General features: G+C 71.8%; 52 protein-coding genes (1 of these 52 cut by a window edge). 17 read left to right on the top strand and 35 right to left on the bottom strand.

Going from position 1 to position 56,896, the window contains the following annotated elements:
* Both ABGB17_RS24615 and ABGB17_RS24610 read left to right on the top strand, forming a co-directional pair.
* Positions 1–308: the 3' portion of a DUF993 family protein gene (locus ABGB17_RS24615; protein ID WP_347633461.1), read on the top strand. It extends 859 nt beyond the left edge of the window; 308 of the gene's 1,167 nt are visible here — the last part of the coding sequence; its start codon lies off the left edge, out of view; it ends in the stop codon at positions 306–308.
* Positions 305–1,150 (top strand): sugar phosphate isomerase/epimerase, encoded by an 846-nt coding sequence (locus ABGB17_RS24610; protein ID WP_347633459.1) that lies wholly within the window; start codon positions 305–307, stop codon positions 1,148–1,150. Before ABGB17_RS24615 ends, ABGB17_RS24610 begins: the two co-directional genes overlap by 4 nt.
* Here the strand turns inward: ABGB17_RS24610 and ABGB17_RS24605 are convergent.
* The 3 genes from ABGB17_RS24605 to dxs form a co-directional block, all read right to left on the bottom strand.
* The gene (locus ABGB17_RS24605; RefSeq protein WP_347633457.1) at positions 1,147–2,178 is read right to left on the bottom strand and encodes a LacI family DNA-binding transcriptional regulator; all 1,032 of its coding nucleotides are present in this window, start codon (positions 2,176–2,178) and stop codon (positions 1,147–1,149) included. The two genes, ABGB17_RS24610 and ABGB17_RS24605, sit on opposite strands and share 4 nt — an antisense overlap.
* A gap of 65 nt (positions 2,179–2,243) precedes the next feature.
* Entirely contained in the window at positions 2,244–3,722 is a 1,479-nt protein-coding gene (locus tag ABGB17_RS24600; protein WP_347633455.1) for an amino acid permease, read from the bottom strand.
* An 87-nt stretch (positions 3,723–3,809) separates the two neighbouring features.
* Positions 3,810–5,738 (bottom strand): 1-deoxy-D-xylulose-5-phosphate synthase, encoded by a 1,929-nt coding sequence (gene dxs / locus ABGB17_RS24595; protein WP_347633535.1) that lies wholly within the window; start codon positions 5,736–5,738, stop codon positions 3,810–3,812.
* Between the two features lie 231 nt (positions 5,739–5,969).
* On the opposite strand from dxs, the gene ABGB17_RS24590 reads away from it, so the two are divergent.
* The gene (locus ABGB17_RS24590; RefSeq protein WP_347633453.1) at positions 5,970–6,776 is read left to right on the top strand and encodes a neutral zinc metallopeptidase; all 807 of its coding nucleotides are present in this window, start codon (positions 5,970–5,972) and stop codon (positions 6,774–6,776) included.
* A gap of 8 nt (positions 6,777–6,784) precedes the next feature.
* Here ABGB17_RS24590 and ABGB17_RS24585 read toward each other — a convergent pair whose 3' ends face one another.
* From ABGB17_RS24585 to ABGB17_RS24555, 7 genes are all read right to left on the bottom strand, one after another.
* Positions 6,785–8,038: an ROK family transcriptional regulator gene (locus tag ABGB17_RS24585; protein WP_347633451.1), complete on the bottom strand. Its 1,254-nt coding sequence runs from the start codon at positions 8,036–8,038 to the stop codon at positions 6,785–6,787.
* 51 nt (positions 8,039–8,089) lie between these two features.
* Entirely contained in the window at positions 8,090–9,340 is a 1,251-nt protein-coding gene (locus ABGB17_RS24580) for an ABC transporter permease (RefSeq protein ID WP_347633449.1), read from the bottom strand.
* Positions 9,337–10,113, bottom strand: a complete 777-nt coding sequence (locus ABGB17_RS24575) for an ATP-binding cassette domain-containing protein (protein WP_347633447.1) — start codon at positions 10,111–10,113, stop codon at positions 9,337–9,339. Before ABGB17_RS24575 ends, ABGB17_RS24580 begins: the two co-directional genes overlap by 4 nt.
* 61 nt (positions 10,114–10,174) lie before the next feature.
* Positions 10,175–11,296, bottom strand: a complete 1,122-nt coding sequence (locus tag ABGB17_RS24570; protein WP_347633445.1) for a substrate-binding domain-containing protein — start codon at positions 11,294–11,296, stop codon at positions 10,175–10,177.
* A gap of 236 nt (positions 11,297–11,532) precedes the next feature.
* A complete protein-coding gene (locus ABGB17_RS24565; RefSeq protein WP_347633443.1) occupies positions 11,533–12,258 on the bottom strand; it encodes a sulfite exporter TauE/SafE family protein in 726 nt (241 codons plus the stop codon).
* A 118-nt stretch (positions 12,259–12,376) separates the two neighbouring features.
* Positions 12,377–12,853: a Clp protease N-terminal domain-containing protein gene (locus tag ABGB17_RS24560; protein ID WP_347633441.1), complete on the bottom strand. Its 477-nt coding sequence runs from the start codon at positions 12,851–12,853 to the stop codon at positions 12,377–12,379.
* Between the two features lie 8 nt (positions 12,854–12,861).
* A complete protein-coding gene (locus tag ABGB17_RS24555; RefSeq protein WP_347633439.1) occupies positions 12,862–13,065 on the bottom strand; it encodes a helix-turn-helix domain-containing protein in 204 nt (67 codons plus the stop codon).
* A gap of 98 nt (positions 13,066–13,163) precedes the next feature.
* Here ABGB17_RS24555 and ABGB17_RS24550 point away from each other — a divergent pair, with 98 nt between their 5' ends.
* Positions 13,164–14,819, top strand: a complete 1,656-nt coding sequence (locus tag ABGB17_RS24550) for an FAD-dependent monooxygenase (protein WP_347633437.1) — start codon at positions 13,164–13,166, stop codon at positions 14,817–14,819.
* Here the strand turns inward: ABGB17_RS24550 and acnA are convergent.
* Both acnA and ABGB17_RS24540 read right to left on the bottom strand, forming a co-directional pair.
* Positions 14,779–17,538, bottom strand: coding sequence for an aconitate hydratase AcnA (acnA, locus tag ABGB17_RS24545; protein WP_347633435.1), 2,760 nt, complete (start codon positions 17,536–17,538; stop codon positions 14,779–14,781). The two genes, ABGB17_RS24550 and acnA, sit on opposite strands and share 41 nt — an antisense overlap.
* A gap of 257 nt (positions 17,539–17,795) precedes the next feature.
* A complete protein-coding gene (locus tag ABGB17_RS24540) occupies positions 17,796–18,521 on the bottom strand; it encodes a metal-dependent hydrolase (protein WP_347633433.1) in 726 nt (241 codons plus the stop codon).
* A gap of 442 nt (positions 18,522–18,963) precedes the next feature.
* On the opposite strand from ABGB17_RS24540, the gene ABGB17_RS24535 reads away from it, so the two are divergent.
* The 3 genes from ABGB17_RS24535 (at position 18,964) to ABGB17_RS24525 (ending at position 21,218) form a co-directional block, all read left to right on the top strand.
* Positions 18,964–19,701, top strand: coding sequence for a PadR family transcriptional regulator (locus ABGB17_RS24535; protein WP_347633431.1), 738 nt, complete (start codon positions 18,964–18,966; stop codon positions 19,699–19,701).
* A gap of 6 nt (positions 19,702–19,707) precedes the next feature.
* Positions 19,708–20,322, top strand: a complete 615-nt coding sequence (locus ABGB17_RS24530) for a DUF1707 domain-containing protein (protein WP_347633429.1) — start codon at positions 19,708–19,710, stop codon at positions 20,320–20,322.
* Positions 20,323–20,591: 269 nt separating this feature from the next.
* Positions 20,592–21,218, top strand: coding sequence for a DUF6879 family protein (locus tag ABGB17_RS24525; RefSeq protein WP_347633428.1), 627 nt, complete (start codon positions 20,592–20,594; stop codon positions 21,216–21,218).
* 90 nt (positions 21,219–21,308) lie between these two features.
* Here ABGB17_RS24525 and ABGB17_RS24520 read toward each other — a convergent pair whose 3' ends face one another.
* The gene (locus ABGB17_RS24520; RefSeq protein WP_347633426.1) at positions 21,309–22,229 is read right to left on the bottom strand and encodes an LLM class F420-dependent oxidoreductase; all 921 of its coding nucleotides are present in this window, start codon (positions 22,227–22,229) and stop codon (positions 21,309–21,311) included.
* A gap of 163 nt (positions 22,230–22,392) precedes the next feature.
* On the opposite strand from ABGB17_RS24520, the gene ligD reads away from it, so the two are divergent.
* Positions 22,393–23,385 (top strand): non-homologous end-joining DNA ligase, encoded by a 993-nt coding sequence (gene ligD, locus ABGB17_RS24515; RefSeq protein WP_347633424.1) that lies wholly within the window; start codon positions 22,393–22,395, stop codon positions 23,383–23,385.
* A gap of 43 nt (positions 23,386–23,428) precedes the next feature.
* Here ligD and ABGB17_RS24510 read toward each other — a convergent pair whose 3' ends face one another.
* The 3 genes from ABGB17_RS24510 to ABGB17_RS24500 all read right to left on the bottom strand — a co-directional run bounded on the left by ABGB17_RS24510 (position 23,429) and on the right by ABGB17_RS24500 (position 25,743).
* Positions 23,429–24,706, bottom strand: a complete 1,278-nt coding sequence (locus tag ABGB17_RS24510; protein ID WP_347633422.1) for a hypothetical protein — start codon at positions 24,704–24,706, stop codon at positions 23,429–23,431.
* A gap of 15 nt (positions 24,707–24,721) precedes the next feature.
* Positions 24,722–25,435 carry a hypothetical protein gene (locus ABGB17_RS24505; RefSeq protein WP_347633420.1) on the bottom strand — a complete coding sequence of 238 codons (714 nt, stop codon included), beginning with the start codon at positions 25,433–25,435 and terminating at the stop codon, positions 24,722–24,724.
* 110 nt (positions 25,436–25,545) lie between these two features.
* Complete coding sequence (locus ABGB17_RS24500; RefSeq protein WP_347633418.1) at positions 25,546–25,743, bottom strand: transposase; 198 nt, start codon at positions 25,741–25,743, stop codon at positions 25,546–25,548.
* A 109-nt stretch (positions 25,744–25,852) separates the two neighbouring features.
* Between ABGB17_RS24500 and ABGB17_RS24495 the strand changes: the two genes are divergently transcribed.
* Positions 25,853–26,200, top strand: coding sequence for a hypothetical protein (locus ABGB17_RS24495; protein ID WP_347633416.1), 348 nt, complete (start codon positions 25,853–25,855; stop codon positions 26,198–26,200).
* A 64-nt stretch (positions 26,201–26,264) separates the two neighbouring features.
* Here ABGB17_RS24495 and ABGB17_RS24490 read toward each other — a convergent pair whose 3' ends face one another.
* The 4 genes from ABGB17_RS24490 to ABGB17_RS24475 form a co-directional block, all read right to left on the bottom strand.
* A complete protein-coding gene (locus ABGB17_RS24490) occupies positions 26,265–26,756 on the bottom strand; it encodes a peptidoglycan-binding protein (RefSeq protein ID WP_347633414.1) in 492 nt (163 codons plus the stop codon).
* A 541-nt stretch (positions 26,757–27,297) separates the two neighbouring features.
* Positions 27,298–28,968 carry a PQQ-dependent sugar dehydrogenase gene (locus ABGB17_RS24485; protein WP_347633412.1) on the bottom strand — a complete coding sequence of 557 codons (1,671 nt, stop codon included), beginning with the start codon at positions 28,966–28,968 and terminating at the stop codon, positions 27,298–27,300.
* A gap of 581 nt (positions 28,969–29,549) precedes the next feature.
* Positions 29,550–30,797, bottom strand: a complete 1,248-nt coding sequence (locus ABGB17_RS24480; RefSeq protein ID WP_347633411.1) for a class I SAM-dependent RNA methyltransferase — start codon at positions 30,795–30,797, stop codon at positions 29,550–29,552.
* Positions 30,798–30,811: 14 nt separating this feature from the next.
* Positions 30,812–32,842, bottom strand: a complete 2,031-nt coding sequence (locus ABGB17_RS24475) for an APC family permease (RefSeq protein ID WP_347633409.1) — start codon at positions 32,840–32,842, stop codon at positions 30,812–30,814.
* A gap of 124 nt (positions 32,843–32,966) precedes the next feature.
* Between ABGB17_RS24475 and ABGB17_RS24470 the strand changes: the two genes are divergently transcribed.
* Positions 32,967–33,635, top strand: coding sequence for a TrkA family potassium uptake protein (locus ABGB17_RS24470; protein ID WP_347633407.1), 669 nt, complete (start codon positions 32,967–32,969; stop codon positions 33,633–33,635).
* Positions 33,635–34,300 carry a TrkA family potassium uptake protein gene (locus ABGB17_RS24465; protein ID WP_347633405.1) on the top strand — a complete coding sequence of 222 codons (666 nt, stop codon included), beginning with the start codon at positions 33,635–33,637 and terminating at the stop codon, positions 34,298–34,300. Before ABGB17_RS24470 ends, ABGB17_RS24465 begins: the two co-directional genes overlap by 1 nt.
* Before the next feature lie 64 nt (positions 34,301–34,364).
* On the opposite strand, the gene ABGB17_RS24460 is transcribed toward ABGB17_RS24465, so the two are convergent.
* The 6 genes from ABGB17_RS24460 to valS all read right to left on the bottom strand — a co-directional run bounded on the left by ABGB17_RS24460 (position 34,365) and on the right by valS (position 40,737).
* The gene (locus tag ABGB17_RS24460; protein ID WP_347633403.1) at positions 34,365–35,078 is read right to left on the bottom strand and encodes a DUF3159 domain-containing protein; all 714 of its coding nucleotides are present in this window, start codon (positions 35,076–35,078) and stop codon (positions 34,365–34,367) included.
* Between the two features lie 64 nt (positions 35,079–35,142).
* Entirely contained in the window at positions 35,143–35,532 is a 390-nt protein-coding gene (locus tag ABGB17_RS24455) for an OB-fold nucleic acid binding domain-containing protein (RefSeq protein WP_347633401.1), read from the bottom strand.
* A 51-nt stretch (positions 35,533–35,583) separates the two neighbouring features.
* Complete coding sequence (locus ABGB17_RS24450) at positions 35,584–36,222, bottom strand: DUF3710 domain-containing protein (RefSeq protein ID WP_347633399.1); 639 nt, start codon at positions 36,220–36,222, stop codon at positions 35,584–35,586.
* Positions 36,223–36,328: 106 nt separating this feature from the next.
* Positions 36,329–36,763: a dUTP diphosphatase gene (gene dut, locus ABGB17_RS24445; protein ID WP_347633397.1), complete on the bottom strand. Its 435-nt coding sequence runs from the start codon at positions 36,761–36,763 to the stop codon at positions 36,329–36,331.
* A 43-nt stretch (positions 36,764–36,806) separates the two neighbouring features.
* Entirely contained in the window at positions 36,807–38,045 is a 1,239-nt protein-coding gene (locus ABGB17_RS24440; protein ID WP_347633395.1) for an AI-2E family transporter, read from the bottom strand.
* Between the two features lie 148 nt (positions 38,046–38,193).
* Positions 38,194–40,737 carry a valine--tRNA ligase gene (gene valS / locus ABGB17_RS24435; RefSeq protein WP_347633393.1) on the bottom strand — a complete coding sequence of 848 codons (2,544 nt, stop codon included), beginning with the start codon at positions 40,735–40,737 and terminating at the stop codon, positions 38,194–38,196.
* An 84-nt stretch (positions 40,738–40,821) separates the two neighbouring features.
* Between valS and ABGB17_RS24430 the strand changes: the two genes are divergently transcribed.
* Positions 40,822–41,127 (top strand): DUF4235 domain-containing protein, encoded by a 306-nt coding sequence (locus tag ABGB17_RS24430; RefSeq protein ID WP_347633391.1) that lies wholly within the window; start codon positions 40,822–40,824, stop codon positions 41,125–41,127.
* A 56-nt stretch (positions 41,128–41,183) separates the two neighbouring features.
* Here ABGB17_RS24430 and ABGB17_RS24425 read toward each other — a convergent pair whose 3' ends face one another.
* The 5 genes from ABGB17_RS24425 to ABGB17_RS24405 form a co-directional block, all read right to left on the bottom strand.
* On the bottom strand, positions 41,184–42,563 hold the full coding sequence (locus tag ABGB17_RS24425; protein ID WP_347633389.1) for a trehalose-6-phosphate synthase: 1,380 nt from the start codon (positions 42,561–42,563) through the stop codon (positions 41,184–41,186).
* 253 nt (positions 42,564–42,816) lie between these two features.
* A complete protein-coding gene (locus tag ABGB17_RS24420; protein WP_347633387.1) occupies positions 42,817–43,695 on the bottom strand; it encodes a hypothetical protein in 879 nt (292 codons plus the stop codon).
* Between the two features lie 19 nt (positions 43,696–43,714).
* On the bottom strand, positions 43,715–44,014 hold the full coding sequence (locus tag ABGB17_RS24415; protein WP_347633385.1) for a DUF4193 domain-containing protein: 300 nt from the start codon (positions 44,012–44,014) through the stop codon (positions 43,715–43,717).
* 276 nt (positions 44,015–44,290) lie between these two features.
* Positions 44,291–45,865, bottom strand: a complete 1,575-nt coding sequence (locus tag ABGB17_RS24410) for an ATP-binding protein (RefSeq protein ID WP_347633383.1) — start codon at positions 45,863–45,865, stop codon at positions 44,291–44,293.
* Positions 45,862–46,515: a response regulator transcription factor gene (locus ABGB17_RS24405; protein WP_347633381.1), complete on the bottom strand. Its 654-nt coding sequence runs from the start codon at positions 46,513–46,515 to the stop codon at positions 45,862–45,864. The genes ABGB17_RS24410 and ABGB17_RS24405 overlap by 4 nt, the downstream gene beginning before the upstream one ends.
* Positions 46,516–46,793: 278 nt before the next feature.
* Here ABGB17_RS24405 and ABGB17_RS24400 point away from each other — a divergent pair, with 278 nt between their 5' ends.
* A complete protein-coding gene (locus ABGB17_RS24400; protein WP_184980100.1) occupies positions 46,794–46,958 on the top strand; it encodes a hypothetical protein in 165 nt (54 codons plus the stop codon).
* 134 nt (positions 46,959–47,092) lie between these two features.
* On the opposite strand, the gene ABGB17_RS24395 is transcribed toward ABGB17_RS24400, so the two are convergent.
* A complete protein-coding gene (locus tag ABGB17_RS24395) occupies positions 47,093–47,893 on the bottom strand; it encodes an inositol monophosphatase family protein (protein WP_347633379.1) in 801 nt (266 codons plus the stop codon).
* A complete protein-coding gene (locus tag ABGB17_RS24390) occupies positions 47,890–49,866 on the bottom strand; it encodes a S9 family peptidase (RefSeq protein WP_347633377.1) in 1,977 nt (658 codons plus the stop codon). The genes ABGB17_RS24395 and ABGB17_RS24390 overlap by 4 nt, the downstream gene beginning before the upstream one ends.
* Positions 49,867–49,984: 118 nt before the next feature.
* On the opposite strand from ABGB17_RS24390, the gene ABGB17_RS24385 reads away from it, so the two are divergent.
* On the top strand, positions 49,985–50,947 hold the full coding sequence (locus tag ABGB17_RS24385) for a ferrochelatase (RefSeq protein WP_347633375.1): 963 nt from the start codon (positions 49,985–49,987) through the stop codon (positions 50,945–50,947).
* 6 nt (positions 50,948–50,953) lie between these two features.
* On the opposite strand, the gene ABGB17_RS24380 is transcribed toward ABGB17_RS24385, so the two are convergent.
* Positions 50,954–52,198, bottom strand: coding sequence for a lytic murein transglycosylase (locus ABGB17_RS24380; RefSeq protein ID WP_347633373.1), 1,245 nt, complete (start codon positions 52,196–52,198; stop codon positions 50,954–50,956).
* A gap of 131 nt (positions 52,199–52,329) precedes the next feature.
* Here ABGB17_RS24380 and ABGB17_RS24375 point away from each other — a divergent pair, with 131 nt between their 5' ends.
* Positions 52,330–53,529, top strand: coding sequence for an MFS transporter (locus ABGB17_RS24375; protein ID WP_347633371.1), 1,200 nt, complete (start codon positions 52,330–52,332; stop codon positions 53,527–53,529).
* An 81-nt stretch (positions 53,530–53,610) separates the two neighbouring features.
* Positions 53,611–54,891, top strand: a complete 1,281-nt coding sequence (locus ABGB17_RS24370; protein ID WP_347633369.1) for a D-arabinono-1,4-lactone oxidase — start codon at positions 53,611–53,613, stop codon at positions 54,889–54,891.
* A gap of 63 nt (positions 54,892–54,954) precedes the next feature.
* Here ABGB17_RS24370 and ABGB17_RS24365 read toward each other — a convergent pair whose 3' ends face one another.
* A complete protein-coding gene (locus ABGB17_RS24365; protein ID WP_347633367.1) occupies positions 54,955–55,734 on the bottom strand; it encodes a hypothetical protein in 780 nt (259 codons plus the stop codon).
* Positions 55,735–56,063: 329 nt separating this feature from the next.
* Here ABGB17_RS24365 and sepH point away from each other — a divergent pair.
* On the top strand, positions 56,064–56,896 hold an 833-nt coding region (gene sepH / locus ABGB17_RS24360; protein ID WP_347633365.1), incomplete at its 3' end, for a septation protein SepH.

The following is a 56,896-nucleotide window of genomic DNA, read 5'->3' as shown; positions in this document are numbered from 1 at the left end:
CCGCGGACCCCGGCGAGCGCGCCCGCCACCTCGCGGCCTACGACGACACCCTGGCCCCCACCGTGCCGCTGGCCCGCACCCTGTTCCAGGCCCCGACGTACCACTACAAGACCGGCATCGTCTTCCTCGCCTGGCTGGCGGGCCACCAGCGCGCCTTCAGCATGATCGGGGGCGCCCAGTCCGCCCGGCCGCTCCTCCACCTGGCCGCCCTGTTCCGCCTCGCCGACCAGGCGGGCCTGTTCCCCGACCCGGAGCTCGCCGCCCACCGCATGCGCTGCCTGCTCGCCGTGCACGGGATGCGGGCATGAGCGAGGACCGGCTCTCCCTCAACCAGTGGACCACCCAGCGGTGGTCGCTGCGCGAGGCGGTGGACGGCTGCGTGCGGCACGGCGTCCCGGCGATCGGGCTGTGGCGCCAGCAGGTCGGCGAGTACGGCGTCGCCGCGTCCGCGCGCGCGGTCCGCGCCGCCGGGCTTCGGGTGTCGTCGCTCTGCCGTGGCGGTTTCCTGACCTCCGGCGGCCCGCTCGACGACAACCGGCGGGCCATCGACGAGGCCGCCGAGCTGGGCGCCGAATGCCTGGTGCTGGTGGTCGGCGGCCTGCCGGGCGTGCCGCCGGGCGCCACTCCCCCGGCCTGGTTCTCCCGCGACCTGCCGGGCGCCCGCGCCCGGGTGGCCGAGGCCGTCGACGCGCTCGTGCCGTACGCCGCCAGGAGCAGGGTCCGGCTGGCCCTCGAGCCCCTGCACCCCATGTACTGCGCCGACCGCGCCGTGATCTCCACCCTCGGCCAGGCCCTCGACCTCGTCGAGCGCCATCCGCCCGAGTGGGCCGGCGTGGTGGTGGACGCCTTCCATGTCTGGTGGGACCCGGACCTGCCCGCCCAGATCGCCCGCGCGGGGGCGTCCGGCCGCATCGCCGCCTACCAGGTCTCCGACTGGCTGCACCCCCTGCCGCCGGAGATCCTGCTCGGCCGCGCCATGATGGGCGACGGCGTGATCGATCTGCGCGCCATGACGTCCGCCGTGCTCTCCGCCGGGTACACCGGCGACATCGAGGTGGAGATCTTCAACGCCGACGTCTGGGCCGCCGACCCCGACGAGGTGCTCACCACCATGAGGCGGCGCTACCGGCAGATGTTCGCCGACAGCTAGGTGACGAGGCCCGACGGCGCGGGCGCGGGCAGGGCCGCGACGCTGGCGCGCAGGATGACCTCGCCGGGCACGGACTCCGTGCGCTGGACGTCGCCGCTGGTCAGGGCGAGGTTCAGCGCCATGGCGCCCATCTTGGCCAGCGGGAGCCGCACGGTGGTCAGTGGCGGCACGGTGTCGCGCAGCGGCGCGATGTCGTCGAAGCCCGCGAGGGAGAGGTCGCCGGGGACGCGGACGCCACGCTCGCGGAACGCGGCCAGCGCGCCCACCGCCATGACGTCGTTGACGGCGTAGAGGCAGGTGACGTCGGAGCGCAGGTCGAGGAACTCCAGCGCGGTGGCGTGGCCGCCGTCGCGGTCGAAACCGCCGTGCAGGATCAGCGGCGGAGGGAGGCCGAGCCCGGTGAGGGCCCCGGTGAAGCCCTCGCAGCGGTCGACCGCGGTCAGCAGGTCGGGCGGCCCGGCCAGCACCGCGAACCGGCGGTGCCCGAGCCCGGCGAGGGCGTGGGCGAGCCGGGCGGCGCCCTCACGGTTCATGGGGGCCACGGTGTCCACCCCGCCGAAGCTCTGCCCGATGAGCGCGACGCGTCCGCCGGCGGACCGGTAGGCGTCCAGCTCGTCGCACAGGCGCCGCGCCATGCGCTCGTCCGACCGCCGGGAACCGGCGATCACCACGACGCGGGCACGCTGGGCGCGCATCGTCGCGATCTGGGCGATCTCCCGCTCGGGGTCGCGGTAGGTGGTGGTGATGGTCACCACCATGTCATGCAGGTCGGCGGAGCGGATGACGCCGTCGGCGATGGTGGCGAAGTAGTTGTCGGTGAGGTCCTGTACGACGAGGCCGACGATGTTGCTCGCCCCCCGGGCCAGCGTCTGGGCGGTCGCGTCGACGCGGTACCCGAGGCGGTTGGCGGTGGACTCCACCCGGGCGCGCAGGGCCGCGCCGACCCGGCGGGTGCTGCCGTTCAGCACCCGCGACGCCGTCGCCAGGGACACCCCGGCCTCTCTGGCGACGTCCTCCAGCGTGACCATGGCCGTCCTCCCTGTGCTCTCCTCCTATTGTGCTGCGGGAGGACGCGCGGTATGACCTCGGTGTCTCAGTCCGTGCCCACGCCGGCCCGCTCGGCCGCCGCGACCCGGCTGTGCCGCGCGCCGTAGGCGAAGTAGACGACGACGCCGAGCACCATCCACACCAGGAACCGCAGCCACGTCTCGATGGGGAGGTTCATCATCAGGTACAGGCACGCCAGCGCCGACAGCACGGGCACCAGAGGCACCAGCGGCGTGCGGAACGAGCGGGGCAGCTCGGGCCGGGTGCGCCGCAGGATGATCACGCTGATCGACACCAGCACGAACGCGAACAGCGTGCCGATGTTCACCAGCTCCGCGAGCGCCGACAGCGGGATGAACCCGGCGAGCAGCGCGGTGGCCGCCCCGATGATCAGCGTGATGCGGTAGGGCGTGCCGAAGCGCGGGTGCACCGCGGCCAGCGAGCGGGGCAGCAGGTTGTCCCGGCTCATCGCGAAGAACACCCGGCTCTGGCCCAGCATGAGGATCATCACCACGGTGGTCAGGCCGGCCAGCGCGCCGACGCTGATGATCGTGGCCAGCCAGCTCTGCCCGACCTCGCGGAACGCCGTGGCCAGCGGCGCCTCGGTGCTCAGCCGGTCGTAGGGCCGCATGCCGACCACCACGAGCGACACCGCGACGTACAGCACGGTGCACAGGACCAGGGAGGCGATGATGCCGATCGGCAGGTCGCGCTGCGGGTTGCGGGTCTCCTCGGCGGCGGTGGCCACCACGTCGAAGCCGATGAAGGCGAAGAAGACGATGGCGGCGCCCACGAAGATGCCGAACACCCCGAACGAGACGGGGGTCAGGCCGAACAGCACCTGGATCAGCGGCGCCTGGAGGCCGCCGACCTTCGGGGTGGCCTCGGCCGGGGGGATGAACGGGGTGTAGTTGGCCTTGGACACGAAGAACAGCCCGGCCACGATGACCAGCAGGATCACCGCCACCTTGATCGTCACCACGACGAGGTTGACCCGCGCGGACAGCTTGATGCCCGCGACCAGCACCCCGGTGAGGATCAGCACGATGACGACCGCCGGGACGTTGATCGTCGCGTTCTCCCCCGCGAACGTCTCCGGCAGCCTGATGCCCATGGTCGTGAGCAGCTCCGTGAAGTACCCCGACCATCCCACCGCCACGACGGCAGCCCCGAGGGCCATCTCCAGCATGAGGTCCCAGCCGACGATCCAGGCGGGGAACTCGCCGACCGCGGCGTACGAGAACGTGTACGCCGACCCGGCCACCGGCACGGTGGCGGCGAACTCCGCGTAGCAGAGCGCCGCGAGGCCGCACACGACGCCCGCCACGACGAACGACAGGGCGACCGCCGGGCCCGCGGTCTCCTTGGCGACCTCGCCGGTCAGCACGAAGATGCCCGTCCCGACGATCACACCGACCCCGAACACGGCGAGGTCGACCGCGCTGAGCCTGCGCTTCAGCCGATGTTCGGGCGCCTCGGTGTCCTCCAGCGACCTCTCTACGGACTTGGTGCGGAAAATCCCCATCTTCACACCACCCCAATCACACCGGCGATCCCCAGCGCCTGCCCGGGAAACCTCCCCTCATGCCGGTGACCAGTGGGGAAGTGCACCTCAGAGTGAGGTTTGCGGGGCGGTGGGGTCTTTCAAGGCCTTGGTGAGGTCGGTGGCGATGTGGTCGGGGGTGAGGCCGATCTCGGTGAGGATGACGGTGCGCTTGGCGTGGGAGAGGAAACGCTGGGGGATGCCGTAGGTGCGCACGGGGGTGAGCACGCCGGCGTCGCGCAACAGGCGGGCGACGGCGTCGCCCACGCCGCCCACGCGGCCGTTGTCCTCGGCCACGGCCACCAGGTCGTGCTCGGCGGCGGCGGTCACCAGGGCGGCGTCCAGCGGCTTCACCCAGCGGGGGTCCACGACGGTGGCCTGGACGCCGCCCTGGGCGAGCAGCCCGGCGGCCTCCACGCACACCTGGGCCATCGCCCCCGCGGCCACCAGCAGCACCCGCCCGGCCTTCTGCCCGGCGTCCCCGGCCGCCTCCTCGTCCCCGGAGGCCGGGTAGAGGACGTCCATGCCGCCGAGCCGCCCCGCGGACGGGATGTCGGCGGGGACGGCGCCCTTGGGGAAGCGCACCACGGTGGGGGCGTCGGTGACCTGGACGGCCTCGCCGAGCAGCTCGCGCAGGCGCGTGGCGTCGCGGGGCGCCGCGATGGACAGGCCGGGCACGACCTGGAGGATCGACATGTCCCACATGCCGTTGTGGCTGGCGCCGTCGTCGCCGGTGACGCCCGCGCGGTCGAGGACCACGGTGACGGGCAGGCGGTGCAGGGCGACGTCCATCAGGAGCTGGTCGAAGGCCCGGTTGAGGAACGTGGCGTAGACGGCGACCACGGGGTGCAGGCCGCCGAGGGCCAGCCCGGCCGCGCTGGTCACCGCGTGCTGCTCGGCGATGCCGACGTCGTAGGTGCGCTCGGGGAACGCCTCGGCGAACGCGGCGAGCCCGGTGGGGTGCAGCATGGCGGCGGTGATCGCCACGATGTCGGGGCGCTCGCCGCCGAGGCGCACCAGCTCGTTGCTGAAGACGTTGGTCCACCCGTGCGGCTTCGGCCGCTCCTCGCCGGTGGCGACGTCGAACGGCTGCGGCGAGTGGAAGCAGTCCTCGTCGTGGTTCTCGGCCGGGCTGTAGCCGCTGCCCTTGGTGGTGAGCACGTGCACGATCACCGGGCCGCCGAAGTCGCGGGCACGGGTGAGCGCGGCCTCGACGGCCTGCTCGTCGTGGCCGTCGATGGGGCCGACGTACTTGAGCCCGAGGTCCTCGAACATCACCTGGGGGGCGAGGACGTCCTTGATGCCCTTCTTGACCCCGTGCAGCGTCTCGTACAGCGGCCCGCCGACCACGGGCACCCGCCCGAGGTTGTGCTTGACGAACTCCAGCATGTGCTCGTAGTTCTGCGTCATGCGCAGCGAGGCGAGGTGGGAGGCCAGCCCGCCGATCGTCGGCGAGTAGGACCGCCCGTTGTCGTTGACGACGATCACCAGCGGCAGGTCGGGGTCCTTGGCGTACCCGGCGATGTTGTTGAGCGCCTCCCAGGCCATGCCGCCGGTGAGGGCGCCGTCGCCGATCACCGCGACCACCGTGCGGTCGTGCTCGCCGCGCAGCTTGAACGCCTTGGCGAGCCCGTCGGCGTACGACAGGGCCGTGGAGGCGTGGGAGTTCTCGATGACGTCGTGCGGGGACTCCGACTGGCTGGGGTAGCCGGACAGGCCGCCCTCCTGGCGCAGCGTCGCGAAGTCGCCCGCCCGACCGGTGAGGATCTTGTGGACGTACGCCTGGTGGCCGGTGTCCCACAGGATGCGGTCCTTCGGCGAGTCGAAGACCCGGTGCATCGCGATGGTCAGCTCGACGACGCCGAGGTTCGGCCCGAGGTGGCCGCCGGTGCGCGATGTGGTGTCCACCAGCAGCGCGCGGATCTCCGCGGCCAGCCGCGGAAGCTCGGCGGCCTCCAGGCGCTTGAGATCTCCCGGCCCCTTCACCGTCTCCAGCAGCCCGCCCGGATCGCCTGACCGGCTCCGCTCGCTCACGGAATCATCTCCTCCGCCTGTTCGTCGACCAGCCTGAGTCTATTTGCCTAAGCCTCGCACTCCTGCGGGGCTCCTGCTGTGCTTTGCGGCACAGGTCTGTCCGGTTGTGGACCGATCCCGGCGAGAGCTGGGTTGACATATCACTTCTTATTGAGTTTTACGGCACTGGTCGGGTTCGCGTACCCTCTCGGGACCATGGGCAAGTCCTCGGTCGTCCTTCTCCTCGCCGTCGTGGCGTCCCTCCTGGCAGGCGGCACCGCGAACGCGGCCCCGGCGTCCTCCGTGGTCCCGGCCGCCTACCCCGTCAAGAACGCGAGCACCCTCACCCGGAACACCCTGTACTCCACCGGGCCGCTCCCCGCGACCGTCTGCCCCGAGCGCCCGGTGCGCGCCGGCTCGGCGGCCTCGGCGCGCACCTACCTGAAGGCGCTCGTCAGGTGCCTGGACGTGACCTGGAGCGCGCAGTTCCTCAAGGCGCGGATGCCGTTCTCCATGCCGAAGGTGAAGTTCATCACAAAGCCGGAGACGGTGTGCGGCGAGAAGTGGCGCAAGAGCTTCGCGGGGCTGTACTGCAGCTCCAGCAAGCTGATCATCGTGATGCTGGACCGCGACGTGCTGTCCCGGCCCAGTGACCTGTTCCTCATGGACGTGATAGCGCACGAGTACGGCCACCACATCCAGAACATCTCCGGCATCTGGGGTGAGTACGTCCGCCTGCCGAACCGCGGCAAGGCCGAGTACTACGAGCAGACCCGCCGGCACGAGCTCCAGGCCGAGTGCCTCGCCGGGGCGTTCATCGGCAGCGTCTGGAAGTCTCTGGACCGCCCGGACGAGGACTGGCGGTACCTGCTGGACGCCAGCCGCCGCAGCGGCGACGAGAACTACAAGATCCGCGACCACGGCAAGGGCAAGAACATCGCCAACTGGCTGAACCGCGGCTTCAAGGCCGCCTCGCCGTCCGCCTGCAACACCTGGATCGCCAGGTCCGCGATGGTGGCCTGACCGCACGGTCAGCCGCCGCCCGCGGGCAGAGGCCCGGCCCCCGCCATTCCGGTGGGGGCCGCCGCGACCCGCGACAGCGTGTCCAGCGGGTCGGCGAGCACCTGGTCGAAGGCCAGCTCCGCCGCGCCGACCAGCGTGGTGTCGTCGCCGAGCAACGGGGTGCGCAGCCGCAGCTCCTCCCGCGAGGCGCTGAGCACGTCGGTGGCGATCCGGCTGCGCACCTGGGCCGCCGCGCCGAGGTAGATCTCGCGCAACGTCCCCCCGAAGATCACGATCTCGGGGTTGAAGATGTTGACGAGGTTGGCCACGCCGAGGCCGAGCCAGTCGCCCACCCGGTTGAGTGCCTCCTGCGCGAGCACGTCGCCGCGGTCGGCGGCGTCCACCACCGAGCGCACGGCGTCCCGGCCCACCTGGGACCCGAACCGACCGGCGGCCTCCAGCAGGGCCCGCTCCCCCACCTCGGACTCCAGGCAGCCGCGCGACCCGCAGCCGCACTCCCGCCCGCCCGTGTTGACCACCATGTGGCCGATCTCGCCGCCGTAGCCGCCGTGGCCCCCGAGCAGCCGCCCGGACGCGATCACGCCGCCGCCGACGCCGACGTCGCCGTGCAGGTAGACCAGGTCGCGGCTGTTGACCGCCACTCCCCTGGCCTGCTCGGCCAGCGCGCCGAGGTTGGCGTCGTTGCCGACCACCACCGGCACCCCGAGGGCCAGCCGCTCGTTCAGCTCCGCGCCGAGCGGCACGTCCGTGGCGCCGATGTTGGGGCTGTACCGCAGCACCCCGTCGGTGCTGCGCACGCCGCCTGAGACGGCCACGCCGACGCCCACGCAGACCGCGCCGCGCCGGGCGCGGCCGAGCATCTGCCGGGAGAAGCCGACGAGCGGCCCGACCACGTCCTCAAGGACGAACACCCCGCGGGGCCTGGCGGTCTCCCTGCGGTCCAGGATCACGCCGCCGAGCCCCACCCGGGCCGCGACCAGCCGGTCCACCCCGATGTCGAACGCCAGCACGTACACCATCGAGGACTCCGGCCGCACCACCAGGGAGGGGCGGCCGGCGCGGCGCTTCTCCCGCGGCAGTTCCTCGCGCACCAGGCCCGCCGCCGTCAGGTCGGCGGTGAGGGCCATGATGGTGCTGCGGTTGAGCCCCATCATGCTGGTGAGCTCGGCCCGGGAGGTCGGGCCGCCGAGGTGCACGTGCCGCAGGAGAGCACCCAGATTCTGGCGCCGGATCTCGTCCTGCGAGGGGCCCGCGCGCGTCATCGTCGTTGGTCCCTCTGTTCGGTTGTGCGGTCGTGGTGGGGGGGCCGCCGATCACCGAAGGCCGGAGGCGGCCGCCCGCTTCCGGGACAACGCGTCGACGCCGGCCGCGAGGAGCAGGACCAGCCCGGTGACGATGTACTTGACGCTGGAGCTGTATCCCATCAGGCCCATGCCGTTGTTGATCACGGCGACCACGGCGCCGCCGAGTATCGCGTCGAGCACGCGCCCCTTGCCGCCGAACAGGCTGGTGCCGCCGATGACGGCGGCGCCCACGGCGAACAGCAGCACGTCGCTGCCGCCGGTGTTGGGGTCGACCGAGCTCGCCTGGGACGCCGCGATGACACCGCCGACGGCGGCCATGCCGGAACAGATCATGAAGGCGCTGATCCGGATGCGGTCCACGTTGATGCCGGCGCGGCGGGCCGCCTCGGCGTTGCCGCCGACGGCGTAGATGTGCCGCCCGAACGCGGTGCGGCGCAGCACGAACGTCCAGAAGATGAGCAGCGCCACGACGATGGGCACCACGATCGGCACGCCCTTGAGCGACACGATCAGGGCGTTGCGGCTGCGCTCCAGGTTGAGGAAGTAGACCGCGAGCCCGCCGATCACCGCGAGCGCGCCCACGCGGACCGCGATCAGCGTGACCGGGTCGGCCGCGAGGCCGCGGCCCGCACGCCGCCTGGCCCGCACCACCTGCACGAGGGCGTAGCCCGCGACGCAGACGAGGTACAGGATCCACCCGAGCGCGGGAGTCATGTTGTTGTTCTCGATCGCGATGATCACCGGGTCGCGGACCGAGATGTTGGTGCCCTCGCGGACCAGCACCAGGAGCAGGCCCTGGAAGCCGAGGAACGCCGCCAGCGTCACCACGAAGGAGGGGATGCCGACCTTGGCGACCAGCGCCCCGAGCACCAGGCCGATCACCACGCCGGTGATCATCGCGGCGAACACGGCCACGTACCACGGCAGGCCGTGGGTGGCCAGCGTGACCGCGAGCACCGCCGCGCAGACGCCGCTGGTGTACCCGGCGGACAGGTCGATCTCGCCGAGCAACAGGACGAAGACCAGGCCCATGGCGATGACGGCGACCGCGGCGCCCTGGGTGAACAGGTTGGCGAAGTTGATCGCCGACAGGAACACCGGGCGCAGGGCGGCGAACACCACGCACAGCACGATGAGCCCGAAGATCGCCGGGAGGGCGCCCATGTCGCCGCCCCGCACACGCTCGAGGTAACCGCGGACGTTGCCGCCGATGCTGGGCGCCTGGGCGACCGGCTTCTCGGGAATCGTCGTCGTACTCATGCCGTGGCTCCGTTGAGGTTCTTCAGGCCGAGCTCTCCGCTGCGTCCCGAGGTGATGAGCTCGACGACCTGGGCGTGGGTGACGTCCGAGGTCCTCACCTGCGCGGCCATGCGCCCGAGGTACAACGCGGCGATCCGGTCCGAGACGGCGAAGACGTCGTTCATGTTGTGGGAGATGAGCACCACCGCGAGGCCCTGGTCGGCCAGCCGGCGCACCAGCTCGAGCACCTGCGCGGTCTGCGCGACGCCGAGGGCGGCGGTCGGCTCGTCCAGGATGACGACCTTGCTGTTCCACAGCACGGCCTTGGCGATGGCCACGGTCTGCCGCTGGCCGCCGGACAGGCTGGAGACGAGCTGCCTGATCGACTTCACCGTGCGGACCGACAGGCTCTCCAGGGTCCTGGCCGCCATCTCCTCCATGGTGGCCTCGTCCAGCACCAGGCCGCTGCGGCGCTCCCTGCCGAGGAACATGTTCTGGACGATGTCCAGGTTGTCGCAGAGCGCCAGGTCCTGGTAGACGATCTCGATGCCCAGCTCGGCCGCCTCGCGCGGGGAGTTCACCTGCACGGGCCTGCCGTCGAAGATGTACTCGCCCGAGTCGATCGGGTAGATGCCGCCGATGCACTTGACCAGGGTCGACTTGCCGGCGCCGTTGTCGCCCACGAGGGCGGTGACTTCTCCGGTGTGCGCGGAGAAGGCCACGTCGTGCAGCACCTGCACGGGGCCGAAGCTCTTGTCGAGCCCCCGGACCTCCAGAACGGGTTGGGATGACACGTTGCTCCTCAGACTGGCGGAACGGCCCGCGCGGGGATCGCGCGGGCCGTACCACTCATCGCTACTGGACTCCGGCCTCGGTGCACTTCTCGGCGAAGTCGCCCTTGCACAGGTCGTCCTTGCTCACGTAACCGTCCGCGACGACGTCCTTGACGCTGTCGAAGTAGATCGGCTGCGGGTCGAGCAGGACGGAGGGGACGTCCCGGTTGCCCTCGGGGTCCTTCACCGAGCCGCTGACGGTCGGCTTCTCCCCCTTGGCCAGCGCGATGGCCAGCTCGGCGGTGGCGTCGGCTTCCTTCTTGATGGCCTTGTAGACCGTCATGCACTGGTCGCCGGCGAGGATGTTCTGCAGGCCCTCGACGGTGGCGTCCTGGCCGGTGACCGGGACCTTGCCGTTGAGCTTCTGCTTCTTCAGCACCGTGATGGCGGCGTTGCCGAGGCCGTCGTTCGCGGCGAGCACGCCGGCGATCTTCGGCTCGGAGGTCAGCATCTGCTCGAAGATCTGACCGCCCTTGGCGTTGTCCCAGTCCGGCACGGACTGGTCCGGGCCCTTGACGTACTCGCCGGAGTCGTACTTCGGCTGGAGCACGCCGTCGTAGCCCTGCTTGAACAGGGTGGCGTTGTTGTCGGTCGGCGAGCCGTTCAGCTCGGCGACGATCGGCTTCTCGGCCTTCTTGTCGGTGAGGCACTTGACGAGGCCCTCACCCTGCAGGGTGCCGACCTTCACGTTGTCGAAGCTCACGTAGTAGGAGGCGCTGCCGCCGAGGGTGAGGCGGTCGTAGTCGATCGTGGCCACGCCCTGCGACTTGGCCTTGTCGAGCACGGCCTTGCCGGTGCCGCTGTCCAGGTTGACGATCACGAGGACGGTCGCGCCGTTGGTGATCATCTGGTCGGCGATGGTCTGGAAGGCCGTCTTGTCGCCCTGCGCGTTCTGGATGTCGTAAGCCACGCCGGCGGCCTCGAAGGCCTCCTGGAGGTACTTGCGGTCCGCGGTCTCCCAGCGGGCCGAGGACTTGCTGTCCGGCAGGATGACGCCGATCTTGCCCGGCTTGGCCTCCGCGGACGCCGAGGCGCTGCCGCTGGCAGAGGTGTCGCCGCCGGTGCCGCCATCGCCCCCGCAGGCGGTGATACCGAGAGAAAGCGCCGCAGCGGCGGCGGTCAGGCCGAGGATCCCCTTGCGCATGGGTGCACCGGGTCCTTTCTGCTTCGTCAGTTGCCACTGCCGCGTACGGCGTGGCGTTGGGGGTCGGGTCTTGGTGCCGGCCGAGCTCTGACCGGCGTGAACGGTGTGCGCCGGATCCCGGCTTGGCCGTTTCTTTGAATGTTGTTTGCGGCAACGTATTTCCTTGCGGGGCCGGCGCGCCAGCCCTGCAAGGGTCAAAGTTTGTTGTCTCCGGTAACAATCGGGAAACGTGCGATTTACCGGACAAGCTGCTGAGCGATCAGCACGAACGCCGACACCGCGGCGACGACCAGGATCCCGGCCCGCACCCGCCCCCCGTCCAGGTAGCGCCGCAGGGGGCCCGACACGGCGAACCCGGCGGCCATGAACGGGATCAGCAGCGCCCCGGTGAGCACCGACCGGCCGGGCAGGTGGTCCACCAGCGCCAGGATGGCCAGCGACTGCGCGGCCGACAGGAAGAAGAACATCGCGAGCGTGGCGCGGATCTGCCGCCCCTTGGCGTGCTGGTACACCAGCCCCATCGGCGGCCCGCCGATCCCTGTGGCGGTCCCCGTGACCCCGGAGACGAACCCGGCCGCCCCGAGCGTGGCCCCCGTGCGCGGCACCGCCACCGCCGTCGCCGTGACCGCCACCGCGACCAGCACCATCGTGCCGACGAACACTCCGAGCACCTGCGTGCTCACATGCACCACGATCACGGCCCCCAGCAGGCTCCCCGGCAACCGCCCGAGCAGCGCGAACCCGAGGCCCCGCCAGTCCACCCCCCGCCACTCGGCGGCCAGCGTGAACACCGGCAGGCTGAGGTTGACGATCTGCACCGCCCCCGGCATCACCGACGGATCCAGCACCGTGATCACCGGCGCCGCCATCAGCCCCAGCCCGAACCCCACACCGCCCTGCACCACCGCCCCGACGAAGACCGCGAAACCCGCGACAAACAACACAAACCACTCAGAAGTCATAAGCCGCACCGTACGGGCCCGCTCCCCACCACCCGCAACAGGATTCCCCACCGGACACCGGCCGGCGGCCACCACCGCACGGCGCGGCCCCCGCCGGGAAGCGGCGGGAACGGCGTCGTCAGGTTCCGAGCCCCAGGCGGGAACGGACCGCGGCGCGGTCGACGCCGAGCTCGGCCAGGAGCCCGGCGACCGGGTCGGGCGGCTCGCAGGAGAGCAGGGCGGCGAGCAGGTGTTCCGGGGCGGTGGCGCGGGTCTTCCTGGTGGTGGCGCGGACGGCGCGGTCGAGGACGGCACGGGCGGTGGACGTGGCGGCGGCGACGGTGAGCGGCGGGTGAGGGCGGGAGACGGCACCGGGAGGCGGGAACTCCCCCACGTCGACGCCGATGGCCCGGAGCGCGGCGCGGTCCAGGGCCTCCATGGCGGCCCTGGCCTCGTCCACCCCGACGCCGAGCGCCCGCGCGGCCGGCGTGCCTGGCACGCGCAGCAGGCCGAGGAGCAGATGTTCGGTGCCGAGCCGCCGCCCCCCGTGGCGCCGTGCCTCGTCCAGCGCCGCCTTCGTCACGGTGACGAAGGGGCTGCGTTCCCTGGTGGCCATGGGAGCCCTCACTTTCCGTACTTCGCGTGGACGGACTGGCGGGATATGCCGAGGGCGTCGCCGATCTGCTCCCAGGTCCAGCCCTGCTCCCTGGCGGAGGCCACCGTGAGGGCCTCGACACGCTCGGCGAGCCGGTGCAGGGCACCGACCGCGCGGAAGGCCACCGCGGGATCGGTGGATCTGATGCGTTGTCCCAGTTCCTCGACTTCCATGCGTGTCAGGCTAGATTGACAGCGCGTGTTTTGTCAATCTAGCCTGACAGGACCCGGCCGGGTACCGACCGGCCGGCGCACCGATCGGAGACGAAGTGATGGACGTCGATGTCGTCGTGGTGGGCGCCGGGCCGGCCGGCCTGATGCTGGCCTGCGAGCTGTGCCTCGCCGGAGCGCGCCCCCTGGTGCTGGAACGGCGGGACGAGCCTGGCACGATCCCGAAGGCGAACGGGTTCGGCGGGCAGATCGTCCGCACCCTCGGCCATCGCGGGCTGCTGGAGCGGCTCACCGCCGAGGCGGAGTTCGCGGGGCCCTTGCCGAGGTTCCCGTTCGGCTCGGTGCCGCTGGACTTCGCCGCCGTCGGCGGCGGGCCGTTCGCCCTCATGATCCCGCAGCCCCGCCTGGAGGCCGTGCTCGCCGCCCGGGCCCGTGAGCTCGGCGCCGACGTGCGGCGGGGCCACGAGGTCACCGGGATGGGGCTGGACGCCTCCGGGGTGACGCTCGAGGTACGCGGCCCGGACGGCGGGCACACGGTGCGCGCCGGTCACGTGGTGGGCTGCGACGGCGCCCGCAGCCGCGTGCGGGAGTGGGGCGGGATCGGCTTCCCGGGCACCACCGACGCCGAGGTGCTGCGCGTCGGCCGGTTCACCGCGCCGACGGACGGTACGGGGGTCTTCGACCAGCCGGAGCTCCCCGGCGCCGGGCGGCTCGGCCCCGGGTGGCACCGCACCGAGCGCGGCCGGGTGATCGTCGCCTCGTTCGAGCGCGGGGTGCACACCGTCGGGATACGCGAGCACGACGCGCGGGCGGCGGACAACAACGGCCCGCTGACGCTGGAGGAGTTCCGGGCCGCCCTGCGGCGCGTGCTCGGCGCGGACCTGCCGCTCGGCGACCCGGTCTGGCTGTCCCGCACGGTCGCGCAGGGCCGGCTGGCCGACCGCTACCGGGCGGGGCGGGTCATGCTCGCCGGGGACGCCGCGCACCTGTTCCCCGCGGGCGGGTCGGCCCTGGACGTCGGCATGACGGACGCGGTCAACCTGGGCTGGAAACTCGCCGCGGTGGCGCGGGGCCGGGCGGGCGAGCACCTGCTGGACTCCTACCACGCCGAGCGTCATCCCGTCGGCGCGCGTACGCTGGCCGCGACCCGCGCGCAGGCGGCGCTGGACCGCGCCCAGGGCGAGGAGGGCACGGCGCTGCGGGACCTGCTCACCGAGTTGTTCGCGTTCGAGGAGCCCCTGCGCAGGCTCCGTGACATCCTCCAGGGCTCCGGCACGTGCTACGCCATGCCCGGCGCGGCCCCGCACCCGCTGCTCGGCCGCCTGCTGCCCGACCTCGCGCCCGGCACGCCGGAGGGCCCCGCACGCCCCGTCCCCGGCATGGAGGACCTGGCCGCGGCGCTACGGGCCGCCCGGCCGGTGCTGGTGGACCTGACCGGCGGTGACGGACCGCGCGAGGAGGCGGCACCGTGGCTGGACCGCGTGGACCTCGTCACCGTGCGCCATCCCGAGCCCCCCGCGGCGGCGCTGCTGGTCCGCCCGGACGGGCACGTGGCCTGGGCGGGCACGGCGGAAGGCACGACGGCGGCGGACGCCCCGGGCGCGGCGGCGGGCACCCCGGGCGCGGCCGGTGCGGAGGGCACCGGCAGCGCGGAAGGCGGAGGTGGGCCGCGCCGGGCGCTCGCGTACTGGTTCGGCGCGGCGCGGCCCGGTCCGGTCAGCTCCGGGACAGCAGGGAGCGCAGGACGTACTGCATGATGCCGCCGTGCCGGTAGTAGTCGGCTTCGCCGGGGGTGTCGATGCGGACGACCGCCTGGAACTCGACGTCCCCGGCGCGGACGGTGACGGTGGCCGGGGTGGTGCCGGAGTTGAGCTCCTCGACGCCGGTGATGTCGAAGACCTCCTCGCCGGTGAGGCCGAGGGACGCCGCCGACTCGCCCTCGGGGAACTGCAGGGGCAGCACACCCATGCCGATCAGGTTGGAGCGGTGGATGCGCTCGTAGGACTCGGCGATGACGGCCCGCACGCCGAGCAGGGCCGTGCCCTTGGCGGCCCAGTCGCGCGAGGAGCCCGAGCCGTACTCCTTGCCCGCGAGCACCACCAGCGGGGTGCCGGCGGCCTGGTAGTTCACCGAGGCGTCGTAGATGAACGACACCGGGCCGCCGTCCTGCGTGAAGTCGCGGGTGTAGCCGCCCTCGGTGCCGGGCGCGATCTGGTTGCGCAGCCGGATGTTGGCGAACGTGCCGCGGATCATCACCTCGTGGTTGCCGCGCCGCGAGCCGTAGGAGTTGAAGTCGCGCACCTCGACCCCGTTGGACCGCAGGTACTCGGCGGCCGGGGTGCCCGCCTTGATGGACCCGGCGGGCGAGATGTGGTCGGTGGTGACCGAGTCGCCCACCTTGACCAGCACGCGGGCCCCGGCGATGTCGGTGACCGGCTCGGGCTTCTCCGGCATGCCGTCGAAGTACGGCGCCTTGCGGACGTACGTCGAGGCCGGGTCCCACTCGAAGGTGTCGCCGCTCGGGATCGGCAGCGAGCGCCAGGTGTCGTCGCCCTTGAACACGTCGGCGTAGTCGCGGGCGAACATCTCGCGGTCGATGGAGGAGCCGACGATCTCGGCCACCTCGTTCGGCGCGGGCCAGATGTCGCGCAGGTACACCGGCTGACCGTCCGCGCCGGTGCCGAGCGGCTCGTTGTCGAGGTCGATGTCCATCGTGCCCGCCAGCGCGTAGGCGACCACCAGCGGCGGGGAGGCCAGGTAGTTCATCTTCACGTCGGGGTTGATGCGGCCCTCGAAGTTGCGGTTGCCGGACAGCACGGCGGTGACCGCGAGGTCGTTGGCCTGGATCGCCTCGGAGATCTCCTCCGGCAGCGGGCCGGAGTTGCCGATGCAGGTGGTGCAGCCGTACCCGACGAGGTTGAACCCGATCTTGTCCAGGTACGTCTGGAGGCCCGACCGCTCGAAGTAGCCGGTGACGACCTGCGAGCCGGGGGCCAGGGAGGTCTTCACCCACGGCTTCCGGGTGAGGCCCTTCTCCACGGCGTTCCTGGCCAGCAGGGCGGCGCCGAGCATGACGTAGGGGTTGGAGGTGTTGGTGCACGAGGTGATGGCCGCGATGGTCACCACGCCGTGGTCCAGCTCGAACGAGGTGCCGTCGGCCAGCGTGACCGGCACCTTCTTGTGCGGGCGCGAGCCGTCGGCGCGGGCGTTGGACGCCGGGGCGTCGGAGGCCGGGAAGCTCTCGTCGATGGCCTCGTCGATGCCGTCGCCGTCGAGGTCGGCGACGTGCTCGCGCACGTCGTGGCGCCAGGTCTCCTTGGCGGCCGACAGCGCGATGCGGTCCTGCGGGCGCTTCGGGCCCGCGATGGACGGCACCACGGTGGACAGGTCCAGCTCCAGGTACTCGGAGAACTCCGGCTCGGGCGCCGAGGCGTCCGCCCACAGGCCCTGGGTCCTGGCGTACGCCTCTACCAGGGCGATCTGCTCCTCGGGACGGCCGGTGAGGCGCAGGTAGTCGATGGTCTGGCCGTCGATCGGGAAGATGGCGCAGGTGGAGCCGAACTCGGGGCTCATGTTGCCGATGGTGGCCCGGTTGGCCAGCGGCACCGAGGCGACGCCCTCGCCGTAGAACTCGACGAACTTGCCGACCACGCCGTGCTTGCGCAGCATCTGGGTGACGGTCAGCACCAGGTCGGTGGCGGTGGCCCCCGCGGGCAGCTCGCCGGTGAGCTTGAAGCCCACCACGCGCGGGATGAGCATGGAGATCGGCTGGCCGAGCATGGCGGCCTCGGCCTCGATGCCGCCGACGCCCCAGCCGAGCACGCCGATGCCGTTCTCCATCGTGGTGTGGGAGTCGGTGCCGACGCAGGTGTCGGGGTAGGCGGCGAGGGCGCCGTCCGCGCCGGGGCGGGTCATCACCACGCGGGCCAGGTGCTCGATGTTGACCTGGTGGACGATGCCGGTGCCGGGCGGCACGACCTTGAACTCGTCGAAGGCGGTCTGGCCCCAGCGCAGGAACTGGTAGCGCTCGCGGTTGCGCTCGTACTCGCGCTCGACGTTGCGCCGGAAGGAGTCGGGGTGGCCGAAGTAGTCGACGATGACCGAGTGGTCGATGACCAGCTCGGCGGGGGCCAGCGGGTTGATCTTGGCGGGGTCGCCGCCGAGGTCGCGCACCGCCTCCCGCATGGTGGCCAGGTCCACGACGCAGGGCACGCCGGTGAAGTCCTGCATGATCACGCGGGCCGGGGTGAACTGGATCTCCACGCTCGGCGCGGCGTTCGGGTCCCAGCCGCCGAGCGCGTTGATGTGGTCGGCGGTGATGTTCGCGCCGTCCTCGGTGCGCAGCAGGTTCTCCAGCAGGATCTTCAAGCTGTACGGGAGGCGCGCCGACCCCTCGACGGCGTCCAGCCGGTAGATCTCGTAGGCCGCGTCGCCGACGCGGAGTGTGTCACGGCTGCCGAAGCTGTTCGCGGACACGGAGACTCGCCTCCCTTGGATCACGCTCTCGTCCGTCTATGACGATCGGTCGCACTATGCCGGTTTTCGCCCCTAGATCCTGCCGCACCGGGGGGATGCCGCCACGAGTCAGGCTCACCTAACCCGCACTCCAACGACAGGTCTCTCGACATCAAGATATCGGGTCGCATATCTCGACATCAAATCAATCACCGGGGCATGCGGGGACCAGCCGGACCTCGCGGCGGGGTCTCCCCCGCCGGGACCACATGACGGGATCACATGACGGGCATCAGGCGGATGGCGAACAGGCCGAGCACGACGACCGACAACGCCGGCCCGAGGAACTTCACCTCGAAGGCGCGGCCCGTCTTCAGGCCCATCTTCCACGGCAGCAGCCACTTGTGCTTGAGCGGCCAGAGCACCGGGCAGCCGCGCTCGGTCATGCAATCGCCCGCGACGTGGGCGAGGCACCCGATGGCCACGGCGAGGCCGAGCCACAGGTAGCCGACGTCGCGGGAGTGGAAGAACAGGAACGTTCCCGCGGTGAGGCCGATGTTGACCAGCGCCGAGGTGACGGTCCGGTTGGGGACGCCGATGCCGACGGCGCGCAACGCCAGGCCGATCAGCAGCACGACCATGATGTCTCTGCCGATCGGGTAACGGTCGGCGAGCAGGTGGGTGCCCACGCCGGCGGCGACGATGAAGAACAGCGAGTGCGTCATGTGCCGGTGGCCGCCGCTCAGCCAGTTGACGACCTTGCTGAGCACCCAGGTCACCGGGCCGAACGTCTGGGCGATCGTGGAGTGGGGGTGGTCCAGGTCCGGCAACATCGCGGCGCCCGCGCAGACGACCGCCCCGGCGACCAGCTCGGCCGGGGAGAGCATGGTGGCCACCACCGGCGTCAGCTCGGCCGCCGGCCCCCCGAGCGACGGAAGCGCCGCGAGGCCCGGCGCGGCGAGCAGCCACAGCGCGGCCCCGCTGAGAGCGTGCGAGTGCCCCATCATTCGACCATCACGATCGGGCACGTTACGGCAAAAGCGAAGCAAGGTGGAGGAACGTGTCGGGCAAACCCCCGGCGTGTCGTCCCTGCCGCCCCGCCGCCCCCAGCCGCCTCTCCGGCCCACCCGCGGACCCCTTCCCGGCGCGACCGGAAGCCCGGTGCGCACCGGACCTGATCAGGGCCGGGAAATAGGAAGGGACCGTTCTACTCCAAGAGCACCCCCCAGCCCTCTCAAAGCAGAACGATCCCGTTCCGAAGGTGTTAACGCCCCCATCCCGGGTTCTGTTCCCATCCAGACGTGATGTGCGTCACGTATTTCCCCACGTCCCGGGCTCGCGGCGCCCCAACAGAACATTGGGGTTGTTCTAAGAACCCTAACGATATATCGTTGAGGCATCGAGAACGATCGACGGTCGATCGACTCGCGACGACTAGGGGGACCTATGACACACGCGTTCGCGATGGGCGGCCCGCCGTGGGCCCGCCCCGAGGCGCTCAGGAGCGTCGCCATGGCCGCGCTCGGCGCGATGGCCGACCGGCACAAGGCGCACCACGAATCCCACCACCACGACCACGACCACGAGGGGCGGGAGCACCGCCACCGCGGCCCGCGCGGGCCGCGTCCCTTCCCGTGGGACTTCGGCCGCGACTTCGGCCGCGTCTTCGGGCCCGGGTTCGGCGGCTTCGGGCCGCGTGGGCCGTTCGGCCGGGGCGGCCCGCGCAAGGCCAAGCGCGGCGACGTCCGCGCGGCCATCCTGGCGCTCCTCGCCGAGGAGCCCCGCAACGGCTACCAGATCATCCAGGAGATCGCCGAGCGCAGCCAGGGCGGCTGGAAGCCCAGCCCCGGCGCCGTGTACCCGGCGCTCCAGCAGCTCACCGACGAGGGACTGGTCCGCGCCGAGGAGACCGACGGCCGCAAGACCTTCCAGCTCACCGAGGCCGGCCTCACCTACGTCGCCGAGTACCCCGACGAGGTGCGCTCGCCGTGGGAGGACATGACGCCGAACGTCGACGAGAGCGTCTTCGAGCTGTTCGACCTGTCGCGCCAGGCCGCCGCGGCGCTGTTCCAGATCGCGCAGACTGGAAGCGACGGGCAGATCAAGCAGGCCAAGCAGACACTCGCCGAGACGCGCCGCAAGCTGTACCAGATCCTGGCCGACGGCGACACCTCCGAGGAGTGAGCGTCGATGACCCCGCGGGACGACGACCTGCGCATCGGTGACACCGAGCGCGACGAGGTGATGACCGCTCTGCGCGAGCACTTCGCGCAGGGCCGTCTCACCCACGACGAGCTCGACGAGCGGCTCGGCACCGCACTGGCGGCCCGCACGGCGGGCGAGCTGCGCCGGGTGCTGGCCGATCTGCCGGCCACGGCCGTGCCGCCCCCGGCGCACGACGGCGGGCCGTCCCACCGCCACGGCCGCGGCCCCTTCGCGCCGCCGCCCGCGCCGCCGCACGCCGACCTCGCCACATGGGGCTACCACCTGGCGGGGCGGCTCGGCCGCGACCACGACGTGGAGCACCACGAGTGGCACCGCCACCCGCGTGCCCCGCGGCCCCCGCGGCCCCCGCGCCCTCCGTGGCCCCCTCACCGTCACCACGGCCGCCCCCCGGTGCTCCTGTTCCTGGCCGGGGCCCTGCTGCTCGCCGGGCTGGCCACCGGCTGGGCCTGGCCGGTGTTCGGGCTGGTCAAGGTGCTGTTCGTCGCGTGGCTGGTGATCGCGTTGCTGAGGTTCGCGCACCGCCGCCACCAGCGCCCCACGCCGCACCACCACTACCCGCGCCCGCGGCGCGACCACTGATCCCCGGCGGGCCCGCGGGGCGCGCCTCACCCGGCCGGGTGGTCCTGACGGACCACCCGGCCTTCCTCATGCGGCGGGCCGGCGGCGATTTTGGGCCTTGACGCCCCCTGGCAGCCGTTTCATGATCGGCCTGTTCTGGATCGTCGCCATGCCCGGGTGCGGCGCACCCCGCCCCGGGAATGGCGGCGTTCGTCCTTCGCCGATCACGTGGCGTGATCGCACCGTCGCGTGGCGTGAGGCGACCGTCCCGACCCGAAGGAGGAATCGCCGTGGTCTCACTGACCGGCCATCTCGATCATCACGTCTTCCAGCAGGTAAGAGAGGCGGACGGCACACTGCTGCCCCAGGAGGCGTACAACAGGGAGTTCCGGGCCGCGTACGAGGGCGCGCGGGGCGTCGTGTGGAAACTGGAGCGGGCGCAGCACTTCCACGAGCCCTACGAGCCGAGCTGGGTGGCCATGACCGAAGGGGAATGGCACCGCTCCCTGCGTCTCATCGAGGACATGCGCCGCGCGTTCCCGGCCGAGTACGAGGGCTTCGCCGAGTTCCGGCGGATCCGGGTGGTCGATCCCCCGCTGACGCCGTACATGCAGTGGGAGTTGCACGTGCTCGCCGCACGGGCCGAGGCCGGCGAGCGGGCCCGGGTGGTGCGCGCCTCCGCCGTGCGGAGGTACGAGCCCTCCCGGCCGCTGCCCGAGCTGCTGATCCTCGACGACGACCTCATGTACGAGGTGCTGTACGACCACGCCGGCCGCCACCTCGGCGGCCGGCGGCTGACCGACCCGCGCGTCATCGGCCCCTGCCGTGCGGCGCTGGCCGACCTGTACGACCAGGGGGAGGACCTGCCGGCGTACCACCGGCGCGAGGTCGTGCCGCTCCCCCCGCCCGGTCGGTGAACGCGGTCTGAACACTGAGTAAAATGCCGGGGTACGGCGCCGCCGTCCCGGCACGATCCCGGCCGCACCCCGGGATCTCGCCGCGGCACGTCACACGTGCGGCATGATCTCCGCGGCGATGAGCTCCAGGTGGTCGAGGTCGGACAGGTCAAGCACCTGCAGGTACAACCGCTCGGCGCCGGCCGCCTTGAAGGTGCCGATCTTGTCGAGCACCTCGGCCGGGGTGCCCGCCAGCCCGTTCACACGCAGCTCGTCCTTCTGCCGCCCGATGGCGGCGGCCCGCCGCTCCACCTCGGCCTCATCGGCGCCGACGCACACCACCTGCGCGGCCGACATCAGGGTCGCCTCGCGGCCGGCCGCCTCGCACGCGGCGCGCACCCGCCCGTACGCGGCCTCGGTGTCCGCCAGGGAACTGAACGGCATGTTGAACTCGTCGGCGAACCGCGCGGCCAGCCGGGGCGTGCGCTTGGCGCCGCCGCCGCCGATGATGACCGGCGGGCGCGGGTCCTGCGCGGGCTTGGGCAGCGCCGGGGAGTCGACCACACGGTAGTAGGCGCCCTCGAAGGAGTAGGCGTCCCCCGGCTTGGTGGTCCACAGCCCCGTGATGATCTCCAGCTGCTCCTCGAAGCGGGCGAAACGCTCACCGAGTGGAGGGAACGGGATGCCGTACGCCTTGTGCTCGGCGTCGAACCACCCGGTGCCGAAGCCGAACTCGATGCGCCCCCCGCTCATCTGGTCGGCCTGGGCGACGCTGATCGCCAGCGGGCCGGGCAGGCGGAACGTGGCGGCCGTCACCAGGGTGCCGAGGCGGATGCGCTCGGTCTCGCGGGCGAGCGCGCCGAGCGTGACCCACGAGTCGGTGGGGCCGGGGTGGCCGTCGCCGCTCATGTGGAGGTAGTGGTCGGAACGGAAGAACGCGTCGAACCCCAGGCGCTCGGCGGCCTGGGCCACGCGGAGCTGATCCTCGTAGGACGCGCCCTGCTGCGGCTCGGTGAAGATCCTCAGTTTCATACGGCCATTATCCCGGCAGGCCGGACATCACCCTGTTGGCCCTCGGCCCTCCTGACCTGCGGCGCGGCCGGCCACGCTCGCAGGCACATAGGGGACCCCGTACCACGAACCCGGCGAAATTTGCCAACCATACGGATCTTCCCAACAGGGTAAGAAAACGCTCATGGGGGAACTTCCCACGTACACCCCGATGCTCGCCCAGCTCGGCGCGCCGCCACCGCCAGGAGAGGACGACGAGTGGGGGCACGAGATGAAATGGGACGGCGTACGGGTGCTCGCCTACGCCGAGGGCTCGGCGCTGCGGCTGATCTCCCGCAACGGCAGGGACGTGACCGCGACGTACCCCGAGCTGTACCCGCTCGCGGGCGCGACAGGCGGCCGTGACGTCGTGCTGGACGGGGAGATCGTCGCGTTCGACGAGGCCGGGCGGCCGAGCTTCTCCGTGCTGCAGCACCGCATGCACCAACGGCACGACGAGCGGATCCGGCACCTGGTGGCGTCCGTCCCTGTGACGCTTATGCTGTTCGACGTGCTGCACGTCGGCGCCGAGCCCGTCATCGGCGTGCCCTACACCGGGCGGCGCGAGCTCCTGGAGGACATCGTGGCGCCGGGGGCCCGCTGGCAGGTCCCCGTGTGGTTCCGCGACGACGGCCCGCACGCCCTGGAGCTGAGCCGCCGCCTCGGCATCGAGGGCGTCGTCTCCAAGCGGCTGCGCTCCGTGTACCGCCCCGGCCGCCGCTCCCCCGACTGGATCAAGGTCAAGAACGTCCGCACCCAGGAGGTCGTGGTGGGCGGCTGGTCCACCGGCCAGGGCCGCCGCGCCTCCACCATGGGCGCCCTCCTCGTCGGCGTCTACGAGTCCGGCCGCCTGGCCTACGTCGGCAACGTCGGCACCGGCTTCACCGACGAGACCCTCCGTGAGCTGGGTGCCCTCCTGGCCCCCCTGGAACGTCCCACCTCGCCCTTCGACCCGCCCGTCCCCCGGGAACAGGCCAGGACCGCCCACTGGGTGGACCCCGTGCTGGTCGGCGAGGTCCAGTACGCCGAATGGACCCCCGACGCCCGGCTGCGCCACCCGTCCTGGCGCGGCCTGCGCGACGACAAGCCCCCCACGGAGGTCACCCGCGAGTCCGAGCCCCCGCAACTGGCAGGGTGACCGGCTCGACGAGCCGGGCCCGGCACCGGCCGGGCGGGCGATCCTAGTGGGTCTCCCCGGCGGGAGGCGGTTCGTAGGCGGCGGCCAGGCGGTGCAACTGGGCGGGAGCGCGGGGGCCGAGGCGGGTCAGCAGGTCGTTCACGAAGATCGAGGCGCGGTAGCGGTGGGCCAGGACCATGTCTCCCTGGATCCATTCCGCCCACAGCGGCAGGTCGGCGGTGCGCAGAGGGCCGTGCTCCTCCAAGCGGTCCACCACGAGCGCCAGCAGGCCGGCGGCCGGCTCGTCGTCGCCCTGCAGGGCACGGGTGAAGGCCAGCGTGCCCAGGCACTGGTTCTGGTTGCCCGGCTCGATCATCTGCACGAGCGGGGCGAGCACGTCGTGGGCCTGCGCCGGCTCGCCGTGCCGGATCAGTTCGAGTGCCCAGTTGTAGGCGACCTCCACGTCCTTGGGGTAGGTGCGGTAGGCGGCGCGCATGAGCTCCACCGCCCGGTGCGGGTCGGCGGCCCGGGCCCGGTACGCCTCCGCGGTGAGGGCGTGGGCCTGCCGCCGCCGCTCGTCCTCGGCGGCGACACGGCGGGCGATCTCCTGCTCGTCCTCGCGGAACGACAGCCCGGCGGCGTGGTCGGGCCGGCCCATGAACAGGTACACCTCGGCGGCCAGGGCGTTCTGCCGGTTGTCCACCGGCCATTTGCTCCGGAAGTGCGCGAACCCGGCGGTGAACCCGTGCACCAGGCCGGCCGCCGCCGCGGACCGTAACCAGATCACCCGGAAGGGCCGCATGTTCGGCTCGACGGCGATGGCGTCGCTCTCGTACCGGATCGCCCGCATGAGGTCCCCGCGCGCCTCCGCGGCCATCGCCAGCAGGTGCATCGCCGTCACGTGGGCGTCGTTCGCGGCCAGCACCGGCACGCACAGCGCCTCGACCTGTTCCCAGTCGTCCCGCCCCACCGCCTCCCAGGCCTCCTTCATCACCCGCCCGTACGGGCCGTGCTCCGGTGACGCCGCCTCCTCCAGCTCGAACACTCCCCCGTGGCCGCGGACGAGCATCGCCTCCGGCACCGTCGGGAAGCCGAGGTCGCGGAGCTTGCTCTGGTTGGCGGCGGTGTTGCGGGACACCTCCTCCGCCTGCTCCTGGTTCTTGATTATCTTCAGCAGGTGGAGCGAGAGGCCCGAGCGCACGTTCGTCAGCCCGTGCACGATGCGCTCACCGCCCTCGCCGACCCACGGCCCGATGCGGTACTCCGCGCCGTCCACGACGACGTGGCTACCTTCGTACTCCTCCGGGTCGTCCGCCCCGAGGTCGAGGTACCGGGTCACCATGCCTCCCGGGGGGTGTCACAGGGCGGTGAGCCGGTCGCTCGCCGGCAGGGAGACGCGCAGGAACAGCGGGCTGCCCACCACGCGGTGCGGGCCGTGCTCCAGCAGCAGGAAGACGGTGGTCAGCGGAAGGGCGAGGTCCTTGGTGAAGAAGCGGGCGTTGGCCGAGTTGACCGAGAACGTGCCGTCGGGCAGCGGGCCCTCGCTGAAGTTGCGCAGCGAGCAGTCGAGCAGCAGCCTGCGACCGCCCGCCTTGCCGGTGATCGTGACCAGCCCGTCCACCGTGGGGTCGTCCAGCGGCTTGGCGACCTTGAACATGCCGCTGTGGTGGAAGTACGGCGCGCAGACACCGGCCGCCAGTGCCTCCAGCGGGGGGATCGGCCGCTCGTGCGCCAGCGCGACCAGCACCTTGCGCAGCTTCTCGGTGTACGACTGCTTGACCTTGACCTCACGCTGCACCCGGCCGGTGCGCCCGTACCCGGCACCGCCCTTGAACAGCGTGACGACCTGCGGCACACCCCAGTCGGCGACCGCGTCCGCCTTCACCGTGTTCTCGCGGCTCCTGGTCTCGACGACCTCGTTGAGCGCCCCCGGGTCGACCTGCTCGTACAACTGATCGATCTTGTTCCGGGAGATGTAGCAGAAGTAGGCGATGCGCCCCCCGTCGCCGTCCCCGGCTCTGCCCGCACCCGGCTCGCCGTCCCGCGAGAACATCCGCATCCATCTCGGCACAAGCCCAGCGTAGCGAGGACATCACGGGGACGAGCGGCCCTCTCGTCACGAACCCGCGGGGTTTACCCGGTGTCTCCAGCAGATCACATGGTTGGGGTAGCGACGAACAGTCACCCGCGAGTCCGAGCCCCCGCGACCGGCAGGGTGACCAGCTCGACGAGATCGTCCAGCCGCACGTACCTCGCCACCTCGGCGATCGACCGGCAGTACGCCACCAGGAAGCCGTACTGCCGCACCCGCAGCAAGGTGTGCCCGTCCAGCCGAATCGCCTCGACCTCGAACCCGTCGCCCCCGACCCATCGTGCCATGGCGGCAGCGTACGAAATCATTGGTCAAAGACGGGCAAAGCCACCGAACGATCTTCAGTGATCGGGGAAATCCCCGCCGATCCCACCGTGAGGTCATAGTGTGAAGGACGTGTCTTACCTCGAAGATCGCGTCGGCATCGTCGAAAAGGACATCGCCGAGATCAAGACCGATATCGCCGACATAAAGTCAGATATCAGTAAATTCAGAAGTGACGTGAATCATCGCTTCGACCTCATTGATGAGCGCTTCGACCTCATTGATGAGCGCTTCGGCACCATTGATGAGCGTTTCGGCACCATTGACGAGCGCTTCGCCGTCGTCAACCGGACGCTCGGCAACATGGAGCGGGGCAACGCCCTCATGCGTGACAGCATCGCCAACCTGGAGGCCGGCCAGATCGAGATGCGACAGCTCCTCGCCCGTGTGGTCGCACGTCTGGAAGGCGTCCCCCAATGATCGGATAACCGGGCGTGGACGAGGGCCGGCGTCGCTGGGTGGGACGCCGGCCCTCGGCGGGGCGTCACATGGCTGGTACGTGGACCTTCTCCAGCCAGGCCTCGTCCCAGGTCTTGCGGTCGATCTGGCCCGTCACCGGCAGGCCCTTGAACTTCTGCATCTGCTTGCAGATGTCCTCGGTCTGCTTGCCGAAGTCGCTGTCGACCTCCAGTTCGGGCCAGCCGCGGTTGTTGACCTGCCGCTGCCACTTGTAGACGTACTCGTTGTTCATGTCGCCCTTCTTCAAGGGAAGGTTAGGCGGCGGCGGCTGGGGCTGGGTGCTCCCGGCCTCCCAGGTCTGCTTCCAGGTGTCCGGGCCCACGATGCCGTCCACCGGGTTGATGCGGTGCTCCTGCTGGAAGTTGGCGCACAGGCGCTTGCTCTCCTTGCCGTAGTCACCGTCGACGACGATGTGCCAGCCACGATCCCGCAGGGCCTGCTGCCATGTCCTCACCCGGTCACCCGAGGTGATCGGCGGGTACTTCAGCGGCGGCGGCTGGTATGGCGGTGCCGTCATGCGTTACCTCCTCAGGTCGGATCGGTGGCCCGAGGGCACGCTTCTTCGCGCCGCCCGTGATCACCGGGCCGTCCGTTTCGAGCGATCCCCGTCAAACGAGGTCTCCCTTCCAGCAGAGCACAGGACAGGACGAAAGGTCTTCTGTCACCGGGCTTTTTGACCGCCGGCTTGAAGCACTGTGACCGGTTTCCTGGGCGAAATCTCGATTCAGGCCGCAACCGTCATTCCCTCTTTAATGCGGACTTCCGTAGAACCTAGAGACTTCTTCTACGGACAGCGCTGTCCACGGCGGCCCCCCTTGCGGCGGCGGCCGATGCGGGAAGACTCCCGGCAAGCCGGCGATCGACCACGAACCGACACCCCGCGACCGGGGCTGCAGCGGGCTAGATCGCCTCTTTGGCCAGGAGCGCCACCATCTCCACGTATGCGTCTGGACTTGATGCGGCCGCTCTCCCCTCTGCCCGGCGCCCGGCCGCAGCGAAGGCCATGGAGCACGGCCGAGCGCGCCGCGGTGCTCTCCGGCGGCGCGGTTGACTCGGCGTTATCCCGCCATGCAGGTGATGGGCGACGGAGTCTCGACGGCGCCGCCGTGCCAGCCGATCGCGAATCGCACCGTCACCGAATGACCCGGCAGCAGTACGCCGTTCTGGGTGACGGTCACCGTGGCTCCCGGCAGGTTGTAGCCGTTCAACTGCAGGTAGCTCAGCCCGTTGGGAACCTTGAAGATGACGGTCCACGAGGTGATGGGCGACGTTCCCGTGTTGCGCACCGTCAGTTCGCCCCAGGAGGCCGTCGTCCACTGGAGGAAGAACTGGATCGTCGCTTCGCAGGAGCGCGTACCCGTGGACGGCGACGGGCTGGGCGACGGCGATGGTGAGGGGCTGGGCGTTGGCGAGGGGCACGGGGAAGGGCTGGCCGACGGGGAAGGGCTGGCCGACGGGGAAGGGCTGGCCGACGGGGAAGGGCTGGGCGACGGGGAAGGGCTGGGCGAGGGGGAGACGCTGGGGGTCACCGACGGGCTGGGGGCCGGCGACGGGGAAGGGTCGACCGAAGGGGAGGGGCACGGCGAGGGGCCGCCCGGCGACGAGGGCGACGGGCCGGCCGACGGGGAGCCCCCCGGGCCGGATGGTGAGGCCGACGGGCCGACGGGCGGGATCCGAATGATCAAGTCGTCGCCGGGGCGCGCCGTCCCCCTGCCGTCGCGGTTGCTCGTCGTCACCCAGAGCCAGCCGTCCGGACCGACCGCCACAGTGCGCAGCCGGCCCAGATCTTCTCGCAGTTCGGCCACCGGAGTGCCCACCCTGTTGCCGCCGCCGACCGGCACCGTCCACAGACGCTTACCGGCGAGGGCCGCGGCGAAGAGCGTGCTGTTGGCGTACGCCAGGCCGCTGGGGGACGCCTCGGTACCGCTCCAGGTCACCAGGGGGTTCGTGTAGCTCGGGTTGCCGCACATGCCCTCGCAGGCGGGCCAGCCGTAGTTGTGACCCGGCCGGATGTAGTTGATCTCGTCTGTGGAGTTCTGACCGAATTCTGTGGCGTACAGCAGGCCGGCCTCGTCCCAGGCGAGCCCCTGGACATTGCTGTGGCCGTAACTGTAGACCGGTAAGCCGGAGAACGGGTTGCCCGTGGGGATCGCGCCGTCGCGGGTGATGCGCAGAATCTTGCCGGCGAGGCTCGAGCTCTGGGCGTACGCGGGGTAGCCCGCGTCGCCCGTGGCCACGTACAGCAAACCGTCGGGGCCGAACGCGATGCGCCCGCCGTTGCGGGACTGGCCCCGGGGGATGCCGGCGAGGATCACATGCTGGCTCTGCGGAGCGCTGAGCCGGAACCGGACCACCCGGTTGTCGGAGGCGGAGCTGATGTACGCGTAGACCAACTGGTCCTGCGCGAACGTGGGGGAGAGCGCGATGCCGAGCAGGCCCCCCTCACCTCCGGGGTACACGTTCGGGACCGTGGCCACCTGTACGGGCGAGGAGCCGGGACGCACCCGCGCGATGGTCGCGGTGTCGCGTTCGGAGACGAGGGCGCTGCCGTCGGGGAGGAAAGCCATGCCCCAGGGCACCCGCAGCCCCGCAGTGGCGACCTGTGCCCGGGTGAAGTCGAACCCGCCCGTCGCCGCGCCCACGGCGGCGGGCCGGGACACGACGAGCGCCGTGGCGGCGATCACGGCGCAAAGGACGATGGGGAGTGCCGAGGACAGGTGCTTGGGCATCACACGCTCCAGGGCGGGATGGGAGCCACCGGCTCGTCCCCCCATAGAAGGCGCCGGCCGCGCCCGGGGCAATCATCGGGCGGGCACCCGCTCGCCGATCTGCGCGTACGCCGCCGGCCACGCGCCGGGACGGGAAACTTTCACGCCCCGGCGCGAGGCGCCGTGGGTCGGCGGGCCGCCGGCGGCGGGGTCGGCGGGTCCCTGGGAAGGCCGGTGCGTCGCTCGACATAGCGCTCGGGTGTGATCTGGACGTGCAGCACCGCCGCGTCCGTCCGGTGTTCGGCCGCTCGCCGAGGTGGTGGAGTCGCCCGACGTCGGAAGCAGCGCGTCACCGAGGCCGGCGACGGTGGGCGAGCGCGAACTCTTCCCCGGCGGTGTTGCCGACCCTCTGCGGGCAGGGGATTCGCGGTCTGGTCGGTTGCGGCCTGCCCACCTGTCGGGGGTACGTCACACTCGGCTCACGGCGTGCGCTGAGGGGGCGATTTCATGATCGTGCGCATCTCATGCGCAGTGATCTTGGGACCCAGTCCCACGCTGACCCGTCCTGACCCATGACGTGTTGCATCGCTGCTGGTCAGAAGCTAGATCACCTCTTTGGCCAGGAGCGCCACCATCTCCACGTGGTGGGTCATCGGGAAGGCGTCGAAGGCCCGGATGTCGGCCAGGGGGTAGCCGAGGGCGGCGAACCAGGACAGGTCGCGGGCCAGGGTGGCGGGGTCGCAGGAGACGTAGACGACGCGGGCGGGGTCCAGGGCGGCGACCCGGGTCACCACGTCCTTGCCGAGGCCGGTGCGGGGCGGGTCGGCCACCACGATGTCGGCGCGTTCGACGCCGAGGCGGTCCATGGCGACCTCCACGCGGCCGCGCTCCACGCGGGCCTGGGGGAGGTCGCGCAGGTTGTGGCGGGCGTCCTGCACGGCGTGCGGGTCGGACTCGATGCCGAGCACGGCGCCCTGCGTGCCCACGGCGTCTGCCAGGGCGGCGGTGAACAGGCCTGCGCCGCAGTAGAGGTCCAGGGCCCAGTCGCCGGGGGCGGCGGCGGCGTACTCGGTCACGGCGTCGAGGAGCGCGGCCGTGGCGCCGGGGTGGACCTGCCAGAAGCCGCTGCCGGTGACGCGGTACTCCCGGTCGCCGGCCCGTTCGGTCAGGGCGGCGCGGCCCCGGGCGGCGCGGACGTGGCCGTGGCCCTCGTCCACGAGGACGGCGGCGTCGGCCCCGAGGTCGGGGACGGCGACACGGCGGCGGGGCATCGGGGTGACGACCACGGCGCGTTCGCGGGTGGAGGTCGCGATGGCCTCCACGCCGGTCGCGCCGTGCCAGTCGCCCCGCTCGACGCCGAGGCGCTCGACCTCGGGGTGGGCGATCAGGCAGGCGTCCACCGGCTCGATCTCGTGGGAGCGGTGGCGCCGCAGGCCGGGCACGCCGTCCTTGCCGACGGCGAACTGCACGCGGGTGCGCCAGCCGAGGCCGTCCGGCGCGCCGGGCACCTCCTCGACCTCGATCTTCGTCTCCAGGCCCGCCAGCCGCTGCAACTGCTCGGCGATCACCTCGGCCTTGAGCCGCCGCTGGGCCTCCAGCGAGGCGTGCTGCCAGTCGCAGCCGCCGCACCGCCCTGGCCCGGCGAACGGGCACGGCGGCGTGACGCGGTCCGGCGAGGGGTCGAGGATCTCGACGGCGTCGGCCCGCAGGAACCTCGTGGTCTCGTCGGTGACCTCGGCGAGCACCCGCTCCCCGGGCAGGGCGTGGCGGACGAAGACCACCCGGCCCTCGTGCCTGGCGACGCACCATCCGCCGTTGGCGACCCGCTCGACGTCGAGCTCGATCGGCACTGCCACTCCCCCGTTCACGTCTTCACCTGATCGTCCTTACCGGCCTCAGCGTACGGCCGGCGCACCATCCCGGGCGCGAAGGACTCGGGGCGCCCCTTCAACCGGTCGGACGAGTGGAGCTGCCAGGGCACGCTGGTGACCATGACGCCGGGCTGGAACAGCAGCCGGCCCTTCAGCCGCAGCGCGCTCTGGTTGTGCAACAGATGTTCCCACCAGTGGCCCACCACATACTCGGGGATGAAGACCGTCACCACGTCCCGCGGCGAGCGCCGGCGCAGGTGCTTGACGTACTCCAGCACGGGCCGGGTGATCTCGCGGTACGGCGAGTCGAGGATCTTCAGCGCCACCGGGATGCCCCGTTCCTCCCACTGGCGCTGCAACTGCGCGGCCTCCTCGGCGTCCACGCTGACCGTGATGGCCTCCAGCGTCGAGGGCCGGGTGGCCCGCGCGTACGCCAGGGCGCGCAGCGTCGGCTTGTGGATCTTGGAGAGCAGCACGATGGCGTGGTTGCGTGCCGGGAGCATCGACTCGTCGGCCTCGGCGTCCTCCGGCACGACCAGCTCGGTGGCCACGTTGTCGTAGTGGCGCCGGATGCCGCGCATCATCACGAACAGCACGGCCATCGCCGCGCAGGCGATCCACGCGCCGTGGGTGAACTTCGTGACCAGCACGACGACCAGCACCAGCCCGGTGATCAGCCCGCCGAAGGCGTTGATGGCCCGCGCCCTGATCATGCGGCCCCGGGCCCGGGGGTCGGCGGTGGTGCGCAGCAGGCGGTTCCAGTGGCGCACCATGCCGGTCTGGCTCACGGTGAACGACACGAACACGCCGACGATGTAGAGCTGCACCAGGCGGGTGGTCTCGGCCTGGAAGGCGTAGATCAGCAGCCCGGCCATGGTGGCGAGGATGACGATGCCGTTGCTGAAGGCCAGCCGGTCGCCGCGGGTGTGGAGCTGACGCGGCAGGTAGCGGTTCTGCGCGAGCACCGAGCCGAGCACAGGGAAGCCGTTGAAGGCGGTGTTGGCGGCCAGCACCAGGATCAGCGCCGTCATCGCGGCGATCAGGTAGAACGCCGGGGGGAAGTTGCTGAACACCGTCTGCGCCACCTGGGCGATCACCGGGGCGGGGTGCTCCACCTGGCGGCCGGCCTCGTCAAGCACCACGCTGCCCTGCGAGGGGTCGGCGAACTTGGCCCCGGTGACGTACGCCAGCGCCGTGATGCCGGCGAACATGGAGGCGGCGAGCAGGCCGAGCGCCAGCAGCGTGTTGGCGGCGTTCTTGCCCTTGGGCTTGCGGAACGCCGGCACGCCGTTGCTGATCGCCTCCACACCGGTGAGCGCGGCGCAGCCGGAGGAGAAGGCACGCAGCAACAGGAAGATCAGCGCGAACCCCTCGACGCCCAAACTCTCCCCGGTCACCGTGTACCCGGCGGTGGGCGCCCGCAGCTCCGCGCCGGACGCCAGGCGCAGCCCGCCCCAGAGCATCAGCCCGAAGATGCTGATCATGAAGGCGTACGTCGGGATCGCGAACGCGAGGCCCGACTCCCTGATGCCGCGCAGGTTCATCACCGTCAGCAGCGCGACGATCACCAGCGCCGCCGCCACCTTGCGGTCGGCGAGGAACGGCAGCGCCGCCGCGAGGTTCTCCACGCCCGAGGACACCGACACCGCGACGGTGAGCACGTAGTCGACCATCAGGGCGCTCGCCACGACCAGGCCGTAGTTGGAGCCGAGGTTGACGGTGGCGACCTCGAAATCGCCGCCGCCGCTCGTGTACGCGCGGACGTTCTGGCGGTACGACGCCACCACGGTGAGCAGGATGATCACGACGCCGGCCGCGATCCACGGGGTGAAGTGATAGGCGGCGAGGCCCGCGACACCCAGGGTGATCAGGATCTCCTGCGGGGCGTACGCGACCGACGACAGGGCGTCACTGGCGAAGACGGGCAGGGCGATGCGCTTGGGCAGCAACTGTTCGTGCGCCTGGGCACTGCGCAGGGCCCGGCCCACGAGCACCCGCTTGACCATGTCGGCTACTTTCGCCACGACTGACGATGCTAGTCGCCAACAGTCATGCGCCTCACACGGCGTTCACCCGACCGGCCATACTTGGGCTGATAGCTGTACAACGTCCGGGAAACCGCCGCATCGGAGCGAACCGCGGGGGAACATGCACATCGTCATCATGGGATGCGGCCGGGTCGGGTCGACCCTCGCCCACATCCTCGAAGACAACGGCCATTCGGTCGCCATCATCGACCGCGACCCTCAGGCCTTCCGGCGCCTTCGCGCCGGGTTCCGCGGGCGCCGGGTCACCGGCATCGGTTTCGACCGGGACGTGCTGGAGGAGGCCGGCATCGAGTCGGCGACGGCGTACGTCGCGGTGAGCAGCGGCGACAACTCCAACATCATCTCCGCCCGGGTGGCCCGCGAGACGTTCGGCGTGGACAACGTGGTGGCCCGCATCTACGACCCCCGGCGCGCGGAGGTCTACCAGCGGCTCGGCATCCCCACCGTGGCGACGGTGCGGTGGACGGCCGACCAGATCCTGCGGCGGGTGCTCCCCGAGGGCGCCGAGCCGCTGTGGCGTGACCCCACCGGCACGGTCACGCTGTCCGAGGTGGCCTACAACCCGGCCTGGATCGGCACCAGGACCGCCACCCTGGAGGTGCTGGCGGGCACCCGGGTGGCGTTCCTCAACCGCATGGGCGAGACCGTGCTGCCCCGCCACGACACGGTGCTCCAGGAGGGCGACATCCTGCACGTGATCTCCGCGGACAACGACATGGACCGGATCAACAAGGTGCTCGCCGCCCCGCCGGAAGAGGAGACAGGCTGATGCGCGTCACGATCGCCGGCGCCGGCGCGGTCGGCCGGTCCATCGCGGCCGAGCTGCTGGAGAACGGCCACGAGGTCCTGCTCATCGACATCGACCCCAAGGCCATCAAGATCGACAGCGTGCCCCGGGCCGAGTGGCTGCTCGCCGACGCGTGCGAGATCTCCTCGCTGGACGAGGCGGGGCTGAACAACTGCCACGTGGTGATCGCCGCCAGCGGGGACGACAAGGTCAACCTGGTGGTGTCGCTGCTCGCCAAGACCGAGTACGGCGTGCCGCGCGTGGTGGCCCGGATCAACCACCCGAAGAACGAGTGGCTGTTCAACGAGTCGTGGGGCGTGGACGTCGCCGTCTCCACGCCGCGCCTGCTGTCGGCCCTGGTCGAGGAGGCCGTCAGCGTGGGCGACCTGGTGCGGCTGATGACGTTCCGGCAGGGCCAGGCCAACCTGGTGGAGCTGACGCTGCCCGAGGACGCCCCGGTGGTCGGCCAGCGCGCCGGGTCGGTGCCGTGGCCGAGGGACGCGGCACTGGTGGCGATCCTGCGCGAGGGCCGGGTGCTGGTGCCGTCCGACGACGACCCCCTGGAAGCCGGCGACGAGCTGCTGTTCGTGGCCAGCCAGGAGGTCGAGCAGGAACTGGCCCACCTGCTCGCCCCGCAGCACCACTGATCCGCCCGGCGGCCCCGGACGGAGCCGGGCAGCGTGGCCGGAGAGACTCCCCGCAGCGGCGGGGTCAGGCCCCCGCGGCCGGCGGGGGCGGGGCTATCGGGGTGCGGCCGCGGGCGAGCACCCAGACCATGGCGGCGAGGGCGGCCACCTGGAACGGCCAGCCGAGCACGATCTTGGCCACGCCGAGCACGGCCACCTGGTCGGCCCAGTAGAGCGGGAGCTGCACGGCCACGCGCAGCAGGCACGGCAGGATCAGCAGCCAGGTGAGCCGCGAGCACAGCCGCACGATGCCGGGGTCGCTCCGCCAGCCGACCGGGTCGCCGGTCACCGAGCCGATCAGGAAACCCACCACGGGCCACCGGACCGCGATGGACACCATCATGGCGACGGCGTACGCGCCGTTGTACCAGATGCCGGGCAGGAAGACGTCCTTGGCCTCGCCGGAGCGGGAGGCCAGCAGCGCGCCGATGCCGATGCCGATCAGGCTGTTCAGCACGAACTGCGGCGTGCTGCGCTGCGCGATGCGGACGATCAGCAGCAGCACCGCCGCGCCGATGCCGATCATCAGCGAGGTCTTGAGCTGCTCGGTGCTGATCCACGACACGGTGAACGCGATGGTCGGCACCGCCGCCTCGACGATGCCGCGCACCCCGCCGAGCGCCTTGGCGAGCTGCGCCCTGATGGCCGACTCGACCGTGTCGTGCGCCCTGACCTCCTCGGCGGTCGTGTCGGGCCCGATCACCGGCGCACCGGGTCCCGGCTCGGCCTGTCCACTCATCGCACGCTCCCCGCCACGTCGTCTCGCACCGGCCACACTCTCTTGTCGTCCGCGACCCGCCCGGTCACTCGCCGCTCGCCGGGCGCAGTTCGTAGCGGGGATTGAAAATCACTTTGCGCCCGTCCTGAATGCTCACCAGGCCCTCGGCGCGCACCACACGTCCCGGCTCGATCCCGATGATCTTGCGGCGGCCGAGCCAGACCAGGTCGACCACGTCGGACCCGTCGTACAGCTCCGCCTCAAGGGACGGCACCCCGCCCCGCGGGCGCAGGGTGACGGTGCGGAGGGTGCCCGCGACGCAGAACCTGCGCCGCTGCCCGCACGACGCGATGGGTGTCGCGCCGTGACGGTCCAGATCCTCCTGGAGCTCCGCGGCCTCCAGCTCTGCCTGGCTCGTCGCCAGGCGGCGGAAGAACCCGCGCAGCCCGCGTTTGACGGGCTCCGCAGTACTCATCGTCGCTCACTCCTCAAGGCACGCCTGCTGCGGTCTTGCCCGCAGGATACGTCAGCGGACCTCGGTGATCTCAGGTCCCCGGTGGAACGGGTCGAGCGGCGGCCTGCCGTCCTTGGCGGCCTCCTGCTCAACGGCCTGCCGGGCCTCGGTGGGCAGCCGCAACTCGATGGGTTCTTTCGGGGCCATCGGCTGGTCGCCGCGCACCACGACGATGTCGCGCATGACGTCCTCGAGGACCTTGGCGGCCTCGGGGTCGGCGATGGCGCGCCCGCTGATCACCCCGCGCAGGAACCAGCGCGGGCCGTCCACGCCGACGAACCTGACGGGCTGGAGCTCGCCCTCCTGCTTGATCCTGGCGGCCAGTTCGGGGCCGAACGGGCCCTCCTGCTCCTCGCAGGAGCCCCCTGCGGCGGTGAGCTCGCGGGCGAGGTCGGCGCGGACCTCGCCCCAGATGCCGTTGCGCTTCGGCGCGGCGAACGCGTGCACCTGCAGCGCGCTCTCGTTCACCAGCACGACGGCGCCGACGATGCGGTCACCGGCGACGTTGAGCTGCACCTCGAACCCCGGGCCGATCGGCAGCCGCAGGCCGCCGAGATCGACACGCTCGGTCTCCGGATGCGCCTCGTCGGCGTCCCACGGTCCCGACTCGCGGGCGGGGACCGGCGCCTCCTCGGCGGCCGGAGCCGTCACCTCTTCTTCCGCTGCATGGCGGCGGCGTCGGAACACTGTCCTTCACACTCCTCTATTGCCTTATCGCCTTGTATCGCCTGTGTGGTCCGGTGTGGTCCGTACCGGCTCAGCGGCCCGTGGAGCCGAACCCGTCGGCGCCGCGCGCCGAGCCGGGCAGCCGCTCCACCTCGTAGAAGGCCGCCTTCTCCACCCGCTGCACGACGAGCTGGGCGACGCGGTCGCCGCGCCGGATCCGCAAGGAGTCCTTGCGGTCGGTGTTCAGCAGGGTGACCTTGATCTCGCCGCGGTAGCCCGCGTCGACCGTGCCGGGGGCGTTGACCAGTGTGACACCGTACTTGCTGGCGAGCCCCGACCGCGGGTGCACGAACGCGGCGTAGCCGTCGGGCAGCGCGATGGCGACCCCGGTGCCGACCACGGCGCGCTCGCCGGGCAGCAGCTCGACGTCCTGTGCGGCGTACAGATCGGCGCCCGCGTCGCCGGGATGGGCGTACGACGGCAGCGGGAGCTCCGGGTCGAGCCGCCGGATCAGCACCTCGATCATCTGTTCACCTTGTCATGGCGCAACGGGGTCACACGTCGAGACCTTACCCGCTGCGCTGCGCCGACACGTCCTCCCCCGTCCGCCTGGCCGGACCGGCGGCGGGCACCGCCCCGGACGGCTCCGGCGCCACGGCGTCCGCGAGCTCCGCGGGCTCCGCCGGCGCGGCGGCGCCCGCCCCGGGGGGTGGCGGCTGCGGCTCGTGCGGCGGCGGAGGCAGCAGTTCCGGCGGCGCGGCGCGCAACGCGGGCAACGCCCGGTAGAGCACCGCGGCGATCGGCACGGCGATGGCGGCACCCGCGATGCCGCCGAGAATGCCGCCCACCGCCAGCACCAGGATGATCGCCAGCGGGTGGAACTGCACCGCCCGCCCGACGATCAGCGGCTGGAGCACATGGTTCTCGAGCTGCTGCTCGATGACGAGGATGCCGACGAACACCAGGGCGTACACGATGCCCTTGGCGCCCAGGGTGACCAGCGCGGCCAGGCCGCCGGCGAAGAAGATGCCGACGATGGGGATGAAGCTCGCCAGGAAGATCAGCACGGCCAGCGGCGCCCACAGCGGCACGCCCATGCCGAACAGCACGATGCCGATGACCAGGCCGTGGATGGCCGCGACCACCACCGTGCCGTGGATGTACTGCGAGAGCGTGACCCAGGCGGCCCGTCCGGCGCGGTCCACCCGGGGCGCCGTGGAGCCGAACGCCCGCAGGAACCACGACCAGATCTTGTCGCCGTCCTTGAGCAGGAAGAACGTGACGAACAGCAGCAGCACGATGGCGGCGAGCGCCTCCACGAACCTCGCCGCGGTGGACAGCAGCGTGGTGGTGATGGCGGCGCGCTGGGCGTCCGCCTGGCGGGCCAGCTCGTCCACGAGGCCGGTGAGCTGAGCCTTCTGCAGGTGGAACGGCCCGGTGAGCAGCCAGGTCTCCACCTCGCGCGCGGTCTTCTGCACCTGGGTGACCAGGCGGGGGAACTCGTCGTTGGCGCGGGTGCCGATGATGACGCCGAGGCCGACGATCACGGCGAAGGCCAGCAGCATGGTGGACCACGTCGCCCAGATGGGGCGCATACCGAACCGCAGGAACTGCCGGGTGACCGGGTAGAGCAGGGCGGTGAGCAGCAGGGCGATGGCCAGGGGCAGGGCCACGAAACTGAGGTGGACGAGGATCTGCGCGGTGAAGTAGATCACCACGCCGATCACGATCAGCCGCCAGCTCCAGGAGGCCATCGCCGCCAGCACGGCCGGCACCCGCCGCTCGTCTGTTCCCTGTTCCGTGATCACGCCTCCAGACTGGCACGCCGGGCCTCGGAACGCGCGCGGATTACCGGCGCGTTCCGGGCCCGGTTCACGATTCACCGGCCTCGCTGCCTGGGCATATATCCAGATTAATCGGGATTAATGGTGGCGCGTCCGGCGGACGTCGGGGGCGTCAGCCGGCGAGAGTGACCTCGATGCGTGGCTCGGCGCCCTCGGGGTCAAGGAGGAACTCCTCGACCACGCCCGCCGCGCACAGGTCGTCGCGGGCCGAGCCGATCAGCCCGGCGTCCGGGCCCGCGACGTTCAGCAGCGCCACGCCGGCCCGCATGGACACCCGGGCGGTGGACTTGGCCCTGCGGATCTCCCTGAGCACCTCGGAGACCGCCGGGAGCAGGCCGGGGTCTCCCCCGGCGCCCGCCTCGGACGGGACCGGCCAGGGGGCGCGGTGCACCGTGCCGGGGCGCCACCACGACCAGACCTCCTCGGTCACGAACGGCAGGAACGGCGCGAACAGCCGCAGCAGCACGTCCAGCGCCCGCCGCAGCGCCGCCCGGGCCGAGCGGGCGCCGTCGTCGGAGCCGTAGGCCCGCGACTTCACCAGTTCCAGGTAGTCGTCGCAGAACTCCCAGAAGAACCGCTCGGTGCCCTCCAGCGCCCGCGTGTAGTCGTAGGACTCCAGGGCGGCGGTGGCGTCCTCGACGACCGCCGCCAGCCGGGCCAGCATCGACAGGTCCAGCGCCTCGGTGACCTCGCCGCCGTCCTCGCCCACGCCGAACCCCAGCGCGAACCGCGAGGCGTTCAGGATCTTGATGGCGAGGCGGCGCCCGACCTTGATCTGACCGGTCTCGAACGCCGTGTCCGTGCCGGGACGCCCCCCGGCGGCCCAGTAGCGCACCGCGTCGGAGCCGTACTCCTCCAGCAGGCCCATGGGCGTGGTGGCGTTGCCCTTGGACTTGGACATCTTCTTGCGGTCGGGGTCCAGGATCCAGCCGGAGATCGCGGCGTTGCGCCAGGGCAGCACGCCGTTCTCCAGGTGCGCCCGCACCACCGAGGCGAACAGCCACGTGCGGATGATCTCGTGGGCCTGCGGGCGCAGGTCCATCGGGAACACCCGCGCGAACAGGTCGGGGTCGCGCTCCCAGCCGGACACGATGAACGGCGACATCGACGAGGTGGCCCAGGTGTCCATCACGTCGGGGTCCCCGGCGAAGCCGTACGGCTTGCCGCGCCGGTCCTCGCTGTACCCGGGCGGCGCGTCGCTCGAGGGGTCCACCGGCAGCGCGTCCTCCGGCGGCACGATCGGCGCGTCGTGGATCGGCTCCCCGGTGGCGTCCAGCGGGTACCACACGGGGATCGGCACGCCGAAGAACCGCTGGCGGGAGATCAGCCAGTCGCCCGCGAGGCCCCGCACCCAGTTCTCGTAGCGCACCCGCATGTACGGCGGGTGCCAGCTCAGCTCGCGGCCCCGCTCAAGCAGCGCCTCGCGCAGGCCGGCGTCCCTGCCGCCGTTGCGGATGTACCACTGCCGGGTGGGGATGATCTCCAGCGGCCGGTCGCCCTTCTCGTAGAACTTCACCGGGCGGCTGACCGGCCGGGGGACGCCCTCCAAAGCGCCGCTCTCGCGGAGCATCTCGGCCACGCGCTCGCGTGCGCCGTGCACGGTGCGGCCGGCCAGCTCGGCGTACGGCCCGGCGGGCACGCCCTGCGGCGGGGTGGCGAGCACCCGGCCGTCCCAGCCGATGACGGGCCGGGTGGGCAGGTCCAGCTCGCGCCACCACACGACGTCGGCGACGTCGCCGAAGGTGCAGATCATCGCGATACCCGAGCCCTTGTCGCGCTCGGCCAGGGGGTGCGCCACCACGGGCACCTCGACGCCGAACACCGGTGTGGTCACCATGGCGCCGACCAAGGGCCGGTAACGCTCGTCGTCGGGGTGGGCGACCAGGGCCACGCACGCGGGCAGCAGCTCGGGCCGGGTGGTCTCGATGACCACGCCGTCGGCGTACGGCGTGCCGGGCACGCCGCCGAACCTGACGCGGTGGAACGCCCCCGGCCATTCGCGGTCCTCCAGCTCGGCCTGCGCGACGGCGGTGCGGAACCCGACGTCCCACAGCGTGGGGCCCTCGGCGGCGTACGCCTCGCCGCGGGCGAGGTTGCGCAGGAAGGCCCGCTGGGACGCGGCGCGCGAGGCCGCGTCGATGGTCGCGTACGTCATCGACCAGTCGACCGACAGGCCGAGCCGCCGCCACAGCTCCTCGTACGCCTTCTCGTCCTCGGCGGTGAGCCGCTCGCACAGCGCGATGAAGTTGCGCCGCGACACTCCCACGGGGCGCTTGGGGTCGGGCCGCTCCGGGGGCTCGAAAGCCGGGTCGTACGGCAGCGCGGGGTCGCAGCGCACGCCGAAGTTGATCTGCACGCGACGCTCGGTGGGCAGGCCGTTGTCGTCCCAGCCCATGGGATAGAACACCTCGCGCCCGCGCATGCGCTGGAAGCGGGCGACGACGTCGGTGTGGGTGTAGGAGAACACGTGCCCGACGTGCAGCGAGCCGGACACGGTGGGGGGCGGGGTGTCGATCGAGTAGACCTGCTCACGGGTCCTGGTGCGATCGAACCGATAGGTCCCGTCCGCCTCCCAGCGGTCCGCCCATACCTGCTCCAAGCCGTCGAGAGTCGGTTTCTCGGGAATGGCTGCAGGACGCGGTCGCTGTTCGGTCATGCCGCCTTATGGTATGGCGTCGCCCCACAGCGCGTCGTGGGGGTTTAGGGTTCTGCGTAGATCGACGAAGCGAGGGGAGACGGCGTGCCGAGGTCATCGGACGAGGAGAAGCAGGACATGGCCTGGCGCCTCATCGGCGCCGTGGTGGGGCTCGGCGTCGGGTTCGCCGCACGCAAGGCCATCGAGTTCGGCTGGCAGAAGACCACCGGCAAGAAGCCGCCGGCGGACCCCGACTCGCTGGAGACCAGCCTGGTCGAGGCGGTCGGCTTCGCCGTGGTGCTCGGCGTCGGCATGGAGGTCGCGCGCATCGTGGCCACCCGCTCGGCGCACAAGCGGTACCGGGCGTGGAAGTCCCTGCCCGCCAAGGCCGAGCGGCTCGCCAAGTCCTGAGGGTACTGCGAGCCCTGAGAGCGCCGAGCACGCTCAGGGCTCCGAGCCGACGCGCGTCAGCGCTCCAGCGCGGCCAGGAAGTCGCCGGCCCAGCGGTCGACGTCGTAGGTCGCGATACGCCTGCGCATGGAGCGCATGCGGCGCGACAGCTCGTGGGGGGTGGCCCGCATCGCGGCGAGCATCTGGCGTTTCAGGCCGTCGGTGTCCCAGGGGTTGACCAGGAAGGAGTGCTTGAGCTCGTCGGCGGCCCCGGCGAACTCGCTGAGCACCAGCGCGCCGCGCAGGTCGTGCCGGCAGGCGACGTACTCCTTGGCCACGAGGTTCATGCCGTCGCGCAGCGGCGTCACCACCATGACGTCGGCGGCGCAGTACAGCGCGGCCAGCTCGTCGCGGCCGTAGGACTGGTGGAAGTAGTTGATCGGCGGCACGCCGAGCATGCCGTACTGGCCGTTGATGCGGCCGACCCGCAGCTCGATCTCGTCGCGCAGGTTGCGGTACTCCTCGACCCGCTCACGGCTCGGGGTGGCGATCTGCACGAACACCGCCTCTCCCGGCTTTATGCTGCGGTCGGCGAGCAGCTCGCCGAACGCCTTCAGCCGCTGGCCGATGCCCTTGGTGTAGTCGAGCCGGTCCACCCCGAGCAGGACGTGCTCGGGCTCGCCGAGCTCGGCGCGGATCTCCTTGGCGCGGGCCAGGATGTGCGGCTCGCGCACCAGCGAGTCCAGCTCCCCGAAGTCGACGGAGATGGGGAACGCCTCGGCGCGCACGGTGCGGTCGCCGTAGGAGATCTCCTGGCGCTGGTTCTGCAGGCCGAGCTGGCGGCGGCACAGCCGGATGAAGTTGGACGCGCCGCCGGGCCGCTGGAAGCCGACCAGGTCGGCGCCGAGCAGGCCCTCCAGGATCTCGCGCCGCCACGGGAGCTGCCAGAACAGCTCGGCGGGCGGGAACGGGATGTGCAGGAAGAAGCCGATCTTCACGTCGGGGCGCAGCGCACGCAACATCGCCGGGACGAGCTGGAGCTGGTAGTCCTGCACCCAGACGACGGCGTTGTCGGCCGCGATGTCGGCGGCGGCGCGGGCGAAGCGCTCGTTGACCGCGCGGTAGGCGTCCCACAACACGCGGGAGTAGACGGGGGTGGCCACCACGTCGTGGTAGAGCGGCCACAGGGTGGCGTTGGAGAAGCCCTCGTAGTACAGCTCCACCTCGTTGGCCGACAGGGGGACCGGGATGAGGTTCATCCCGTCGTGCTCGAACGGCTTCAGCTCCTCGTTGGGGGCGCCGTGCCAGCCCAGCCACGCGCCGTCGCGGCGCTGCATCACCGGAGCGATGGCGGTGACCAGACCCCCGGGACTGCGCCGCCAGGAGGCGGTGCCGTCCGCGGTGATCGTCCGGTCGACGGCCAGCCGGTTCGCGACGATCAGGAATGAGCTGCGCACGCGTCCTCCCTCGTGATCGGTTTGTGACTACCTTACGAAACCGGTCGCAGCTCTCTGTGTGCGGGGCACCGGGATAGTGCGGGCTACATTCCCGGCTTACCTAACTTTCACCCCAGAGGCAGATAAAGACTCATTTACCGGTATCGGAACAGCCGACCGTAAACCAGGGGACACATCGGGCACACAACGGCATGGTGAAGGAAGCGGAAGGGACCGCTGGGACGGAGGAGAAGAAGAGGGGGTGGTGGTCCGGCTAAGGCGCGGGGGGCAGGGCGCGCTGGCGCCGCAGGTCGGCGCGAATGACTTCCGCCAGGCGGCGGGTGGCGATTCTGTTGAGGGCTCCGCCGGCGATGGCGCCGGTCAGGAAGGGTCCGAGAGTGGTCAGATGACGGCCGAGGGTGCGCAACAGACGTTTGCGTAACCCGGCCTTAGCCGCGGCGCCGAGCGCCAGCGTGACCGACGCGGGTGCCAGCGGGTCCACCCCGCGCTGCTTGGACCACGCGACGCTGAACGCCAGGGCCCGCTGGGTGCCGTTGCCCTGCACCTGCACGCCGTACACCGCGTGCAGCTCGGCGATGAGCTTCACCTCGATGGCGGCGACGACGAGCGTCTCCGCCACCAGTTGCGCCGGCGCGGACAGCAGCAGCGGCGGCGCGGCGAACTCGGCGGCGGCGACGGCCCCGCCGACCGCTCCGACGGCCATCGTCGCCTTGCTGGCCGTGCGCACGAGGTCGTCCGCCAGTTGTTCGCCGGTCAGGCCGTAGTGATGTTCCTGAAGCGCCTGGAGATCACGGATCGGCAGCCGCGGCACGATCGACGCGAACAGGTCCGCGAGCCATCGGCCTCCCACACCGCCGGAGGCCTTCGCCTTGCGGGCGGCGTCGGCAAGCGCGAGGCTGAGACGGCCGACCAGCCTGCGCCGCTCGGCGCCGTCCAGCCCCTCGGGCTCGGCGAGCTTGCCCACGATCTCGGCGACCTCCGCGTCGGCCGCCGTCTCGTGCTCCCGTACCGCCGGCACCGGCGCAGCGGGACGCTCCGCCTGCTCCGATGACGCTGACGGCGCCGCCGGCTCCCTCGGCCCCTCCGGCTCGGCGGGCAGGTCCTGCGACGGTCCATCTGCTCCCGATGTCACGGGCCCTCCTCGGAGATGGTCAGGCGGCGCACTCGCGGCAGATCTGCTGGCCGCCCTTGTCGGAGGCGAGCTGGCTGCGGTGGTGCACCAGGAAACACCGCGAGCAGGTGAACTCGTCCGCCTGCCGCGGGATCACGCGAAGCGAGAGCTCCTCGTTCGACAGGTCCGCACCGGGCAGCTCGAGCGACTCGGCGAGATCGGTCTCGTCGATGTCGATGCTCCCCGAGGACTTGTCGGTCCGCCGCGCCTGAAGCTCCTGAAGGCTGTCCTCGTTCAGGTCGTCATCAGTCTTGCGCGGGCTGTCGTAGTCGGTGGCCATTTGCGTACTCCATCCCCCTCATCTATGGCTTGCGCGTCACGCGTCGCGGGTCTGTAACGTCTGGGCGGTCCATCTTGTGCCCGATCTCCTCAGGGAATTTCGCTGTCGGTACCCCGTGGGAACGGTCGATGAACCTCCTAACACGTGAGTGCCTTGCCGCCCGTGCCGCTTGGTTAGCCAAATATGGCGAAATCCACAGCATTGGCGACAGGACCCATCGTGTTCGACGGCACATCCAACCACATGTCTGGCGTGAACGAGACGACCCCCGCCGTATCAGCCCGCCGGAAGTCGAACCGTCATCACCAGGCCGCCGCCGTCCCGGGGCACCGCCTTGATGATGCCCCGGTGCGCGCGCACGACCGCGCGCACGATGGACAGGCCGAGCCCGGCGCCGCGGGCCGATTCCACCCGGTCGGAGTTGAGCCGGCGGAACGGCTCGAACAGGTCGTCCACCTCGTACGCGGGCACATGCTGCCCGGTGTTGGCCACCTGAACAACGGGGGAGCCGTCCACCATTCCCGTGCGGAGCCAGACCTGTCCCCCCGCGGGGACGTTGTACTTGATCGCGTTCTCCACCAGGTTGGCCACCAGCCGCTCAAGCAGCACCGGGTCACCCAGAGTAGGCGATCCACGCAGGTCGGTCTGCACGGTCACCGAACTCTCCTCCGCGTACGCGGCGTGCTGCTCCACCACCGTGCGGCCCACCTCGCTGAGGTCGACGGGCTTGCGCACCGCCAGTTCGCGTTCGCTACGGGCGAGCAGCAGCAGGCCCTCGATGAGGTGCTCGTTCCTGGCGTTGGTGCCGAGCAGGGTGCGGCCGAGCACCCGCAGGTCCTCCGAGGCGTTCGGGTCGCCGAGCGCCACCTCCAGCACGGTGCGGTTGATCGCGAGCGGGGTGCGCAGCTCGTGGGAGGCGTTGTCGACGAAACGCCGCTGGGCGTCGAAGGCCCGGTGGAGGCGGGTGAGCATCTCGTCGAAGGTGTCGGCGAGCTCCTTCAGCTCGTCGTTGGGACCCTTCAGGTCGATGCGCTCGTGGGCCAGGGAGGTCTCCGACAGGCGCCGGGCGGTGGAGGTCATCTTCTGCACCGGACGCAGCGCGCGGTCCGTGACGACGTACCCGAAGATCAGCGCGAGGATGCCGACGCCGCCGAGCGCCAGCAGCGAGTTGGTGAGCAGGTGCGCGCGGGCGGCGACGATGGTCTCGGCGCGGAAGGAGGCCCAGCGTTCCTGCAGGGACAGCGCGAACTCCGGCGGCACGTCGTCCAGACGGAACGGGAACTCCGGCCAGGAGTCGTAGATCGCCTTGCTGACGAACGAGTAGATCACGAACAGCAGCAGCGCGCCGGCGGCGAAGAACAGGGCGCCGTACGTGAGGGTGAGCCGCGCCCGGATGCTCATGCGGCCGGGGAGCTGCCGGAGCTGGGCGAGCAGCTCCGGCTGCACGGGACGCGGGGCGATCGGCGGCGGGCCGTCCCAGACGGGCAGCCCGCCCGGCGCGGGCGGTGCGGACCTCGGGCGGCGGCGAGCGCGCGGGCTCTCCACCGTGAGCTGCTCGCTCTGCCACTGGCCCCCTTGGCCCGGGGCCTGCGGCGGGAGCGCGGGACGTTCGGGCGGGGCCACCGGGAGGCCGCCGATGACGGCCTTGCCGGCCGATCCCTGGCCGGCCGGACGCCCCCCGGTCTCCCCGCCGGCGGACGGGCGGGAGACGGGCAGCGCGCCGGTGGGCACCGGGTCCTGCGGCCCGTTCGCCGCCGCCGGGTCGCCCGGCGGGACGATCAGCGGCTGAGGCGCGGAGAAGGCCGGCCGCCCGCCTTCCGGCGCCGCTCCCCCGTCACGTTCCTCGCTCACAGCTTGTAACCCACTCCCGGCACGGTCTCGATCACCGCGGGCTCGCCGAGCTTCTTGCGCAGGGTCATCATCGTGACCCGGACCACGTTGGTGAACGGGTCGATGTTCTCGTCCCACGCCTTGTCGAGCAGGTCCTCCTGGCTGACCACGGCGCCCTCGGCCCGCATCAGCTCCTCGAGGACCGCGAACTCCTTCTTGGTGAGCGCGATCTCCTGGTCGTCCCTGGTGACCAGGCGCTTGCCCGGGTCGAGGCGGATCCCGGCGCGCTCCAGCACCGGCGGCAGCGCCGGGGCCGAGCGGCGGCCGAGGGCCCGCACCCGGGCCACCAGCTCCATGAAGGCGAACGGCTTGGCGAGGTAGTCGTCCGCGCCGAGCTCCAGGCCCTCCACCTTGTCGTCCACCTCGCCGGACGCGGTGAGCATCAGGATACGCGTGGCCGTACGCTCGGCCACCAGCCGGCGGCACACCTCGTCGCCGTGGACCTTCGGCAGGTCGCGGTCCAGGACTATCACGTCGTAATCGATGTACCCGGTGCGCTCCAGCGCGCCCGCCCCGTCGTACGCCACGTCGACCGCCATCGCCTCGCGGCGCAGCCCGGTCGCGATCGCGTCGGCGAGCACCCGCTCGTCTTCCACCACAAGCACCCGCACGGCCTCTGGCACCTCCTGTTGAGCCCCGGCCCGGCTCCGGGCGGACCGGCCTGTTCATTGTCGCCACAACGAGGCTAAGCGGACGGTAAGAGCGCTCGGCCGCGCGGCGATTCCGTGACATACCTCACACTGCATACTTCCTGAATTGTTGGTTTAAGGCTGACAAGCCGGTGGGTAAACCCGTAGCCCCACGGGTTCCGGCGGGGCAACGTCATGTGCCCACCCCCAAGGTGATCCCGAGGACCGACCGCTCTTGCCCCATCGAGAAAGAAGGTGAGATGGGCGAGTTCACCACGACGATCGAACACCGGCTCGACCAGGCCTACAAGGGCCTTCAGGAGGCGCGCACCAGTGGCGACGACTTCCTCGCCGAAGCTCTCACCGCCGACATTGAGGATCTTCGCCGGATCGCCACCGACAACGGTGTGCCGCTCCAGCACTGATACGCACATATAAGCCCGCGAACGGCCCGATCAGCCCCGACGATCATCCGCCGCTCCGCCGGAAGGGCCCGCCCGGTCACCCCGGGCGGGCCCTTTTTCGCCGTCCGGCGCCCTGTTTCGCCCTACGGGCCGGCTCAGGCGTCGCGGTCGGGGTCGAGCGGCACGAGCAGGTCGTGCAGGTCCTCGAACAGGCCGGGCGCCGCGCACACGACGAAGTCGCCGGAGTGCGGCCGCCCGCGCAGGCCGCCGAGCCGTGCCCCCGCCTCGGACGCGATCAGGCCGCCCGCCGCGAGGTCCCAGGGCATCAGGCCCCGCTCGTAGAAGGCGTCCACCTGGCCCGCCGCCACCGAGCACAGGTCAACCGCAGCCGAGCCGCGCCGCCGGATGTCGCGCACCCGGGAGATCAGCCGGGCGAGCACCTCGCCCTGCACCACCCGCCGTTCCGGCAGGTAGCCGAAGCCGGTGGCGATGAGCGCCTGCGGCAGCGGCACCCCGGTGTTGCAGGCCAGCCGCTCGGGTGGCGCCCCGGCCCGCAGCAGCTCGGCGCCGCCGCCCTTGCGCGCGGAAAACAACTCGCCGCGCGTGGGGACGTTGACGACGCCGGCCACGATCTCGCCGTCCACCTCCACGGCCACGCTGACCGCCCAGTCCGGCAGGCCGTACATGAAGTTGACCGTGCCGTCGATCGGGTCGACGAGCCAGCGGACCCGGCCGTCGCCGATCTCGCCGCCCTCCTCGCCGAGCACGGCGTCGTCCGGCCGCGCCTCGCGGATCCGCGCGCGGATCAGCTCCTCAGAGGCGTGGTCGAGCGCGGTCACCACGTCGGTCTGGCTCGACTTGGTCTGGACCGCCTCGGGGCGGGCCGGGCGCTTGGCGAGCAGCATGTCGCCCGCCTCCCGCGCGATGTCCGCCGCGAGGCCCAGGAAGTCGGTCATGCCAGCGACTCGGGACGCTGCCAGTCCTCGCCGAGTACGTGCTGCGCGAGGAACGCGAACACGGTCTCGTACCAGGCCACGACGTTGCCGGGCTTGAGTATCCAGTGGTTCTCGTCGGGGAAGTACAAGAACTTCGACTCCACCGAGGACCTGCGCAGGTCCCACCACAGCCGCAGCGCCTCGCCGATGGGCACGCGGTAGTCGCGGTCGCCGTGGATCACCAGCATGGGTGTCCTGATCTGGTCGAGCCACTTGTGCGGCGACAGCTCGTCGTACCGCTGGGCGCCGGGGACGCCGAACTCCCGCTGCCAGTACATCGCCGAGTCGGTGGTGCCGGCGAACTGGTCGAGGTTCCACAACGACGCGTGGGTGACGATGGCGCGGAACCGGTCGGTGTGCCCGGCCACCCAGTTGGCCATGTAGCCGCCGAAGGAGCCGCCCATGGCACCCGTGCGGGTCTCGTCGATGTCGTGACGGGCCACGCAGACGTCGGTGACGGCCATCAGGTCGGCGTGGGTGCGCGGGCCCCAGACGCCCCAGCCGCGCTGGATCATCTCCTGGCCGTAGCCGGTGGACAGGCACGGGTCGGGCAGCAGGACGGCGTAGCCCTGCTCGGCCATGATCCACGGGTTCCACCGCCAGGACCAGTCCGACCAGCTCGCCACCGGGCCGCCGTGGATCCACAGCAGCAGCGGCGCGGGGTTGTCCGCGGAGGCGCCCTCCGGGAGCACCAGCCAGGCTCTGATCTCCACGCCGTCGTCGGCGGTCGCCCTCACCTCGGTGAGGGTGCCGGGCACCTGCGGCACCGGGGCCGGGGTGGGCAGCTCGGTGACCGTGCCGTCCTCCAGGGAGATCCGCACCGGGGCCGGCGGGGCGGCGACGGAGCTGCGCAGCGAGTACAGGTGACGGCCGTCCGGGGACGGGCACAGCTCGTAGTACGCGTGGTCGCCGGGGGTGAGCCGCTCCCGGCCGCCGTCGAGGTCCACCCGCACGACGGGGCGGCGGCCGTGGTCGTCGGCGGCGACCAGCACGGCCCGCGAGTCGGACGTCCACCCCACCGACATGGGCACGAGGTCGTCGCTGTGCGCGGAGCCCTCGCCGGTCTCCAGGTCCACGACCCACAGCGTGAAGTCAACGGCCACCTCCTCGGAGGAGTGCCGCTCACGCCAGCAGGCCACCCTGCGGCCGTCCGGGGAGATCGCGAGGGGCCCGGTGAAGTCGTGGCTCGCCGAGGTGGCCAGCACCCGCCGCTCGCCGGTCGGCACGTCGATCGCCACGATGTCCGACCGCGACTGCCCGGCCTCCAGCGGCTCCACCCACGTGGTCACCACGGTGGCACCGTCCGGCGTGACGGCGAACGACGCCTCCACCAGCGCGCCCCCCGCGTCCGGGGTCAGATCGCGTGGTTCCGCGAGCCCCGGCAGCCGGGCCGCGAACAGCCGCGGCTGCCCCGGCCCGAGATCGTGGTCCCAGAACCGGATCGGGTACCCCTCGTGCAGGATGGCACTCACACCCGCGTCCTTGCGCGCCTTGAGCCGGTCCGCCTCGGTCGCGGCGTCCCCCGGCAGCACGTCGGCGCAGAACACCACCGTGTCCCCGCCCACCCGCACCCCGGTGACGCCCCCCGGCCGCTCGGCCACCTTCCTGGCCTCCCCGCCCGCCCCAGGCAGCAGCCACAACGCCGCCACCTCTTCGCCCTGCTCCCGCACCCCGGGATCCGGCCGGCTGGACACGAACAGCAGATCCCCCGCCGGCGTGAACTCCGCCCCCGCCTCACCCTTGCCCGACCGGGTGAGCCGCGCCGGCTCCCCCGTGCCCTCGACCGGCACCTGCCACACGGACGTGCCATAGGACTTGCCGTCCGGATTGAGGGCCTGCACGACCGTCACCAGCCGCGTCCCGTCCGGTGACAACCGCAGCGACAACAGTCGCGGCTGAGCGACGAACTCTCGAATGTCCTTGAAGAAACTCACTTCTCCGAACCTACCCGGCCCACGCCCCCCACCCCAGCCCCCTGACCACTAACTTTCCCCTCCACCGCCCCGCGCGGAGGTGGCGCGGCGACTTTCCGCATGGGGTTGGATGGGAGGCATGGAGCAGTACGACGCGTTGCTCGTGGTGTCCTTCGGCGGGCCGGAGAAGCCGGAGGACGTGATGCCGTTCCTGGAGAACGTCGTCCGGGGGCGGGGGGTGCCGCGGGAGCGGCTGCTGGAGGTGGAGGCGCACTACCAGCGGTTCGGCGGGGTGAGCCCGATCAACGGGCAGTGCCGGGAGCTGATCGCGGAGCTGGAGCGGGTGGTGGACCTGCCGATCTACTGGGGCAACCGCAACTGGCACCCGTTCCTCGCCGGCACCATGCGCCGGATGGCCGCGGACGGGGTGCGGCGCGCGGCGGCGTTCATCACGTCCGCTTACAGCTCCTACTCGAGCTGCCGCCAGTACCTCGACGACATCGCCGCCGCCCGCGCGCAGGTGCCGGACGCGCCGGAGATCGTGCGGCTGCGGCACTACCACGACCACCCCGGGTTCATCGCCGCGATGACCGACCACACCCAGGAGGCCCTCGCCCGGCTGCCGGAGGCGCACCGGGACGGCGCCCGGCTGGTGTTCACCGCGCACAGCATCCCGCTGAGCATGGCCGCCACCGCCGGTCCCACCGGCGGGGCGTACGAAGCGCAGTTGCGTGCCGCGTCGGCGCGGGTGGCGGGCGACCGGCCGTTCGACCTGGTGTGGCAGAGCCGCAGCGGGCCGCCCCAGGTGCCGTGGCTGGAGCCGGACGTGTGCGACCACCTCACGGCCCTGGCGGCCGAGGGGGTCAAGGCCGTGGTGCTGGTGCCGATCGGCTTCGTCTCCGACCACATGGAGGTCGTGTACGACCTGGACACCGAGGCGGCCGACACCGCGCGCGACCTCGGGATCCACCTCACCCGCGCGGCCACGGCGGGCACCCATCCCCGCTTCGTCTCGATGGTCCGCGAACTTCTGGACGAACCCGCGCCCACCGCCTGCCCGGCCGCCTGCTGCCCCGCGCCGCGCCGCCCGGCCCGGCCCTGAGCCGCCTCAGGCGTACGCGCGGGCGTACGCCTGGGAGAGGCCGAGGACCTTGTTCACGTACGACCACGAGTGGTTGTACCGGTAGACCGCCGAGCGGAGCTTGTCGCCGCCCCGCCCGGCGCCGTTCGCGCAGAGGTAGCGGGCCGCGCCGGGGACCGCGTCGTACGGGCTCCAGATGTCGGACTTGCCGTCGCCGTCCCCGTCCACGCCGTAGGCGCGCCAGGTGGCGGGCATGAACTGCATCGGGCCGAGTGCGCCGGCCGACGACGGGCCGTTGTTGCGCCCGTGGCCGCTCTCCACCTGGCCGATCGCCGCCAGCACGGTCCACGACAGGCCGGGGCAGACCCCCGCGGCCACCTTGTAGAGATCCAGATAACTGCCGGGCCGCCCGACGTAGTACGCGTTCCCGCCCTTCGCCACCGAAGGACGCTGCTTGGGGCGCTCCGCCGTGGGATCGGGGGACGTGGCACGCGCCACCCCGATCGGCAGGACCTGCGCCCCGGCCCCGAGCAACCGCCTGATCTTCGGCCCGAGGGCGGCGGCCTCGGCGGCGGGCGTGTGCACCAGCAGCGCCACCCCGGGGGACAACCCCAGCGTGCGCCCCGCCTCCCGGCCGACCAGCCCGTCCACCCCGGGCAGCCCGAGGGACGCGGACGCGGCCACCCGCAGGCGCGGGATGCCCTGCGCGGCGTACTCGCCCCCGAGCGTCAGCCGGTAACGCGCCACCGTGCGGGACTCGGCGACGAACTCGCCGCGGGCCAGGGCGTTCCACACCTCCTGCTCCTCGGCGACGGCCTTCGGCGCGAACGCGCGGAACTCCACGGGGTCCACGGCCAGCAGGTTCAGCGTCGCCGTGGAGAACCGGACCGCGCCGCCGTCGGCCACCGCGACCCGCGCCACGTGCTTCAGCGCCTGGATCCTGCGCACCAGGTCCTCGCCCACCGGCCGCGGCGCCACCGCGATCAGCCGGGGCGGCGTCGCGGCCACCCGCACGGGGCCGTTCACCACCGGCTCACCGCGCCGCGCGGACGGCGCCGGCGCCGCGCTGGGCGGCGGGGTCAGCGTGGGAAAGGGCGTGACGGGGACGGCGAGATCGCTCACGCCCGCCGGCGAGGTGCGCGCGGCCTCCGCCGGAGCGCCCGCGCCCGCCCGGGCCAGCACGTACACGCCGCCGGCCACCACCCCGAGCACCAGGAGGACCGCCAGCCCGGCCGCGACGGCAGGGGACGGCATGAGTCCGGGGCGAGACACCTGACCCACGTTAATGCTGAATGTCGTGAATCGTGTAGGTTGCCGGAAAATCACTTGCCGCGGCTGCGGGCGATGCGTCAGGGTCGTCCGGGATCCGACGCTCCGCGGGGGCGGGTGAGAGGGGCGGGAACGTGGTAGGGCCGTACCGGGAGCTCTTCGGCATGCCCGGAGCCAAGGGATTCGTCGTCGCCGGCTTCGTCGGGCGTATGCCGATGTCGATGCTGGGCATCGGCATCGTGCTCCTCATCTCGGCGCTCACCGGCTCCTACGCGACCGCGGGCGCGGTCTCGGCGACGGTGTCGGTCGCCTACGCGGTGGCGGCTCCGCTGACGGGCCGGCTGGTGGACAGGTACGGTCAGGCAAGGATACTCACGCCGTTCGTGCTGCTGCACGGCGCCGCGCTGACCGCCCTGATCCTGTGCGCCCACCACGAACTGCCCCAGTGGACGCTGTTCGCGACCGGCGTGGTCGCCGGCGGCTCGGCCACCTCGCTCGGCTCGATGGTGCGGGCCCGCTGGTCCCACCTGCTGGCCGGGTCGTCCCGGCTGCACACCGCGTTCTCGTTCGAGTCCGTGGCCGACGAGGTGATCTTCGTGAGCGGGCCGACCGTCGTGACCGCGCTCACCACCCTGGTCGACGTGTACGCCGGCCTGGTCCTCACCATCGTCCTGACCGTCGTCGGCACCATCGCCTTCGCGCTGCAGCGCGGCACCGAGCCGCCGGCGCGGGCGGCCGGGGCCGCCTCGGGCAGCCCGATCACGATCCCGGGGGTCGCGCTGCTGTCCTGCGTGTTCCTCGCGATGGGCGCGGTGTTCGGCTCGGTGGACCTGATCACGGTGGCCTTCGCCGACGAGCACGGCACCAAGGCGGCGGCCGGCCTGCTGCTCGGCGCGTTCTCCGGCGGCAGCCTGGTGTCGGGCCTGTGGTACGGCGCCCGCCGGTGGCGCATCTCGCTGCGCCGCCGCTTCACCCGGGGTCTCGCGGTGTTCGCCGCCGGGATCAGCCCGATCCTGCTCATCGGGGACACCCGGGTGATGGCCATCGCGCTGTTCTTCGCGGGCCTCGCCATCTCGCCGACCATCATCACCGGGTACGCGCTGATCGAGCGGCTGGTCCCGACCCACCTGCTGACCGAGGGCATGGCGTGGATCTCCACGTCCGTCGGCTTCGGCGTGGCCATCGGCGCCTGGGCCGGCGGCAGGCTCACCGACACGTTCGGGCCCTCCAACGCGTACGTCTTCTCCCTGAGCTGCGCCCTGGCGGCCGTCCTCATCGGCTTCTCCGGCAACACCTGGCTCCGGGTCCCCGAAGCGGGCCACGCCTCCGCCTGACCGTTGTCTCCCGGTCCGATGAACATGAGCAATGCTCGGGTCTCTGGTCATTCACCGCCGGCGTGATTATCGTGCTCGTGCATGAAAGCGGTCTTCCGTAACTGGGCACGCAACCAGTCCGCGGCACCCGCGCAGGTCCGCACGCCCGCCTCCGCGCGTGAGGTCGCCGAGGCCGTCCGGGACGCCGCGGCCCGGGGCCTTCGCGTGCGGATGACCGGCACCGGGCACTCGTTCACCGGGGTCGCGCTCACCGACGGCGTCATGCTGCGGCCCGACGCGCTGACCGGCGTCGAGGAGGCCGGGGACGGGCTGGTGCGGGTCGCGGCGGGCACCCGGCTGCGCGTGCTGAACGAAGAACTGGCGCGGCGCGGGCTCGCGCTGGCCAACATGGGGGACATCACCGAGCAGACCGTCGCGGGCGCCATCCAGACCGGCACCCACGGCACCGGGCGCTCGGCGGGCGGGCTCGCCGACCAGGTGGCCGCGCTGGAGATGGTCCTCGCCGACGGCTCGCTCGTCACCGTCACCGAGGGCGACCTGTTCGACGCCGCCCGCGTCGGGCTCGGCGCGCTCGGGGTGATCACCGCGGTGACGTTCCGGGTGGAGCCCGCGTTCCTGCTGCGCAGCGAGCGGCGGCCGATGCCGCTCAGCGAGATCCTGTTCTCCCTGGACGAACTGACCTCGGCCAACGAGCACCTGGACTTCTTCTGGCTGCCGCACACCGACACCTGCCTGACCAAGCGCAACAACCGCTCCCCCGGCCCCGCCGAGCCGCCCGGCGCGTTGCGGCACTGGTTCGACAACGTGTTCCTGGAGAACACCGTGTTCGGCGCGCTGTGCGCCACGGGCCGCCGCCTCCCCGGCGCCGTCCCCGCACTGAACGACCTCTCCGCCCGCGCGCTCAGCCCGTCCACCTGCGTGGACGCCTCGTACAAGGTGTTCACCAGCGTGCGCCGGGTGCGGTTCCTCGAGATGGAGTACGCCATCCCCCGCGACCGCCTCGCCCAGGCGCTGCGCGAGACCCGCGACCTGGTCGAACTGCGGGACTGGCGCATCACCTTCCCCGTCGAGGTGCGCGTCTCCCCGCCGAGCGACGCCTGGCTGTCCACCGCCCACGGCCGCGACACCGCGTACATCGCCTGCCACGTCTACCGCCCCACCCCCAACCCCGCGTACTTCGAGGAGGTGGAGCAGATCATGACGCGCCTCGGCGGCCGTCCCCACTGGGGCAAACTCCACACCCGGGACGCCGCCTACCTCTCCACCGTCTACCCCCGCTTCGCCGACTTCCTCCGCCTGCGGGACGAACTGGACCCCGGCCGGCTCTTCACCAACCCCCACCTGGCCACCGTCCTCGGCTGAGGTGACCGGTGAGCGCCTTCTCCGGCGGGGCCGGCCCGTCCCCGGCCCGCCTGCGGGACCCGCTCACTCCGTGCTCGGCCGCACCACGCCCGGGTCGTCCTGCGGCGGCGTGGTCCCGGTGCCCGAGCCGTCCGGGGAGGCCGGCGCGGTGGGACGGCCGGTGTCGGCGGGCGCCGGGTCGGTCTCCTGGCGGTCGGCCGGCTCGGAGGCGCTCGCCGAGGGCTCGGGGGTGCTCCCCTTCTCGCCGCTGGTCGCCGTGGAGGACGGCGCGGGTGACGGCGCGGGAGGCGCCGGGTCGCGGACCGTGCCGCCCAGGGTGGTGCCCGTGCCCTCCCTGCCGTGCACCGTGGCGGCCAGGGGCCTGCCGCTGAGCAGCTCGAAGGCGAGGATGCCGCCCATGCTCAGCGTGAAGATCGCCACCGTGGCCACGGCCATCGTGGCCCACGTGCGGCGGCGCGACGTCGTGTGCGTCAGGTGCGGCACCTCGGCCGTACCCGGGTTCAGCGGCACGGCGTCGTCCAGGGTGCGCGGCCGGTCCGCGGGGCCGCGCTCCCGCACCGTCGCGTGCGCCGCGCGCGCCAGGCCCTCCTCGCCCTCGGCGGTCAGCGGCTCCTCGTCCCCGGCCCCGCCGATCAGGCCGTGCTCCCTGAGCCGCCGGTGGCCGCGCTCGATGTAGTGCGTGTAGATGCTGTTGCCGACGGTGGTCCCCACGCTCGCCAGCGCCGCGCCGACGACCGTGCCGGTGACCCCCAGGTACGACGCCGCCACCGCCGCGGTCGCCGCCGCCAGGGCGCCGCCCACGACCTGCGGGGCGCTGATCTCCAGCCGGTCCTTGCCGCCCATCCCTGCCCTCTCCCTGGTTCCCGAAGCCGGCGTCCCCCTATCCCGGAGACGGCGCGGCGAACCTGCTTTCGGCGGTCTTGGCGGAAGCCAGGACGGGGCGGGGCACGATTGGCGAGAATCCGTGCGGGACGCGCCCTACCTGTTGCTGCATAACGAGCGGCCGCTGGATAGGGTGAATGCGATGATATGACCGCCCTTCCTGGCTTCCCGGGGCCCCTGTGGAAGGCGATGTTCGGACATGCCGGGTACGGTGCTGGCAGGCAACCGGCTCACGCGAGAGACTCATGGGTCCGGGGGAAGAAACACAGCATGACGACGAAGGGACCCGCATGCAGGAGCTCCGACTCGTCGCGGTAAGCGAGGACGGAACATACCTCGTACTGGCCACGGCCGGTCGGGGCACGCGGTTCACGCTTCCGGTCGACGAACGGCTCCGCGCGGCGGTCCGCGGCAACTTCTCCCGTCTCGGCCAGTACGAGATCGAAGTGGAGAGTCCGTTGCGCCCCAAGGAGATCCAGGCCCGCATCCGTGCGGGGGAGACCGCGGAGGAGATCGCCGCCACCGCGGGAATCCCGGTGGAGCGAGTCCGCTGGTTCGAGGGACCTGTGCTGCAGGAGCGGGAGTACACCGCCCAGCAGGCACAGCGCGTGGCCGTCCGGGTGCCCGGCGAGCCCACCCCAGGGCCGACGCTCGGCGAACTCGTCACCGAGCGGCTCAGCCGCCGCGGCGTACCCGCCGACGAGATCGACTGGGACTCCTGCAAGCGCGACGACGGCCTGTGGCGCATCAAGCTGGGCTTCGTCTGGAACGGCCACACCCGCAACGCCGAGTGGCTCTACGACATGCGCCGGCGCCACGTCACCCCCCACGACGACGAGGCCATGCGCCTGTCCGCCACCGAGTACGTGGAGCCGTCCGAAGAGGCCACCATCACGCCCTTCGCCCCCCGCCTCGCCGCAAGACTCACCCCCGTCCCCACCTCCCGCCCCACCGAGCCCCCCAACCACTGGGCCACCCCCCTGAGCTCCACCTCCCCGTCCGACCGCCACCCGCCCGAGGACCCGCCCCCTTCCCGCGACCCCTCCGCGGACCCCACGTACCTCCACACCCCCTCCCCCACCAAACAACCCGGCGCAACCGCCCCCCCCCGCCACCCCCAACG

The sequence above is a fragment of the Sphaerisporangium sp. B11E5 genome (genome assembly GCF_039871875.1).
Taxonomy (GTDB): domain Bacteria; phylum Actinomycetota; class Actinomycetes; order Streptosporangiales; family Streptosporangiaceae; genus Sphaerisporangium.
This window is presented reverse-complemented; position numbering and strand designations above follow the sequence as displayed.

What these genes read in the sequence shown, in the direction of transcription:
- ABGB17_RS24610 (WP_347633459.1), top strand. Translation starts at nt 305, where the DNA reads ATGAGCGAGGACCGGCTCTCCCTCAACCAGTGGACCACCCAGCGGTGG.
- ABGB17_RS24605 (WP_347633457.1), bottom strand. Translation starts at nt 2,178, where the DNA reads ATGGTCACGCTGGAGGACGTCGCCAGAGAGGCCGGGGTGTCCCTGGCG.
- ABGB17_RS24600 (WP_347633455.1), bottom strand. Translation starts at nt 3,722, where the DNA reads ATGGGGATTTTCCGCACCAAGTCCGTAGAGAGGTCGCTGGAGGACACC.
- ABGB17_RS24590 (WP_347633453.1), top strand. Translation starts at nt 5,970, where the DNA reads ATGGGCAAGTCCTCGGTCGTCCTTCTCCTCGCCGTCGTGGCGTCCCTC.
- ABGB17_RS24585 (WP_347633451.1), bottom strand. Translation starts at nt 8,038, where the DNA reads ATGACGCGCGCGGGCCCCTCGCAGGACGAGATCCGGCGCCAGAATCTG.
- ABGB17_RS24580 (WP_347633449.1), bottom strand. Translation starts at nt 9,340, where the DNA reads ATGAGTACGACGACGATTCCCGAGAAGCCGGTCGCCCAGGCGCCCAGC.
- ABGB17_RS24570 (WP_347633445.1), bottom strand. Translation starts at nt 11,296, where the DNA reads ATGCGCAAGGGGATCCTCGGCCTGACCGCCGCCGCTGCGGCGCTTTCT.
- ABGB17_RS24565 (WP_347633443.1), bottom strand. Translation starts at nt 12,258, where the DNA reads ATGACTTCTGAGTGGTTTGTGTTGTTTGTCGCGGGTTTCGCGGTCTTC.
- ABGB17_RS24560 (WP_347633441.1), bottom strand. Translation starts at nt 12,853, where the DNA reads ATGGCCACCAGGGAACGCAGCCCCTTCGTCACCGTGACGAAGGCGGCG.
- ABGB17_RS24555 (WP_347633439.1), bottom strand. Translation starts at nt 13,065, where the DNA reads ATGGAAGTCGAGGAACTGGGACAACGCATCAGATCCACCGATCCCGCG.
- ABGB17_RS24550 (WP_347633437.1), top strand. Translation starts at nt 13,164, where the DNA reads ATGGACGTCGATGTCGTCGTGGTGGGCGCCGGGCCGGCCGGCCTGATG.
- ABGB17_RS24540 (WP_347633433.1), bottom strand. Translation starts at nt 18,521, where the DNA reads ATGGGGCACTCGCACGCTCTCAGCGGGGCCGCGCTGTGGCTGCTCGCC.
- ABGB17_RS24535 (WP_347633431.1), top strand. Translation starts at nt 18,964, where the DNA reads ATGACACACGCGTTCGCGATGGGCGGCCCGCCGTGGGCCCGCCCCGAG.
- ABGB17_RS24530 (WP_347633429.1), top strand. Translation starts at nt 19,708, where the DNA reads ATGACCCCGCGGGACGACGACCTGCGCATCGGTGACACCGAGCGCGAC.
- ABGB17_RS24520 (WP_347633426.1), bottom strand. Translation starts at nt 22,229, where the DNA reads ATGAAACTGAGGATCTTCACCGAGCCGCAGCAGGGCGCGTCCTACGAG.
- ligD (WP_347633424.1), top strand. Translation starts at nt 22,393, where the DNA reads ATGGGGGAACTTCCCACGTACACCCCGATGCTCGCCCAGCTCGGCGCG.
- ABGB17_RS24510 (WP_347633422.1), bottom strand. Translation starts at nt 24,706, where the DNA reads ATGGTGACCCGGTACCTCGACCTCGGGGCGGACGACCCGGAGGAGTAC.
- ABGB17_RS24500 (WP_347633418.1), bottom strand. Translation starts at nt 25,743, where the DNA reads ATGGCACGATGGGTCGGGGGCGACGGGTTCGAGGTCGAGGCGATTCGG.
- ABGB17_RS24490 (WP_347633414.1), bottom strand. Translation starts at nt 26,756, where the DNA reads ATGACGGCACCGCCATACCAGCCGCCGCCGCTGAAGTACCCGCCGATC.
- ABGB17_RS24485 (WP_347633412.1), bottom strand. Translation starts at nt 28,968, where the DNA reads ATGCCCAAGCACCTGTCCTCGGCACTCCCCATCGTCCTTTGCGCCGTG.
- ABGB17_RS24470 (WP_347633407.1), top strand. Translation starts at nt 32,967, where the DNA reads ATGCACATCGTCATCATGGGATGCGGCCGGGTCGGGTCGACCCTCGCC.
- ABGB17_RS24465 (WP_347633405.1), top strand. Translation starts at nt 33,635, where the DNA reads ATGCGCGTCACGATCGCCGGCGCCGGCGCGGTCGGCCGGTCCATCGCG.
- ABGB17_RS24460 (WP_347633403.1), bottom strand. Translation starts at nt 35,078, where the DNA reads ATGAGTGGACAGGCCGAGCCGGGACCCGGTGCGCCGGTGATCGGGCCC.
- ABGB17_RS24455 (WP_347633401.1), bottom strand. Translation starts at nt 35,532, where the DNA reads ATGAGTACTGCGGAGCCCGTCAAACGCGGGCTGCGCGGGTTCTTCCGC.
- dut (WP_347633397.1), bottom strand. Translation starts at nt 36,763, where the DNA reads ATGATCGAGGTGCTGATCCGGCGGCTCGACCCGGAGCTCCCGCTGCCG.
- valS (WP_347633393.1), bottom strand. Translation starts at nt 40,737, where the DNA reads ATGACCGAACAGCGACCGCGTCCTGCAGCCATTCCCGAGAAACCGACT.
- ABGB17_RS24415 (WP_347633385.1), bottom strand. Translation starts at nt 44,014, where the DNA reads ATGGCCACCGACTACGACAGCCCGCGCAAGACTGATGACGACCTGAAC.
- ABGB17_RS24400 (WP_184980100.1), top strand. Translation starts at nt 46,794, where the DNA reads ATGGGCGAGTTCACCACGACGATCGAACACCGGCTCGACCAGGCCTAC.
- ABGB17_RS24395 (WP_347633379.1), bottom strand. Translation starts at nt 47,893, where the DNA reads ATGACCGACTTCCTGGGCCTCGCGGCGGACATCGCGCGGGAGGCGGGC.
- ABGB17_RS24385 (WP_347633375.1), top strand. Translation starts at nt 49,985, where the DNA reads ATGGAGCAGTACGACGCGTTGCTCGTGGTGTCCTTCGGCGGGCCGGAG.
- ABGB17_RS24370 (WP_347633369.1), top strand. Translation starts at nt 53,611, where the DNA reads ATGAAAGCGGTCTTCCGTAACTGGGCACGCAACCAGTCCGCGGCACCC.
- ABGB17_RS24365 (WP_347633367.1), bottom strand. Translation starts at nt 55,734, where the DNA reads ATGGGCGGCAAGGACCGGCTGGAGATCAGCGCCCCGCAGGTCGTGGGC.